Below are 57,671 nucleotides of genomic sequence, written 5' to 3' on the forward strand. Positions count from 1 at the left end.
GTATTCTGCGATATCCATAGTTTTCGTGTTTTTTACGAATCTCTAGGATTTTATTCTTAAAGAAACGATCTGGATCTTCTCGCTTAAAGCGTTTTTGCCAATACATATACGGTATTCGGGATCAGTTTACTGATGATGGATAAAATTGTTTCTGTAGTCCGGTCTTCTATGAAGATATATGTATTTTCTGGGAAAGTTTCTTCGCTTTCGGCTCTCTCCATATTGAAGCTGTCTCTTAATAGCCGATACACAACAAAATGAACACTTACTTAGTTTCCAAAGGTAGACGGCGCTCAAGCATATCCCGAAGCTGTTCTTCTTTATGGAAATACCATATCTTTTCTGTGAAAGCATCTGCCATCATCTGAAAAAGAGTTTCCGCTGTTTTTGCTGAAGGCAGCAGTTTTCCTGTAGACCATTTGCTGATATAGCTTACATCGTAGCCGATTCTTTCGCTAAGTTCCTTCGGTTTCAGTTCGGATATTTTTATTAAGTTTGAAAAAATTACTGAAAATTTCATAGAATCACTCTTTTTCTAAATTATACTAGGGATGTTTTTCTTTCAGGTTTTGAGAATAAAGTAATTTTACGACATAATAAGAAAATAATCAATAAAACTTTTGACTTGAATCAATTTATATTGTTTTCATTATAGAGTTCTTTTGATTATATACCCATTTAAGGCACTTTAGATTATGAATAATTGAAGTTATAAAATATTATAAAAAAAAAAGCGATATCTTTCGATATCGCTACTGGTGACTCATCGGGGACTCGAACCCCGGACACCCTGATTAAAAGTCAGATGCTCTACCAGCTGAGCTAATGAATCAAATTTTGAACCTAAAATAGTATAGCATTCTTTTGTCATTCTAGCAAGTTTTTTCTTCGTTTATCTTCAGTTTTAATACTACTGTAAATAAAAAAGCAATATCTCTCGATATTGCTTGTGGTGACCCATCGGGGGCTCGAACCCCGGACACCCTGATTAAGAGTCAGATGCTCTACCAACTGAGCTAATGAGTCGTACTTTGAACCTTTGTTAGTATAGCACTCTCAACTCTTCCTAGCAAGATGTTTTTATATTCCACTCGTTTTCTAAACCTAAAGCAAATAAGGATGGTTGTATTTTCACCATCCTTATTTTATAAATTATCTTCTTACAGGATTTAAAGTTTGAATCTTTTTATCCATTTCCTGTATTTCTTGTTCTGTAAATGCTCTTTTCGGCAGAAAAAGAAAGGCTCCATTTTCTTCTTCTATAAAGTAGAACTCTTTCTCGGAATGAATATTTTTAACATCCTCCCATTTATGAAGTCCTGAAGCATTTTTTGTTTGTACATCTATCCCCTGCTCTACAATTAAAACACGATAATCTTCCTGAAACATTTCAACAAATTCATAAATCTTCTTAGGTTTTAAGTAGCTTTGATAAAAAAGACCTCCTATACCGATTAATCCGGCTAAGAGCAGCAGCCAGCGAAACATTCCTTCCATCAAAAACGCTCCTGCAATACATGCTAGATAGAGAATAATATCATAGCCTTTTATTACTTTTGATTTTTTCATAGCTTGACGATATCCTCTTATAAATTCGTCTTTTTCGTATTTAAAATTGAGCTCCATTCAGTTCTCCTTATTGATTTATACTATATTCTACCGGAATTCTCTCTGTGCTCTTAAAGGCCTCTTCCCAAAGGCTGGAAAACCGTTCTGAAGCCCACTCCTCCATTACGATACTGCTGCTTCCATATAATGGAATCGATGCTATGGGATAAACGGTATCTTCATGGGAATAGATCAAGAGTTCATCCGGGCTTTGAATAACAATCAAGTCTTCTTTAGGCGAACTGACGGCGTCGATCGCATCCGGCACCATGTTTTTAATCTTCGCCCAGCTGAAATTTTTCTCGCTGTCCATATCGATATCGTTATTCGGCACAATGTTTAAATTCACTTTTTTAGTTTTTACAGATCCTTCTTTCTCATAATGAAGATTTGTGGCAAACACCCATTTCCCATTCTCTCGGACGATTCCGATATTCTCCACTTCTTCCTGCACATCTATTTCTTTTGGATCGATACCAAGACCAGCCGCTTCTTTTGATGTGGTTTCCGACAGTATTTTGAGTCCCGTTGCTCCGGCAAGGTCTGTGATTTTTAAAGGCTCTCCAGATAAATTATCTAATTCTTTCATATTATAATCTGAACCCGGCTCCCCTTCTTTTGTATCCATATAGCTGATATAATTTGGATCTACAAAGGTTGTAATAAGTTTGTTTTTTGAACTAAGAGAATTTTTGCTGTCTTCTTTGATTCCTATATCTTTCGCTTTTATGACTTCTAAAGGCTCCTTAGTATAGTCCATGAAATGTTCAGCGGTCCAATAAGAATTCTGTCTTGGAATAAAAAGATCACGGGTCAAATAAACAGTAATATTACCTTCTTCATTCTTTCGGATAAAATAAGTATGATAATTATTTACACTTCTCCCCTCGATTTCATCCGCTGTACGGATACCTAATAATAGTGCCGTATCAATCCTTTCAAGACTTTTTGATCCGGATAAAATTTCTCGATCTAGAGCGATATATTCAGTAATTAAATTCTTGTCTACTGTATCGGATTTTCGTTTTGCACGATACAGATATCCACTATATACAAAAAGGATGGTATTATGATCCAGCATCAGTATATCTTGATAAAACCTTTCTCCGTCGGAGATGGAAATTACTTCAAGATTTTTATCTATTTGTGCCTGAACTGCTTCGTGATTCCCATATTTATACAGGAAATAATTTTTTCCGTTAACGTACTTTGAGGAAAAAACCGGAGTCGTTGTATAGCGGCTTTTCATTAATACTAATTCAGGATCAAAATACAGTTCATCTCCCTTTTCTAAATCCGCTTTTCCATTCGAACTGTCAGCAATCTGCTCCTTCGATTCGATACCCCAGGTTCCCTGAACCGAATGCTTCGAAGCTTTAGGCGTTACTATATTGTCATTTGTTTGGGAGGAGGTATTTACAGGGATACAGGAACTTAGAAGGAGAAGACTGATCATCAATATTGCAGTTTTTATTCTAATCACCATTTTCCTCCTTTGGTATGTTCACTTTTATTCTAGTACCCTGATTCAGTTTGCTGCTTATGATCATATCGCCATGATGGGCTTTAACGATCTCTTCGCATATAGAAAGACCTAATCCTGTATGAGAATTGCTGTTGTTTCCGCGATAAAATTTTTCTGTCACTTTGTTGATTTCATCTTGCCCGATACCGATGCCTGTATCTATAACTTCTAGTATGACCGTTGATTCATCGCTTAAAATATTCATCATTACAGTGCCTTCTTCTTCCGTAAATTTTAGAGCATTATCCACAAGGTTTATAAGTACTTGCTTAATACGGTTCGGATCCACAAAAGCAAAGATATCTTCTTCTTCATGATTGATAACAAGGTCGATACCCAAAGATTTTGCCCGGGGCGTCAACTGGCTTTTTATAGACAGGGCCAGTTCTGTAATATTCGTTTCTTCTTTTCGAAGATTCACCCGTCCTGAAGTAAAACGTGAAAAATCCAAAAGCTCCTCAACCATATCGCTTAAGCGTATACATTCGCCTTCAATAATACTTAACCCTTCTCTTACCAGTTCTTCATCGCTAGGATCATAAAGCAGTGTACTTGCCCATCCGTTTATAGAAGTAAGCGGTGTCCGAAGTTCATGGGATACAGAAGAAATAAAGTCGTTTTTGATACGATCTTTTTCTTTGATATTGTTGGTCATAATATTTACAGTTTTCCCTAAAACGCCGATTTCGTTAAAGTCGTTTTCTTCTGCATGAACATCAAGCTGTCCGTTTGATATTTTTTCTGCCACCTTTGTCAGATTATTAATCGGCTTTACAATAGACTTCGCCATAATATAACTGATAAAAATCGTTAAACCGATTAAGACGATTCCAAATAATGCATAGATTAAAAACCGCTGCATAATAAGTTCATCAACCGTCTCCAAAGAGGTAGAAATTCTCAAGATTCCAACTTGTTCGCCTCTTGATTTCAATGGACGCGCCACAGTCATGACTTTTTCCTCAACAGCAGGATCCTTTCCTATATAGTTTCCCTCTTCTCCGTTTAAAGCATCCAGCGTATCGCTGGTTTCTATTTTTTGTCCAAGCTGTGTGGAAGCGGTGCTGTCAAAGAGCACAACACCAGAGTTGTTTAAAATCTGTATTTGTCCGTCGTTATTTCTATAAAACTGGTCTTTATCCTGTATAATTACATCTTCTAGACGATAGTCGGAAAGATAGGATGAATACATATACGTAGAATAGCGTATTTGATTTTCCAATATCCCGTGTATTGTTGAATAGTAATAGTTTTGCAAGGAATAAAAGGATACACCTTCAAAAACTAAAATGATCGCAATGGATAATAATGTAAAGAATCCTATAATCCGATTTTGCAGACTAAGCTTGATCTGCCTTTTTATTCTGTTTTCCATCTATATCCTGTTCCCCAAACGGTTTCTAAATACACTGGTTTGCTTGGATTTTCTTCCACTTTTGACCGCAGTCTTCGAATATTTACATCGACAATTTTATTATCCCCGTTGTATCCTTCTCCCCAGACTAGATCTAAAAGTTCCCCTCTTGTGAAAGCCTTGCCTGGATTTTTAAGAAACAAAGTCGCAAGATGAAGTTCGTTCGGTGTCAATACGATTTCTTTGTCATTTTTTTTGAATATTTTTGAATAAAGATCCAAGGAAAAAGGTTCTAATTCGATTACATTTCCTTGAGCTTTTTCCTCTGGTTTGATTCTTCTTTTTAAAGACTTGATGCGAAGAATAAGCTCTTTTGGATTAAATGGTTTGCTTAGATAATCATCTGCACCCTGTTCAAATCCTGTAATCTTGTCATCATCTTGTGTTTTAGCCGTCAGCATAATTATACCTATGGCATCCATGTTCTGCCTTAAATAGCTGCATACTTCATAACCGTTGATGCCTGGCAGCATAACATCTAAGATAGCAATCTCAGGCTTATTTTCTTCAGCAAGAACAATACCCTCTTCTCCGCTTCCTGCCTCTATCACTTCATAACCTTCCCGCTCAAGGTTGATTTTTGTAAATTTTCTAATATTATCTTCATCTTCAACAAGTAATATTTTATCGGACATTTTCTGCACCGCCTTTTACTGTTTTTTCTACTTCTTTTATGAACTCATCTATTTGTTCCAACATTTTTATCTTTTCTCTTTCATTATAAGTAACAGGGATTTTCTCTCTATTTTCTAAATTATAGATTTCCAAACTGATGTTTTTAGAGAAAAGTTTTTCGCATACATATCCATAAAACACCATCTGGAGTTTATATCGTTTCATCAAGCTTTCCTTTTTCTGGCGGGAAAGTTTATAGTCGATAATTTTTAAGTTCTCTCCGCTGAATTCGATCCGGTCGATAACCCCTCGAAAACTTTGTCCCTTAAGGCTTATCATAAAAGGGTACTCTTTCTGTATTTTATCATATTTCCCATCTCTTTCTAAGGACTCGATAAAATTATCCTTGTATCTTGAGAAAAGATGTCTTTCTTTTTTATCCACATTATATTCTTTAAGTATTTCATCTAATAAAACTTCCGAATCTAAATTCTTTTCATATCTTTCTGCGAAGCTATGGATAATCTGTCCCTTTAAAAACGAGGGCATTTCCAGTTCAAATTCTTCTTCATCCGCCTTATCTTTCTGAAAAAAGGATTCTATTCCTTTGTCGAGATAATCGATTACTTTCGTAATACTAAGAGCCTGTAAAGAAAATTCCTTCGGTGCTTCTGTGAAAATTAAAGGATATTCTTCTACTATTTTTCTTTCTGCCGGGATTTCCGGATTTTCTGTTCTTTCTTGAATCTCCAGTTCGTAAGCTTGTTTTTCTGCTGTTAATTCATCGATAGTTTCTTGAATAATTTTCTTATAGCCGCTGTTATTTCCGCTAAGACCTAAATAGAGATTCTCTTTCGCTCTTGTCATAGCTACATAATAAAGATTGTCTCTTTCGATCAGAAGGCGTTTTTTTTCCTTTTGACCTATTTTTTTATACCGGATATCCCGGTCCCGAAGCTTCATTGCGATTCCAAAGTTTTTATCCAGTTTTATTTTGCTTTGATTTTCCAACAATTTCCTGTTTAATGCTGGAACAAATACTTCATCAAAGCCGAGCCCTTTTGACTCGTGTATTGTCATAATTTTTACAACAGGGCTCTGTTCATCTTCCACCTGCATCTGCAGATCTTCTCCTTTTTCTCCTAGAAGTTCCGTTATAAATCCTTCGAGAGTCAAATATCGTTCATCTGCTTCTCGTGCGATACTTAGAAGCTTATAAAGATTTCCCTGTCTTTGATAATCGCTGTAGTCTCGATTTAGTTTTTCAAAGACTTCGTATTTATTCAAGATATCTATTAGCAGATAGTATAAACCTTTCGAATGTATCGACTCCAAAAATCCATTTCTTTTTTCTTCCAAATCATCCCACACCGCCATTATCTTTTCTGAAATATTGTAACTAAGACCTCTTCTCATATTAAGAAGTTCTTGGATTTCATGTAAGGGCAGATTGTAGAAAAGACCATTCAATACACCTGTTAAGGATACCTCATCATCTTTATTGTATATAAATTTCAAAATATTAATCATATCGAGAATTTCATCCGTTCTGTAAAACCCCGGAGATTTCATAATATAATAAGGAATTTCTCTCTCTTTTAATCCAGGAAGGATCTCTTTTAGAAGGGTTCTGGCAGAAAGAAGAACACTATAATCTCCGTAGGCTTTATCCTGATGAGAGACACGCTCCTTTATAGAAGAGGCCATAACTTCCCCTTCATCAGATCTTGAAAAATCTTTTCCGGATGCTAAGGTAAAGAGCGATACGGCTTTTTTATCTCTATGAGCCTGCAATGGATGAAACCTTTCTTCCATCTGTCTTTGAAAAATTTTATTTACAGGATCTAAAATATTTTTATCGGAGCGGAAATTATCTTTAAATACAATTTCTTCTCCTCCGCCTTCTAAAATATCTTTTCTAGTTTCTTCAAACACGAAAATATTAGCTCCTCTAAAACCGTATATCGACTGTTTCGGATCGCCAACGACAAAAAGATTATTGCAGTCGAGTTTTCTTTTCCTTGACGTAAGCCGATAAAAAATTTCTTTTTGAATATCGTTGATATCCTGATATTCATCGATCATAAAGTAGCGGTACTCATTCTGGAGTTCTTTTCTAATACTTTCATTTTCTGTCAGCTTATAGACAAGATGCTCCAAATCAGAAAAATCCATCACACCGAGTTTGATTTTCTCATCTTTATATCGTTTTTCAATTTCGATTAGAATCTTATCGAACAAGATTTCATATAGAGGAATTTTTTCTTTCTCCTTCGAAAGGAAATAACTGTTTAATTCTTCAAGAATTTCGTCGATATGTTCTCTATCTTTTACAGTACTGGTTTCTAGAAGATCTCTGATCTCTTTTAAAAAGTCATCGGTGATTTCTTCTCCTTGAAGGATTCTTTCCTGCTCTTCTTTAGCGAGGAATTTATAGATTTTAGTATTCTTTTTTAATGATGCCTTCAGTTCTTCCAATTCATAACGAAGATCAACCAGATCCAAAGAATTTTTATAACTGTTGAGATTCTCAAGGGTTTTTTCTTTAAGCGTTTTTAATGATATAGGATAAATGCGAAACTCTTTATAAAAACCCATAATTTCTTCCAATAATGAGGAAAAATGAAAGATCGACAGTTCTTCAACCAATTCTACCAGCAGAGAGCTTTTATCGGTCTCCATCTCCGTCTGAAGTTCTTTCAATACTTCAACTGAGATTTTTGTTAAGAGCTCCTCGGATTCTCTCTCCTCCATCACGGTGAAGAGAGGGTCAATCTTTACTGGATAAGAATAATCTCTAAGTATTTTCGAAAAAAATCCGTGGATCGTCGTTATATTGCTATTCTCAATTTCTCGAATCATTTCAAGATCTAGTTCTTCCTTATTCAGAACCATTTCTCGGATTCTCTCCTTCATTTCATTTGCAGCTTTTACAGTAAAGGTTATTGCCACAACGGATTCGATAGGAGCCTTTGCGTTCATTATTTTTTCATCGATAATTTTTAGATATCTTCTCGTTAAAACTTCAGTTTTTCCAGTTCCTGCCCCGGCATTCACAATTACATTTCCTTCAATAGCAAAAACAGCCCTTTCCTGTTCTTGTGTTAACTTCACCTCTCTTTCCTCCTCTCCATACAAATCATATTATATTCGCAGTAGCTGCAGACCTTATCATCCTCTGCTCCTTTAGAAAATTCTTTCATCCCTATCCCTTCAAGAATGTCGTTTATCTCAAAGCGGATATCCTGCTGCATTTTTTTTACTTCTTCTCTCGATACTTCTTCTGATCGTTTCCCCTCTTCCGTTGTCCTATAAAAAACATGAATTTCTTCTTTTTTAACGGATAAGTATCTGCAGCTGACTGGTTCTGCTGCGAGACTATATATAGGAAACTGCAGTGTTTTTCTTTTTTCAATATCTTTCCAATATTTAATAGAAGCAGATCCCAGTTTATAATCTACTAGTTTAACTTCTCCATCTGTAGACTGGTCTATTCGATCGATCCGTCCATTGATGTGGACGATCTGTTCTTTATCTCCGGATTTAAACACATGCTCTACTTGAATCTTTGCTTCAAAATGAGAAGGATAGAATTTTTTTTTGTGTTTTCCTAAATCTTCTAAATCTTTTCGAATTAGTTTTAAAATATGACCGCTATAAAGTTTTAATTCTAATCTTGTTTCTTCCAAGTTTAAATTAAAACCAAGGCTGCCCGCCCTTTGAAAAAGATTCTTCTCTATAAATTCTTTGCTTCCCGACCAGTCATAGAACCCTTTATCTAAAAAGGTTCTTATGTTTTTATTATAGTACTTATAATACATCTCTAAGACTTCATGACACAGCTCTCCTAGACGAAACGTTTCTTGGGCTTTTGGATCGACATAGGGAGATTGTATATTCATTACATATCGATAATTGTATTTTGCAGGACAGCTTTGATATGTCTCCAGTTCAGTAACCGAAAAAAATGATTTCAAATAAAAATTATTGTCTTTCTTAATTTCTGTGTTTCTCTTTGTAAAAATTCCTTTATATCTTTTTAAGTCTTCCACTGTACTGATAGAATTTGGTAGTGGACGTATAAAATCTTTTACAGTATATTTTTCTATATCTTCATTCCCGCTCATTATTTCTCTTAGATAAAAAGACGGGAGATCATCTTTGCAATAAGAAAAGAATACAGATTTCTTAGCCGAGCTTAAAGCTGTCAAGAAATTCAGCCTGTCTTCTTCCTGATCCTCCCTTTTATTGTGAAGAGAAATTCCAGAATTTTTTAATTCTTCGATCGCTTTTTCTTCAAAGAAATAATGATACTCGGTTTTTTTTGGATAATTTTTGTCTTTCATTCCTGGAATAAGGACTAGATCATAAGAAGTCAATCGAATATCCTGAAGTTTTTTGATTTGAACGCCTTTTATCAAAGAATTTCCTGCATTTACTGTATAGTTTTCGAAAACTTCCATTAAAAACTCCCGATACTCTTTAGGATTTAAAGTCAGTAAAAACCCATTATATTGAGATCTAACCCTCTCAAACCATAATAAAATTTCTTTATAGGCTGATTTCAGGGAAAGGTCCTCTTCTAAGAGACGCTTACTTTTAATTATCTCTATTATTCTATTTAAAAGAGAGCCGCTGACATTCTTCCGTATTAGTACATGCCATTCTTCTAATTCTTCAAGAATTTTCTGTATCTTTTCCTGGTCTCTTGCTAAACAGATATCCTGATCCTCTCTATACTCCCTTATTGTTTGATAGTTTTTTAAATGGATAAGATTCTTCAAGACAAATGCGGACTCTTCCTTGATTTCCGGCAATATAGAATTGCCGATATTCCCCAACAAAAACTCCTGATTGCTTTCATATTCCCATAGAAGGGATCTAAATTCTTTAAAAAGGTTTATTTTAAGCAGAGGTATATTTCTTTGATAATGGAAAGGAATCTGCTCTTTTTCCAAATGATAAAGAATTAAATCTTCCTGTTCTTTATTTTTTAGGGCAATTACCATTTCTTCAAAGGGTATTCCTTTTATTCTTTGTCTTTTTATTTCTTGAGAGATTCCTTTAGCTTCTAGATAGGGATCTTCCGCCATTAGGACTTTAATATTCTCTGCTTGGACTTTTTCCTGGCTTGCAAGATTCTTAGCAAGCCTTTGAAAACTCTTCCTTTCAGTTTCAATCCGCTCTTCTATGAAGCCTATCTTTCTGAGCTTTCTCAATGTCTTTTCTACGATAGAAAAATCTTCTATGCTATGAAAATAAATTTCTGTATTATTACAGGAAACTTCTTTTATCCACTGCATTTCTACAGGTCTAAATTCCTGAAATCCATCTATATAAATATAATATCCTTTGAATTGTTCGCAGATATTTTTATCGAAATCTTTAAATCCATAAGGATCCGGAATATTAAACAACTCCATCTGTCTTTCGTATTCTTCCAATATTAAGAGAATAACTTCTAGAGATTTTAATTCTATAGACTTTCTTACTACAGCCAAGTCTTTATGAGAATTTCTTATGAGAGATAGTATTTGTCTGCAGATAGCAAGAAAGCCCTCGGATAGATAAAGGCTCTCTTGTTCGACTATTTTTTTCTGCTGCAGATTTTCAACACTTTTTCGAAGAAGAATATTCATAAAATATTTTCCGATATCTTGATGAAGATGGTGTTGATTCAGCAATTCTTCAAAGGTAGCAATCTTTAAATTTCCTATAACGCCCAAACGATTCAGGATCTTTTTTGAAAGGACATCTACGATATCCCGGTTGGGAAAGATTATTAAAAAATCTTCTTCTCGGTCTATATGTTCGTATATTTTATTTTCTAAAATTTCTAAAGATTGGTTCGTAAAGTTCTCTTTAAATATCTTAAGCATTATTTATATCCTAATTTTTCAAATGCAAGTTTTCCTGCACCGATGACTCCTGCATCGTTTTGGAATTTTGCTGCAGTGATTTCCATTCCTTCAGGACGATTGCAGATTTTTTTATACTGTTCTATAGCTTCATCCCACCAGTGCTCTTTCGTTTCTATAAAACCTCCGCCGATTACAACCCCTTCCGGATCAAAAATATTTTTTATGGAAGCGAGATACAATCCTAAGTCATGGGCAATTCTTTTTACTGAATCTTTCGCAGCTTGGTCTTTTTCAATCTTTGCAATAATTTCAGGACCTGTTTCCTCTTTGCCTGTCAGTTCTTGATAGTTGATGCTTAAAGCTGATCCTGCAATATATTTTTCGGCACATCCATGTTGTGTACAGGTACATAGTCTTCCTTCTGGATATAAAATCATATGTCCCAATTCTGCCCCTTGAAAATTAGCTCCTTGCCAAAAGCCCATTTTATGATCATAAATTGCTCCGCCAAGTCCAGTCCCCATCGTAAGCATGACGAAGGACGAATAGTCTTTCGCTGCCCCTAGCCATTTTTCGCATAATGCAGCGATATTTGCATCATTGTCAACATATACAGGAATACTGATATTTTTTTCCAGCTCTTCTTTAAGACGAAGACCTGTCCACCCTTCAATATTGCCTGCAAATTTAACAATTCCTTTTTCTGAATCGATAAACCCCGCAGTTCCTATGCCGATCCCCTCAATATCAGAGGTCATCAGCCTATCAATAGAGATACGAATTCTTTTCAGCACTTCGTCTCGTCCGTCTTCTGCATTAGACTGGATGCGGTATTTATCAATGACATTACCTTCCTCGTCGATGACAGCAGAATTGATCTTCGTTCCCCCGATATCAATTCCTATTACTTGTTTCATGCTTCTTCTCCTTTCTTTCCAATAAACTCCCTTAATATAGATCTTGAAGGAATATTTTCTTCTTCTTCAAACTCAATAAAATATTTCAAAAAGGATTTTAGTCTCTTTACATCTTTATAATATATCCCTTCTCGATCATATTGGTCGAATAATTTCATAACATATTTTTTTAGAACAGGTATTTCATATACTAGAGAGGAGTCGATGGCTATATCTGCATAGTCTTGATAAGGATATATATTTTTCTTCTCTCCCTTTCGTACTCCTCTCCACTCGGTAAATACTTCGTCCAAGCTTTTTCCTCTTGTTCTAGTATCTCGAACCATTCGGCGAAGAAGTCGGACATCTGTTGTAGAAATTCGATTATGGGAATCCATATTAAGCTGGGTTAAAGCTGATACATAGACTTTATACTTTTTCTTTTCCGGTATCAAATGGGTTAGTTTTGGATTTAATCCATGAATCCCTTCCAAAATCAGTATGCTTTTCTTTTCAAGCTTTATTTTTCTCCCTGACCTTTCAGATTTACCGGTAATAAAGTTAAATTTCGGCAGTTCTATTTCTTCTCCTTCGATTAATGCAAGCAGATCTTTATTAAAAAGATCCAGCTGAATCGCTTCAAAAGCCTCAAAATCTCGTTTTCCTTCTTCGTCTAATGGAGTATCTTCTCTGTCAACAAAATAATCATCCATATGAAGAGGAATAGGTTTCAGCCCATGAACTCCCAACTGGACAGCTAAACGGTATGCTAGAGTCGTTTTACCCGAGGAACTGGGCCCTGCTATCTGTACCATAGAGATAGAGCCGTCCTTCACTATATTTTCAGCGATAGCCGCTACTTGATTTTCGAAATAGGCTTCTGATACATGGATCAAAAAATCGATATCCTTCTTAAGAATTTTTTCATTTAAACTTCCCACTGAACCAATATCTAATAAATCTGTCCACTTCTTTGAAGATTCAAAAATCTTAGCAAGAGATTTTTCTTCTTTAAAAGGCGGGACTCTTCCTCCGGTTTCTGGAGTAGGTATCACGATAACAACTCCTGGATAATAAGAATGAAGTCTGAACTTCTCGATGTATTTTGTAGCAGGAGCCAGATAACCGTGGAATGAAAAATACCTTCCATCTACTGTATATATATCAAACTCCTCTTTTTTCAATGTTTTCAGCAGACGGATCTTGTCTGCATATCCTTCTTTTTCAAAAAGGGAGATCGCAATATCGCGATCTACACTTTTTCTTTCTATCGGAAGATCTTCTTTGATAATCTTCTCCATTTCCTTTTCTATAAGATAAAGTTCTTCATGTTTTAAAGCTTCTCCGTCTTTTCTTTCTAAATAGAGTCCGTTTCCGATTGAATGCTCTACGATAATATTGTGCTCCGGTATTACTCTTTTCGCAGCTAGTATAAAAATTAAGGTTATAGTTCTAGATAAAATCCGATACCCGTCAGCTGAATTTCTATAAACCCAGTTGATTACTGCATCCTTCTCTATTATATAATCCAAGTTTTTCATTTCATTATCGACAAGGGCAGCCACGATTTGTTTCATATTGTCGGCATATCTTTCTGCTATTTCTTTTAAACTTCGGTCTTCTTGTATTTCTTTGAGCTTTCCCTCGATGGAGAGTCTAATCACGAGGATCACCTCCAAATAGAACTCTGTAAATTTTTAAGAAATTTTCTGGGAGAGGAGCTGTAATTTTTTTCTGATTAAGATGCCCTTCTATATTATTAAACTCTAATCCATAGGAATGAAGAAGCTGAAAAGAAAGACCCAGTTTTTTCATCTTCTTGTTTATATTTCGATCCCCATATTTTATATCTCCAATAACCGGATGGCCTACTGCCGCTAAATGAGCTCTGATCTGATGAGTTCTGCCTGTAATCAATTCTATTTCAATATAGGAATATTCACCATTTGTGTGAAGATTTCGTACTTTTGTGATGGACTCTTTTCCGCTTTCCCGAACTTCAACTTTGTTAATCTCTTCATCTTTTTCAAGACTTTTCGTAATCCTTTGATCTCGAATATTTCCTTTACAGATTGTACGGTATATCTTCGTAATATTTCGCCCGCGAAACTGCTGATTAAAATATTTCAGCGAATGGGCATTCTTGCATCCCATAATCAATCCGCTTGTATTTCGATCAAGGCGATTTGCCAAAGCGGGTACGAAACTTTTTTCCTTTCTAGGGATATATTCTTCTTGTATAATAAGATAGGTAACAAAATGATCAACAATTGTTCTTCCATAATCCTCTGGCCCTGCAGGATGAGACAGCATGTCAACAGGCTTATTGATCAGGCAGATATCTTCATCCTCATAAAGTATGTCGAGATGAACCTTCTTAAGCTCTCTTTCTTTTTCAACTTCATACTCTTTCAAGACTTCGTCATAGATATAAATATTCAAAACATCATCTTTGTTTAATATCTGGTCCGGCTGGGCGCGTTTCTTGTTTACCTTAATTTTTTTTGTACGAATATATTTCTGCAGCAGATGGTTCGGTGCTTTCGGCAGATATTTTTTTAGAAAACGATCCAATCTTTGTTCTTTGTCATTTTCTCCGATAATTACTTCTCTCATTTTAGGCTCCTTTTGGCAATCTTTTTCTTTATGGTACAATTATATCATGTATTCATAAAGCTGTTGAATGGGCTTTACTCCATCAGCAGATATATAGCAAAGGAGCTCAAAATGAGAAAATTTATTGGAAGAGTTAAAGACACCCTTTATGATTTGAATCATCTTATGTGGATCTTAATCATCATTTTAGCGATGGGCATTATTATAAGTTTTCAAACCTATGATCTTTTTTCTAGAGATTACACCACCAGCGAAACCTCTGTATCTAATTCCCAATCTCCCGTTTCTAAAGTGGCAGAAGAACCCCCAAGCGAGATTCAAGTGACCATACCAGAAGGTGCAACTTATCTTGATGCAGCCAAAATCTTAATCGATGCAAATATTATCAAAGATGAAGAAAGTTTTGTTAAGCTGATTCAGGAAAAGAAACTTGAAGAAGGCATACTCCCCGGATCCTATACTTTAACCCAAGGTATGGATTATGAAGAGCTTCTGCAAGTTTTAACAACAGAATCATAAATAATAAAAGGCAGATCGAAGTATCTGCTTTTTGCTATTTTTAAATTTTTCGGGTATATAGCTACTAGTCATATTTTTAATAAGGAGGTCTCTATGAAGAAGACATTAAAAAAAGCTATTATATTTACAATTATCGGTTTGGTTCTCGGTGTTTATTTTAGGGAATTTACGAAATGGAATGGATTTGTAGAGGACGGAGCTTTAATCGGTCCCACATCCCTTTCTTTTATGCATACCCACATGCTTACCTTGGGTACAGTAATGACTCTGCTGTTCGGAACAATATTAAACCAGCAGGGGCTGGGACTTCAGTCTTTAGGCAAGCGCTGGGTCTTTTACGAGATCGGCGTTTATCTTACTGTCCTTATGATGTTCATTCGAGGAAATATTCAGGTTTTAAATATCAATCTATCAAATGCTTTAGACGCATCTATATCAGGGTTGGCAGGATAATCCCATATCATTTTAGGAGTTTCTTTTATTCTGATTCTCTTAAAACTTTATAAAACAGCTGAACATTAAAAAGCCTTGAGAGGAATATTCCTCTCAAGGTTTTTTATTTTGAATTTATATAAGAATATTCTTTTTATGTCCTATGTTAAGAAATCAAAACCTTTTTATAAAAACAGAAAATACTTGGTATTTTATTTTCCGCCATATCTCCACTCTTTTTTTATCTTGACTGGCTGATTATACTGACTCCTTTATGACCAAAAACTCTAGGCACTATCCAAGTTTCCAAAAGGGGAGCAGTCAAGTTCATTATTAAAATCGCAACTCCGATTCCTCCAGGAAGATCGAAAAGCTGTCTCAGTATTCCAGTAAGAATCCCTATACAAAGTGCATAATAGAATCTTGCCCTTCGATTCAAAGGGCTGGAAGCATAATCTGTTACCATAAATACCGCAGCAAACATTGCCGTTCCCGAAAGAATATGATAAAATGCAAAATTTAAATCAGATTCTCCAAAAAGCATAGCTGTTAGAAAAAGTCCGCCCATCACTGCTAAAGGCATTTCAAAATGTATAATTTTTCGAATAACAAGATATAGAAATCCTAAAAGAATCGCCCATTTAACCGTTTCGCCTATTCCCCCGCCAATCTCACCGAAAAATATTTGAGATATTTCGGGAGCGCCTGCAAGGATTTCTTTTTGGCCATTTCCCACAAAGGCTAAAGGCGTAGCGATGGAAACTGCATCCGGGCCTGGGGTTATCCAATTTGTAATAATAGGTGTAAAGAGTATCTTAATCAGTACCCTTGAGAAAACTGCGGGATTGAAAATATTGTTGCCGAGACCTCCTGCTATTTGTTTTACAAGGACTATGGCGATAAAAGAACCCAGTATTATAATCCAGAAAGGTACGTTTGAAGGATAGCTCAGCGCAACTAACAATCCAGTTACCGCAGCAGACAGATCCTTCACGGTAATATCTTGTTTCGTTAATTTTTGATAGAGGTATTCAAAGATTATAGAGGATAGTATTCCGATGAGAATCATCCATAAGCTTCTTATTCCAAATTTTACTATAGCCATAGCTGATACCGGTATAAGTGCAATCAGGACATCTCTCATAATATCAGATGTTTTTATAGAAGACTTTAGAAAAGGGGCTTTTGTTTTAGTCATTTTTCATTTCCTTCCATTTTTTGTTAAGGGCCTGTATGCTTTCTAAAAGGGAAATATCTGCAGGACAGATATAGGTGCAGACTCCGCAGGATATACAGCTTTCTGAGCGGAGTTCCGGTACCCTGTCATATCGGCCGTTGATGAAGCTGTTACGTATAATAATCGGCTGCAGAGCTACAGGACAGTTGTCTACACAGCGGGCACATCGAATACAATTTTTTTCTTTCTTTTTTTCTTGTTTTTCTAAGAAAAGAAGAGTTGTTGTATCTTTATCTACGGGAATACTTTTGTCTTCAAAAGCTCTGCCCATCATAGGTCCGCCGTTTATCATCTCAATTTCCCCGTCTTTTAATCCGCCGCATTCTTCTATAAGATCTTCAACAAGAGTTCCGATGCGCACCATAAGATTCTTAGGGTCATTAATCATGGGCCCGGTTACTGTAATAATCCTTTTAATTAAGCTTTTTCTTTCAAAAACTGCATCGTGTATCGCTTTTATAGTAGAAACGTTGGATTGCAGTATTCCCACGTCCCCAGACCGCTGCCCTTCTTCAATCTCAATCCCCAACACTTTTTGAATTTGCAGTCCTGCATGACCTTGAGGATATTCAGAAGATAGCTTATGTATATAGATGTTTTCGGCTTTTTGGTTCTTGATCTCTTTATCAAGACAGCTTATCGCTTCGGTCATGTGATCTTCTATTGCAATATAAGATTCCTCTATTGTATATATTTTTGCAATAAGATCTATGATTTTTATAATCTCTTCGCTGTATTCTATCATGCAGCGATAATCGGTAGTAGAATAAGGTTCGCATTCCGATCCGTTAATTACAAGAAATCTCGTTTCTTCTTTTCCCATCTTGTATTTCACAGATGCTGGAAATCCCGCTCCTCCTTTTCCGGTGATTCCTGCTTCATCTATGATGCTGCTGAATTTTTCCGGCGTTAAATTTTCTATGTCGAATTCTTTCAAATATTCCTTTTCTTCTTTATAATCGTTTTCAACGACTACAACTTCGCTCTCTCCTCGAAAAGAGGAATCTTCTTCGATTTTCACAACCGTTCCTGAAACGGAGGAGTGGATATTTGTTGAAATACCTTCGTCGCTGGAACCTAATAATGTACCTATTTTTACAGCATCCCCCTCTTTCACAACTACATTTGCAGGAGCGCCGATATGCATAGACATAGGGAAATAAAGTCTTTTTGGGATATTGGCTATTTCCACAACCTTATCTTTCGTGGCTTCTTTGTTGTTTGGAATGTCCAAGCCTTTAAAGTCATCTCTAAATAAGCTCATAAATAGTCCTTTCTCTTTTCAGATTAATATTTTGTATTAATATAGTCGCTGATAACAGACTCTCGGATTTCATCGATAAAAACATGATTTTCCTTTAATAGGGCTAAAATCTGAGGATTCATCGTATGAAATACAGCCTTTTCTTTGTCGGTAAAAACAATTTCAAACAGCTGGTCCTTCAAACGCGTAGAATACAGACTTACATAGTAAGATTCCATGTTTTTAAACTCTTTTATAATAAGCATCTGTTCTAATGTTCTGTCCTTTTCATGATAGTAGTTGCGGCATTTATTATAAGCTTCTTGATACTTTCTTTTTTTCTTTCGATCGAATTTGTATTCATTGGCTCTATTATTATAATATTTTGCCATGGTGTTGTAATACTGATAATTATACATACCCTCTTCGTAGCTTAAGATTCTTGAAAAAGGCTTCATTGAAATCTTTTGGATCAATTCCAGATTCTTTTGTATAAATAACTCTTTATCAATTTTACCTTCATCTAACTGATCTATCAGACAATTTCTTTCTTTTAAAAATACTTCTATTTCTTTTTTTATACTCATTATGTACCTATTCTAATCATTTTCAATTAAAAAACCATGAATAGAATTTTATTCTCATTCATGATTTACTCAACAAAGGGTATAAACATCTGTTTATACCCTTTTATTTAAATATAATTATAAAAAAACTATTATTCTAAATGTAATTCAACAGCGCTTTCGTTATAATTTCCCGGTAATACATCTTTTTCAACATTCATACCGATAAAGAAATCGACATTGTACGCTTCTGAAATTTCTTCTAGATTCTTTGTTAGATCTTCTAATAATTTAGCGTCTAATTCTACAATCTCATAAATTCCATCTACATATATTTTTTCAATATCGTAGTCGCGAGAAATAATACCGCTTAGGAAACCGAATAATCTTTCAGTTGTCTTTATGTGAAAATTAGAAGCATTGATTAGGCGTACTGCATAATCTAAAGAGAATATATGTGAATCGTCAGTATCTATAAACACTATATTGCCTGTACCTTCTCTTTTGTCTTTATTCGCCTCATCAATAAGCCATTTTGTTTTACCGCTGCCAGATGGTCCTAAAATATATTTAATCATATTTATCACTACCTTTCTTCTTTTAATCATTATATAATAAATCTCAAATTATTTCATCTATTATATGCAAAGGATTCCCTCTTTATAATTATATAGATCACCTTGAGATATATTTTCATCCTGCATTTCCTTAACGATATCATCTCTTATTTTCCACCAGCTGGTATCCCAATTGCAAAACAAGCTGTCTTCTTCCGGCATTCTGCCTACAATTCTCTGTATAGCAATGTTCGGGTCAAGGAAACGCAAAAACATTTTCACTTCTTCTTTATACTGTTCCAACGTTTTTAATTCAAACTCTTGTCTCTTATACATACTGCCCAGTTCTGTATTTTTAGGAATATAAAGAGAATGGATTTTTACTTGGTCCGTTTCTAAAAGACTAAGAATCTTCGCTCCCTCGATAACATCTTCCATATCATCCCAAGAAAGACCCAATATCATATGGGTGCAGACTTCAAATCCGTATTTTTTTATCTTTATTATAGCATTGATAGTGTCTGACAGGCTATGGCCTCTATTGAGTATTTTTAATGTTCGGTTGTTGACTGTCTGAACTCCTAATTCAAATACGATATCTACTTTATATGTATCAGATATCTTTTGAAGATAGTCTAAATGCTCTCTATGAATACAGTCCGGCCTTGTAGAGATTTGAATTGCTACAACATCCGCCTTCGCCGCTTCCAACATAAATTTCTTGAACGCATCCAAAGGCATATACGTGTTGGAGAAATTTTGAAAATAGGCTATAAAACATTCTGCTTTATATCTCTTCTTAATATATTCTCTGTTCTTTTCCAACTGTTGTGTTATAGAATATTTCTCCGACAAATTTTCAAAAGACCCGCCTTTTTCATTGCAGAAGATACATCCTCCTATACCGGCATGTCCGTCTCTGTTGGGACAAGTTATATCCAGTTTTATCGGAAGCTTATAAACCTTTTTTCCGTATTTCTTTTTTAAATATTCGCTATAGGGATAATAGGGGTCCGCATTCAATTCCTTTCGACCTCCTCCATTGTTAAATGGAATATATCCATTAGTTCTTTTCCTACACCGCTATCATTATTAGAATAGCTGGAAATCCGATCTGCATTCTCCTTAAGAGATTTTGTCGCATTAGCCATAGCAATACCAAGCCCGGCACTTTTTATCATGTCAATGTCGTTGTTTTCATCGCCGATGGTAATGATTTCCTCCCTCTTTATGCCCTTGAGTGTTGCATAATGTCGAATTGCAGAAGCTTTATTGGATCCTTTTTCGAGAAATTCCACCATAACTACATCTTTGCGGAATCCGCGCATTATATGGGCTTCACAGGCATAACCGCCGTTAACAATATCGCTGTATAAAGCAGAGATTCTGTTTTTATTTTCTAGAAACACGATAGTCAGCACTTGAAAGCTTTTTTTCATATCTTTATAATGGCAGATATGATTTAAACTGCAAACTGATCCGGCATGGGCTGTTTTAACATCGCCATCTGGTATAACGATAGAAGTTTTTCGATCTTCATCAAATACATGGAGATACGGTTTTACGCCATAATCTTTTCCTTTTGCTATCACTGTCTGGAGAAGGTCCTGATTCACAGGATTTAGAATAAAAATTTCTTCCTCTTCCATTGCAATAGCTCCATTATTCGCAATAATAGAACAATCAAAATTTAGAAGAGAAATCAATTCAGCGACTTTTTCAAAATGACGGCCTGTAGCTATTACAATATCGATCCCTTTTTTATTAAGTGTGTTGAGAACTTTAACATTTAGCGATGAAATGTTTTTCTCATTATCTAATAATGTACCGTCCAGATCGATACACAGTAATTTATACATAGTAAATCCTTTATTTATAGAAGGCAAGACAAGCTTGCCTTCTGTTTTTTTATGATTCGCTTTCTGACTGCCCGTCTTCTTCGCCTATAAAAAGCTCATGAAAAATACCTGCAACATTATCAAATTCTTCATCCGTTTCAATACTTTCAAGACTGAAAACTTCCGGATCTTCTTGATCCTCCAAATAACGATAAAGAAGAACTTGTTCGTCTTCCATAGAAACTAACGCGATATAGTCTCTGTCTTCTTCCGGAACTTCGAAAATTCCTAATACACCGCATTCTAATTCTGTATCATCTTCCAATGTTAATACGATTGAATCTAGACCTTCTTCTGTATGTCCGTGATCGCAATGATCATGATCGCAGTTATGATCATGAATGTGATTATTATCATCCATCATAATTATCCCTCCTTAAAAAATATTATACCCATTCTCTATAATTTATCTTCTATTTCATTTCTTTTAATAGCGCGCATAGATAATCATTTACCCGCATTGTAGATTCTTTGTTTAATTTTTCTTCGGTTGTATGAACTCCGTCCATATCCGGACCGATAGAAATCATGTCAAGATGAGGATACTTTTCTTGGAAAACGCCGCATTCAAGTCCTGCATGTATGATTTCCACTGTCATATCTTCTTGATAAAGGTCTTTATAGACTTTTACAGCTTTTTCTCGAAGTACAGAGTGTTCTTCAAATGTCCAAGGATTATACTGTTGTGTAATCTCAACTTCTCCGAGTTTACTGAACACTTCAAGGAAATATTCTTCCAATTTCTGAAGTTCTTCTACAGAGGAACTTCTAGTCGAGTCGGTAATGACAATCTCACTTTCTTCGGTGCGGATTATTGCTAAATTCGAAGAAGACTGAACAATATGAGAATATTCCCCTTCCATATAGGAATAAGGTCCGTCCTGCAGTTGGATAAGCGTATCTAAAAGCTCCATGCTTGTTTTCAAATCCATTGCTTTTTCAAGCTTAACCTCTTCAACTTTCAGCTGAAGACCACTTTCTTTTTTTATAAACTCTTTAGCAGCTTCTTCCAATTTTTCTTTATCAAAGCTTTCGCTTGAAAAAATAATAGATGCTTCTTGAGGAATCGTATTATGCATTAGACCGCCGCTAATCTCAGCTATTTGCAAGTCGGCAGTTGAAGCTTTTATCATCTCGCAAAGAATTTTAATTCCATTAAGTCTTCCCAAATGAATATCTGCTCCGGAATGACCGCCGATAAGATTTGAAATAGAAACTTTTATTCCTTCTTTATCCGTTTCTTTAAAATCTGCTTTCATTCTTAAGATGATCGTTTCTCCTCCAGCACATCCTGCTGTCAGTATCCCTTCATCCTCGGAATCGATATTAATAAGATATTTTCCTTTTAAGGCATGTTCTGAAAGGTTCATCGCCCCTTCCAGACCTGTTTCTTCGCTGGTTGTTACAAGTACTTCTAGAGGCGGGTGATTCTCGTCTTCTTCTAGAAGGGCCATAGCCATCGCTATAGCGATACCATTATCTGCACCCAGTGTTGTCCCTTTTCCCCGCAGATATTCGCCGTCTTCGACGATCTCAATAGGATCTTTGCTGAAATCATGGTCGGATTCTACTGTCTTCACACAGACCATATCCATATGGCCTTGTAAAATGACTGTTGGAGAATTCTCATATCCCTTTGATCCTTCTTTTCGAATGATAATATTGTCTGCATTGTCCTGCTCAACTTCTAAACCACGGTCCTCTGCCCATTTTTTAAGATAATTGCTGATCTCTTTTTCCTGACCGGAGCATCGAGGTATATTGGAAATTTCTCTAAAATACGAAAATACTTTATCCATACTTCCTCCTCGTTTTAAAATAATATTATACGCAAAGAGGCGCCCTGAGGGCGCATTCTTCTAGTAGAATTTTTCTACTTCATACTCGCTGCTGATTTTGTTGATATTATCCAAATAGACTTCCTGTTGTTTTAAAGATAATACTTGTCTTTGAATGTCGTCTTTTACTTCTTCAAAGGATGCAGCGTCTGCATCTGTTTTATCATCAACTTTGATTAAATGGTAACCAAATTGAGTTTTAACCGGGTCTGTTACGACTCCTACTTCTGCTGTCTTTGCAGCTTCTTCGAATTCTTTAACCATTTGGCCTTCTTGGAATGTGCCTAATTTTCCGCCTTGATCTTTAGAAGGACATGTTGAATGTTCTTTTGCAGCGTCTTCGAATTCAACTTCCCCTGCTTCGATTTTTTCTTTAATCTCTTTTGCTTTTTCTTCATCTTCAACTAGAATATGAGATGCAGTAAACTGCATTGGCTTTTGGAAATGTTCTTTATGGCTTTCGTAATACTCTTCCAAGTCTTCGTCTTTTAGTTCAATTGTGCTTAAAAGTTTGTTGATCGCATATTGTTTTAAAAGATTCTCATTAGATCTCTCAACTTCTTTTAAATAAGCTTCGTCTTTATCCAGCCCTTGTTTTTTCGCATCCAAGAACATTAATTCCTGATTTACCAATTCATCTGCAACTTTTTTAAGGCCTTCTTCGTTTTGGAACTGCATGCCTTGATTTCCCATCATATTAATAAAGTTTTGAACTTCTTCTTTTGTTAAATCTCTTCCGTTGATTCTAGCCATTACATTGTTTTCTGTCATTTTATTCTCCTTTAATTCTTATTCCATTTTTATAAAATTCGATTTTTCCGTTTTTCAAAAGCCGTCCGACAGCTCTTTTGAAGCTTGCTTTGCTGATTGAAAATAAATTTCTAATCTCGTCTGGATCGGACTTGTCGTTAACCGGCATAAAACCGTCATTTTCAGTTAATATCTCATAGATCATCGTAGCATCTGTATCGATCTCCATAAAGCCTCTCTCTTTTATAGAAAGATTAAGCCTTCCGTCTTCTTTAACAGATGAGACTCTTGCAGAAACAGATTCGCCTATACTTAATACGCCCTTGCATTCTTCTTTTGGAAGCAATGCTTCGTACTGATCGTCTACTGCGATGAAAGCGCCGATATCATCTACGATATTATAAATCGTACCGGTAATCCAGTCGTTTTCTTTATAAGGGGAATCCTGCCTTAAATAATCTCTTATTTTCATCGTTGCACAAAGCCGTTCTGAACGGTCGATATAGAGAGCCATTAAATATTTTCGTCCTCTATCAAGCTTTACTGTCTGCTCTTTAAAAGGTAAAAACAAATCCTTCTCTAACCCCCAGTTTACAAATGCTCCGATTTTCGTAATTTCCTTTACTTCCAAATGGGCTATTGTACCTAAAGTAACATAAGGTATCGTTTTTGTTGCGATAAGTCTGCTGGAGTGGTCTTTGTAGATAAATACGTTTATCTTGTCCCCCGGCTTATCACTTTCTTCCAATTCTTTTCCAGGTAGAAGAACATCTTCTTCTGGATCTTCAACACCTTCTATTCCTAAAAAAGCACCTGAGCTTTTAATCCTTTTTAATAATAATTCTTGAACTTCGCCTAATTCTATCATTATTTCACCTCCTTCTTCCGCACCTTATAATAGATAAAGGCGCCTGTTATAATAAGCAATGCACTTAATAATTGTGAAACTCTGAAACTTCCAAAATACAAGCTGTCCATTCGAAGTCCTTCTACAAAAAACCTCAACGTTCCATAGAGGATTAGATATAGAGACAGAACTTCACCATGGTTTTTCTTCCACTTTCTCAAATAGATAAATAGAAAAGCAAATATCATAAGATTTCCTAAAGATTCGTAGAGAAATGTCGCATGATATCTCTGCCCCTCTATCAATACAGAAATCGGGAAATCCGTCGGTGCTCCATAGGCTTCTTTGTTTATAAAATTACCCCAGCGGCCGATAGATTGACCTAGAGCAAGCCCCGGCATATAAAGATCGGCCATCTGCAGAAAAGATATCTTTTTTTTCCTACAGTATAGGTACCCAACTAAAACCCCTGCAATAATACCGCCATAGATCGCAAGACCTCCTTCTCGTATATCGAGAATTTTCGTTAGATCTTTACTGTAGTAATCCCAGCTGAATATAACATAATAAAGTCTGGCGCCGATTATAGAAAAAGGAAGAATCCAGATGATAAGATCTTGAACATAATCTTCCGGGAAATTTTCGAACTTTGCATTTTTCGAAGCCACTGCAACACCAGCGATAAATCCTATCGCGATCAGCACTCCGTACCACATGATGTCAATTCCAAATAAACTAAAGGCCGTTTCACTTACAGGTGGAGTCATAGGCTGCCTCTTTTCTTATTCATTTTCTAAATCTGCATTTTGCCAATTATGGAATACAGACTGTACATCGTCATTATCTTCAAGCATGTCAATCATTTTCTGAAGTTTCTTTTGAGCCTCGGGATCTTCTACGTCTGTTTCATTTTGCGGAAGATAAAATAAATCTGCTGTGTGGAATTCATAGCCGTTTTCTAAAAGGTTATCTCGGACTTTGGCAAAATCATCCATGGAAGTTGTTACGACAAATAAATCCTCTTCCATTTGTACATCTTCTGCTCCTGCCTCTATGGCTTCTAACATGAACTCTTCTTCATCTTTATCCTTTTTATCGATGGTTAAAACACCTTTGTGATCAAACATAAAGATTACAGAACCGTTTTGTCCCAAATTACCTCCAAACTTATCAAAAGCATGTCGGATATCCGCTGCAGTACGATTTCTGTTATCCGTTAAACAATTTACGATAACAGCAACACCTTCAGGACCGTATCCTTCATAGATGATCTTTTCATAGCTTGCCCCGCTATCTTCTCCTGAACCTTTTTTTATAGCTCTTTGGATATTATCGTTAGGCATATTTTCTGCTTTTGCTTTTTCAATTGCTGATTTTAAAGAGGGATTATAATCTGGATCCGGGCCGCCTTCTCGTACGGCTACAGATATCATTCGAGCGATTTTAGTAAATATTTTACCTCGTTTCGCATCTTCTTTCCCTTTTTTATCTTTAATACTAGACCATTTATTATGTCCTGACATTTCAAACACCTTCCTCTTGCTTCATAGATTGATACATAACTAATAGATTATACCATAATTAGAAAATGTATTGTAGGTATCTAGTCTAGCACTATTTTGTTTTTTTCTTTTTTTAATAACAGATCTCCCTGCTGGATCTCCCCATTGCCGTTTGTTAGATTCATTATCGTTTCATTAAAGTCTTTTATCTGCTCTTCTTCTATTAGATAATCGAAAAATACTTTGTCTAAATATTCTTTATTTTTAAGATTCCACTTTTTGTTTGCCGTGGTATTTTCGATACTTCCTAAATAACTGTAATCCGCAGTAAGTTTGATTTCCCAGAAAGTTCGGACATCAACTTTTTCTACAAGGGTTTCGACAAGTTTTGCAGCTTTTCCATAGGCACGGATAAGACCGCCTTTTCCAAGCAGTATCCCTCCGAAATATCTGGTTACCACAATACAAATATTTGTAAGATCTTCTTTCTTTATATATTCAAGGATGGGTACACCTGCAGTTCCTTGGGGTTCTCCATCGTCACTGTATTTTTGAATCTCTTTATTTTTGCCGATAATATAAGCATAGGTGTGATGTCTTGCGTCTGGATATTTCTTTTTTATTTCTGAAATAAAGGAAACGGTATCTTCTTCCTGGATGCATTCTTTTACGGATGCGATAAATTTTGATTTCTTCTCGACGTGAAAGCCTTCCCCTCCGCCGTGAATCGTTTTATAAATTATCACTGTCTTTCACTCTTTCGTATTTTTTATATTTCAAAAAAGATGCATCATTCATAAAAACAGTTATCGATGCCCCTTCTTCTACATACTCCATGCCTTCTGTTTTGAAATTCTTTAAAAGATTATACAGTATTTCTTGGTCTTCATAAGGAATCAATAAGGATCTTTTTTTCTCATCTTTAGCAAGAATTTCTTCGATTTTTTCTTTTAAACGAAGAATGTCTTTCGGATCAAGTGCTGAAATAAATATCTTGTCTTCAATGTCTGCATAGAGAAATTCTTCCCTTCTTTCTAAGAGATCAACTTTATTAAAAACAGTTAAAACAGGTATTTGAATATCCATATCTCTGAGAAGTGCCCGAGTTGTTTCCCTTTGTATATCAACATTATCGTTATTGGAATCCACAACTTCTAAGATTAGATCTGCATAGCGTATTTCTTCGAGAGTACTTTTAAAAGCTTCTATCAAAAATGTAGGCAGATCTTCGATAAATCCAACAGTATCCGATAGTACGATTTCTCGGAATTCATTTAATTTAACCTTTCTTAGGGTTGTATCCAATGTATGGAACAACTGATCTTTTGCATCGAAAACTTCCCCTTCCTCTCCTAAAAACGCTTTTGCAATCGTTGATTTTCCTGCATTGGTATAGCCGATAATCGATATTTGAGGAATCGGATTTTTGATTCGTTTGTTTCGTGTAATCTGTCTTGTATTTTCCACTTGTTCCAGCTGCTTTTTAATCTGGCTCATCTGCCTTTGAATTACACGGCGGTCCAACTCCAGCTTCTGCTCCCCGGGTCCTCTTGTTCCGATACCTGCTCCTTCTCTCGAAAGATAATCTCTATATCCGATAAGCCTTGGAAGCCGATATTTCAACTGTGCAAGCTCCACTTGAAGAACCGCTTCTTTTGTTTTAGCTCGTGTTGCAAATATATCGAGAATAAGATTTGTTCTATCAACAATCTTGGCGTCAAGGGTATTTTCCAAATTCTTCATTTGGCTGCCGCTAAGCTCATGATTAAAAATTATAGTATGAGCATCTAGTTTTTCCATTTGATCTTTAATTTCTTCCAATTTACCAGATCCGACATAGGTTCTCGAATCGATACGATCTCTCGGTGCTGTGACAGAAGCTGCTGCTTCACCTCCTGAAGACTCTACCAGTTCTTTTAACTCTTTTATTCTATTTTCATAGTCATAATTATTTCTGCTTTTTAGTTCTACTGTTACGGTTATTACTTTTTCTCTCATAGTCTCTCCTTTGCATATAGTATAACATTTATGAGCTTCTCTTTTTCATTCGGATCGTTAACAAAGAAAACCGCATATGATATAATCTTTTATATATCAATTAGGAGGTCATCATGTTTAAATTCAAAAAAGGCCAAGGTATCAATCGGTCTCATCGAAGAATTAAAAATTTTTTGACCGGTCTTATAATTTTCTTCACCTTGGTTATAGGAGGTCTTGGACTTGCTGTAGTGGGTATCATCAAAGATGCCCCTGATATCGATATGGCAAATGTCAGCGATCAGCTTAAGCAGACCTCAACCATAGTAAATCAAGATGGCGAAATTATAGAAAATGTCCAAACATCTGAATACAGAGAATTGATCTCTCTAGATAAAATACCCCAGCAGCTGACAGATGCATTTGTTGCTGTAGAGGATGAACGTTTTTACAGTCATTCAGGTGTTGACCCTCTCGGAGTAATGAGAGCAGTGGTGGATAATTTGAAAGCCGGTTCTATTGTACAAGGTGCATCTACAATCGCACAGCAGTTAGCTCGAAACTTATACTTATCAACGGATCAAAATTTCGACCGTAAAATTAAAGAAGCCTATCTAGCTTTGCAGCTGACCGAAGCATTAGGTCAGGATGGAGTTTTAGAAGCTTATATGAATCGTGTGTACTTAGGTCAAAATGCCTATGGCGTTCAGGCTGCAAGTAAAATTTATTTCTCTAAAGATATCGATGAAATTACATTAGCAGAGGCAGCCACATTAGCCGGTATTGTCAAAAGCCCGACGAATCTTGCTTTATATCGTACAAAAAGCCCTGGAGATGTCAGCGACGAAGACACTGTCGTAGGCGAAGTACGGCTAAACGGCCATAATTATACAGCAATACTAAATAACAACACTTTAGAACGACAGAAATATGTATTATCGAAAATGCTTGAAACAGGCAAGATTGACCAAGCTCAATTTGAACAAGCCTCAGCTGAAGATATCGCATCTTCTATAGATCCTGGCAGACAGTCGGAAAAAATATTATCTGCATATTACTCTGACTTGATTCAGTCTCAGGTGACTTCAAAGTTAGTCCAAGAAGGAGGCTATACAGAAGAAGAAGCTAAAAATATGCTTGTTAACGGCGGAATCAAAATTTACAGCAGTGTGGATATGGATCTGCAAAAAGAAATTGAAGAGATATATAATAACTTTTCTTCTTATATCTTAAGAGGCCGCGGCAGCAGCAGCCGTCCAGCGCTTTTAAACTATTCTGCAGACGGAAATGGCAATATTACAAATGCAAATAATGAAGTTATCTACTTCCAACGTTCTCAAATGATTAATAGTCAAGGCAGAGTGGTTATTCCTAGTTCTCAGTTCGAAATAACAGAAGACGGCGGCGTTCTTTTTAAAACAAACAGACTTCGCTTAAACGGCAACCAGCTTGATATTGTAGATTATTACTCTGTTAATAACAATAACAACCTTGTAACCCACGAAGTCTCAAAAATCACGATACCAAACGGACAAATTACTCAAACAGACGAAGGTTTAAAGCTAGACCGAAATTATATAAAAGATAATGAAGATTTTTATACAATTAACACAGAAGGCAATATGGTGTTAAATGATGCTTATTATATTGTAAACACAGAAGGGGTTCCTCAGCCTCAAGCTTCAACGGTGATTATCGACCATAAAAATGGAGCGATTAAAGCTGTTGTAGGCGGACGCTCCTCCCAAGACGAACAGCAAGGCTACAATATCTACAACCGAGCTACAAAAATTCCTAGACAGCCCGGCTCTACGATGAAGCCTCTAGCCGTCTATACACCGGCTTTAGCCAACGGCTATACAGCTGCTTCTGGAATCGATGATGTTCCTTTCTATAACAACGAAGGCGAAAGATGGCCAAACAACTGGTATAACGGTTATAAAGGCATTGTCTCCCTGCGTGAAAGTGTAGAACAATCTATCAATGTAAATGCAGTAAAGACATTGGAAGCTGTGACAATTCCTAAATCAAAAGAGTTTTTAACAAATTTCGGTATTATAAATCCGAATAATATGAATGCAGACCACTTTGTTACTGCAGATGAAAATCCAACTGTCAATGACGAGAATTTGGCTATGGCTCTCGGCGCTATGACAGAAGGGCTCACCAATCTAGAATTAACAGCTGCTTACGCAGCCTTAGCAAATGAAGGAACTTATGTTGAACCTCTTACCTTTACAAAGGTGGAGGACAGTAAAGGAAATGTACTTCTCGATCATCCGCAAAAGAGAGTTCAAGTCGTTTCTCCACAGACAGCTTTCGTAATGACAGATATTCTAAGAACTTCTGTAAATTATAACTATGCAGTTTCAGCAAAACATCACAGCATTCAAGTAGCTGGGAAAACAGGTACTACTCAAGGTAATCAGGACTTATGGTTTGTAGGCTATTCTCCTTACTATACAATCGGTACTTGGATGGGATTCGATAATCAACAGCTGAAACTATCCTATAACGGTGGAGAAGCAGTAGACTTCTGGGGCATTATCAACGATGCAGCTCTTGCAAATAAAGAAGCTATGGATTTTAGAGAACCAAATGGTATTGTCCGAAAACAAGTATGTACACTGTCCGGCAAACTTCCAAAACAATCCTGTTATAACGATCCAAGGGGTGTCGTAAAAACTGAAGTATTTGCTGCAGGAACAGAGCCGACAGAATATTGTCATGTTCACGAAGGACAGTGGGGAAATTCTTATATTGTGCGTCCTGTCCCCTACGATCCGGCGAAAAACGATTATATTTATCCAGATGACTGGAGATATACGAAAGAAGGAAGAGCTTATTATCAACGTCAGCAACAGCAGCGAAGATGGAATGAACAAAGAAACAATCAGCGTCGTCAGGAACGTGAAACAGATGATGAGAACGATAACGAAAATAATAACGAGAACAATCAAAACAACAATAATCAAAATAATCAGAATAATCAAGACTGGAACAACCAAAACAACAATAATGATAACAACTCTACGAATAACAATTCTAATCAAGGAAATAATTCCAATAGAGGAAATAATTCGAACACAAGAAACAACTCGGATAACAGGAATAACGATTAAGACTTTCATTAAAAAACTATCTATTAAAAAAATAGATAGTTTTTTCTTGCTTTTAATCTAAATTTATTGTATAATTTATTTTGTCGTTAAGAAGTTTTAAAGAAATAAATTTTCTAAAAAAACTCTTGACAAAGAAAAAACCATTTGTTATTATTATAAGGTAATCGCTAAGGCGGTTTGGTGGGTGTGGCCTAGTTGGTTAGGGCGTCAGATTGTGGCTCTGAAGGTCGTGGGTTCGAATCCCATCATCCACCCCAGTAGGCGGGAATGGCGGAATTGGCAGACGCGCTAGACTTAGGATCTAGTGTCATTGACGTGGGGGTTCAAGTCCTCTTTCCCGCACCATATAAAGCAGGTATCGTACCTGCTTTTTTTCTTTATCTTTTTTAATAAGGAGATTTCTATGAAAGCTGTTTATATCATTCCGATATTTTTTATACTTCTATTTCTATATCTTTATCTTCAAGTGAGCTGGTTAAGGATACGTAAAGTTCATATTAAAAGCAGTAAACTGAGTCGTGATTATAAAATACTCCATCTGACAGATATTCACGCGAATCCTTTTATTCGTTATGAAAACATATTTTCTTCCATTCAGAATGAAAAACCGGATCTGATCTGCATCACCGGCGATATTATAAAAAAAGACTCGAAAGAGCTGGAATCTTTAAAAGAATTGTTCGAGAATTTAGAAAAAACAAAACTTCCCCTCTTCTTTATCTATGGAAATCATGATCTTCGTCATAAAAGCAGAAAAAAGATAGAATCCTTCTTAAAAAACTATCCTGTGCATATTTTAAAGGATGAATCGTTTGAATTTGAGAAGGATATTCTAATAAACGGTTATGACCATAAAAAGCACCTCGCCCCTTTAAACAAATCAGAGGAAAAGTTCACCCTCTCTTTAGTCCATGACCCTATTTTGTTTGTGCGTAGCATCGAACAAAGCGATTTGGTTTTATGCGGCCATACACACGGTGGACAAGTTCGTTTTCCCATTATAGGCGCTGTATATGTTCCGAACCAGACCTTCAAACCAAAATACAGCAAAGGCTTATATGAAACTGAAAAAGGCTCTATCTATATCGACAGCGGTCTCGGCTATTCTATGCTCCCTCTTAGATTTTTAAACCCGATCCAAATGTCCTATATACTGATAAAAAAGAGTGGAGAGTCATAGAGTAAAGATGTGGCGAAAAAGCTATGCTTTTCTATGTTGTATAGAGACTCTTATTACACTAATTATATCTAAAAAATTATTATTTTATTCAGTCTGAAAATAATATAAAAAGGAATCCAAATCGGATTCCTTTTTTGTGTAATTAATAATTTTTTTTATTATGTTTTCGAACAAGAGAAAATCAGCATGTCTTCCCTATCTTTATAGTAAAGAAACACGTTCCATGTTTCTTCCATATCTCCACTCTCTCACTCTCTTACTCTTCACTCTTTATTTTGAAACTCTTTCACTCTTTTTAAAGTTTAACAGTCCATTCAAATGGATCTTCGATTTTTCCTGTTTGAATGCCGAATAATGTATCATATATTTTTTGACTGTACGATCCTATTTCTCCGTTATTAAAGACCATATCTTCCCCTTCATACGTAAGGCTGCCGATTGGCGAAATAACTGCTGCTGTTCCTGTTGCAAATACTTCTTCTACTAATCCATTTTTATAAGCTTCTACAATTTCATCTATGGTTATCTGTCTTTCTTCTACCGTTTCTCCCCAATGTCTTAAAAGCTCTAAAACACTTTTTCTTGTAATTCCAGGAAGAATTGTACCAGACAAACTTGGAGTGATGAATTTTCCGTCTATTTTGAAAAAGGCGTTCGAAGTACCAACTTCTTCTATATACTTATGCTCAAGAGAATCCAGCCATAAAATCTGCTGATAGCCAAGTTTCCCCGCCTTTTCTTGTGCTGCAAGACTCGAAGCGTAGTTGCCTCCGCATTTCGCCTCTCCAGTACCGCCCCGTACTGTACGGGCATACTGATCTTCTACATACATATGCGTAGGCTGAAGTCCTGTAGCATAATAAGCGCCTACTGGGCTTAATATAATCATAAATTTATAGCTGTTGCTGACACGTACTCCTACATAAGGATCTGTCGCAAAAACAAAAGGTCTGATATAAAGGGATGTTCCCTCTGCATCCGGAACCCAATCCTTGTCCACTTCAACTAACGCTCTTAATGCTTCCATAAAAACTTCTTCATCAATTGCAGGAATACACATTCTTTCGTTCGAACGGTTTAATCGTCTTGCATTTTCATAGGGACGGAAAAACTGAATACTTCCATCCGCTAAGCGATAAGCTTTTAGGCCTTCAAAGGTTTCTTGGGCATAGTGAAATACCATCGCCGCTGGAGACAATTCTATAGGTCCATAAGGCAGAATCTGTGCATTATGCCATCCTTCCTCTGGATTATAGTCCATAACAAACATATGATCCGTAAATTCAGTACCAAAGGATAGTTTTGTTGGATCCACTTGTTCTTTTGGAGCTTCTGTTTTTGTAATTTTAATTTCCATTTTTCACACACCTTCATTATATAATATCTTTTTTCATATTATATCACAGAATAATAATCATGTACTGACGTTCCAAACAGCTAGAACTTTATACAGTTCCAATGCCATGGCTAAGAAATCTATAGACTGCATAACATTTACATAACCATTCCTTTTATTTTTTAGTTAAATAAAGCTACCCAGTAGTATTCTCCGTTCTTTTCGTAAACACCTATGCCAACCTTTGTCATGCCGGAATTCAGCATATTCGCTCGACTCGCTGGATCTCCGAACCATCTGGTCACCGCTTCATAGGGATTTGGATAGTAGCTCATGGTAATATTTTCTTTTGATACATTTTCTTCAGTAATTACCGTTCCATCTGGCCTTTCGTGAGCAAACTTAGCAGCGATTTCTTCTGCACGCATATTAGCCAAAGCTGTTAAATCATCATCTAGTGTTATAGGCGCAATATCTCTTTGATATCTTTTCTGATTCAAATTGCGCAGAACTTGATCGGAAAGAGTGTGTGTTGTTGGGTTTTGGGAATGAGGGATTTCGTTTGGATTTCTCATTTTATCCTCAATACTTGTTTTAACACTTTCAGATACTGCTTTTTCCCCACCTATAATATATCCGCTGGCTGCAGAACTTAGAAAGTCGTCATAAGACTCATCGATACTGCTTCCCGCTAAAAGGATAGGCGAATCTTTCCCTACTAAATAAGAGGCGCTTAATGCGTCTGCAAACTCGGTTCCTGTTGCAATGATAGGATTATTATAATCCCTATCAAAAATCGTTGCTTTATTCGTATCGTAGCGGTTTCTTCCAGAGAGCACTTCCCCCCTTGGATTTTTGATGACACCGCCTACTGTATACTGATAGTGGTAGATAGGATCAGGAATTTCGTCATTTCGGATTAATTTTAAACCGAGATTTCTCGTTTTTACAAGATTCACCGCACTTAAAGCGTCTGGAAAATTTTCCCCTGAAGCAAGTATTACGTTTTTTATATTGTAATAGTCGTTTACAGCCTCGCTTGTCTCATAACGGTTCCTTCCTGAAATTCTAGTAGTTTGAATTCCTTTATCGTTCAACTCTTCTTCCAAAGAAGTTCCAACTGCTGCTGACCCCCCTATAATAAAGGCCTTTGTTACTGAAGAGGTTAGCAGCTCTCTAGCTGTTGTTGCCTCTGATACTAAAAGAATAGGCGCATTCTCCTTATGAGAAACAACACTTGCCATGATAGCATCGGGAAACTTTTGTCCATTTACAATGACAATCGTCTCGACTCCCTGAGATAAATCTCGAATTTTTCTGCTGGTTTCATAACGATTCCTTCCTTCAATACGAACAAGCTCTCCCTTTGCCATAGCTGCTGTAGGCAACGCTAAAGTTAAAGATACCATAGCTATTGCGAGAGCTGCTTTTTTAACTATTTTTTCCGCTTTTTTCATCCCTTACCTCCAATATTTTAACAATATTATAACATAACAGATGAAGGAAAATATCGCAAAGCTCTCCATTAAAAAGAAACAGTATTATTAGAAATCTGTATAAAACCTAAAAAGCCGACGGATTATGATCTCCATCGGCTCACAGGAATTAAGAACGTTTATAATAATTTGTATAATATTTCTTTATACTGTCGAAAGAAGATTTTGCAGAGAAAATTCCGCCAACAGCATATCTGCCGTTGTCAGGATCCCACTGGCAGTAAGCATCCATTAGATTTAATCAAAGAACTCTTTCTTCCTCTTCTGCATGAATTCTTGTATATCCTTGTACCTCTTCCCTTCGTTGATGTCCAAGATAATATCTAACGATAATATCGTTATTATTTTTCTCGATAAATTCTTTTACACCATAAAAACATGCTATATGATCCCTTCTTCCTCGACTGTTATCGAATCCTTTATTTTCATCTAATGTACGAATGTAAATCGGGGTATCCTTAAAATAACTGCACACACTTTTCACAGCGTTATATACCTGTTCTTTTGTCAGCTCTTCATTTGGATATCCGTAATCGATAAAGGCTTCGGCAGGATAACCCAGCCGCCGCAAAACATCCATCACTTCCCTTTCTCTTGCAAGATGCATCTCTTCTTGTCTATTTCTGCACGATTTTCTAAACGAAGCCTTTTGTTGATTTTTTCAACTGCAATACTTTTGTCGCCGTTTGTCATTTGAATAATGTATATTTCCTTTCCATCTTTTCTGTCTTTCAGCATCTGCAGGCCCATAGCCAACGTTTCATCATCTTGATGGGGATTCACATATAATGCCACACCTTTTCCATTTTGTATCCTCCCCCCTATAAGCGTGAAATTATATTTTGAATTTTCAGGAATCTCTTTCGTACTTTTTTTTACAAGAAGTATGTTTTCGCCATTATTACAAAGTGTCACTCCGGCTAATGCATCCGCAAAGTGTTCTTCTGTTGTAACAAAAACATCACTTTGATTTTTGTAAAAACTTTCCTGAACAGCTAGGGATGTTTCATAACGATTCGATCCTGTTATACGTATCGGTTTTTTCACTTTCTTTTCGATTGATCTGCTGAGAACCCCTTCTCCCCCTACAAGATAAGTTGTTCTGGGATCGATACCATCTATATCCAGCTTTTCTCCCTCTTTATCTGAAATAATAATAGGAATTTGATTTTGGTAAGCATAAGCGCTTATGGATAAAAGATCTGCAAATGCGGAGGCATTCGTTATAATTATTGTTTCTGGTTTTTGAGTAAATACATATTCATTTACTTTCTTATTCGTGTCAAATCGATTCTCCCCAAAGATTCGAATCACATCATGCCCTTCTTGAAGCTCCTCTTCTATGAGAAGAAGAGATAACTTTATTTCCCCCTATTATAAACACTTTTTCTGCTTGAATCCGAGAAATTTCAGATTTATTTCTTGGATCTAGTTCTTTGCTCTGATTTAAAAGAATCGCAGCATTTTCTTTCTTCGCTAAACTGATAGCCGATATTGCATCTGAAAAGCTAGAACCGTTTACAAGAATTACATTATCCCTTACTCTTCTTTTAGAAATTTCAACAGCTGTTTCGGTGCGGTCTTTCCCTGCTATTTTCCCCTCTGCTGCGGCCGCTGTTTTCATTGGACTCGTGAATATTATTATAATTGTTATCAAAAATATCATCAATAATTTCACCCTATGGTACATCATAACTATATGTATTTCCTTTAAAAATAATTTATTGGTTTCTAGTCACAATATGTAACCGATACCATAAGCCGTATTATAACATTTATACAATAAAATGGAATATCATTTCCTAAAGTCCGTAATATTTTTACAATATAGGTATATAAAGCAATGTTTAAGGGATATTATTGTAAATAATGAACTGTCTTTGCATAAGAATAGTTAGCATCATTGCTAACCGCTTTAGGAATCCCGCTATTGATATATAGAATTTAATGTATATTTCATATGGCGTATCTAAAGATAATATCAGTATCTGCCTCATCTTCTATCAAATTAACAAGAACGAACAGGATCCTTTTGCAAAATATAATTACTTCGTTTAGCGATGAAATTCTCAGATTGACATTTTGCTTGACATCATGTAAAATTTAAAGGACGTCAAAAGTACAACCATTGATATTTACAGCTTTGCATCAGTAGCTCAACGGATAGAGCATCGGTCTTCGGAACCGAGTGTTGGGGGTTCGATTCCTCTCTGATGCGCCAAAACGATAGGCTTTTGTCTATAGTGTTTTAATAGACACATAGCGTTAAAAAAGGCTTCTTGGAAAATTCCAAGAAGCCTTTTTGTTATATTCTTTCTTTATTGTACCTTTAGATATCCATATTCTTTTTTCTTAGCATTATCATAACTGCTTCTAATGTTCCTCCGCCTACAGCTCTAGCCTTGTCGGAAATCGTATAAACGAACTCAGGGTTTACACGGGGATCTACATCGCCTGTTTTAAAGCCTTTTGTCACATAACTTCCATCTCTTATCATACCTCGGACGATTCCCGGGATCTTTGCTCTGATTTCTTCTCCCTCTACTATCGCCAGTACTTCCCCTTTTTCCACTACAGAACCTAAATCTTTGAGGACTTTGACCTTTCCTTCTACCGGCGCATAGAGGACTCTGTCTGTTGTATGTCCGTCGATAGCCCCCGGCGCTCCTGAATTCGGAGCTGGCTCTCCTTCGAATATCAGCCTTCCCAAATCATGGCCTCTTTTTGTTTCTACAACGATATCTACATCAACACCTGCCGTAAATCCAGGTCCGATAGCTATCGTTATGGGGGCCATATCTTTTGTTGTTCCTAAATTCTTCTTTGCTAAGATTCCATCTACTATAATATCCGGCTTTATTTCTTGTATAACAGCAAGCTCAGGGTCTACAATGACAGCTACTTTATCTTCTGCCCAAGCCTTTTCTACTTCATTTTTGTCGCTGCATTTTTTAGCAGTTACATCTTCTACTGTTGTTTCACCATCGAAAACCGCTTCGCTTAGAGAGACATATCGTCTTATGGATGTTGGTTTTTCAATTTCGCATGCGATAACTCGAAAACCCGCCCTATGTAGTTTCTGAATGGAACCTGTTGCGATATCACCGGCCCCTCTAAATATTATAATTTCGCCTTTCATCTAACTCTCCTTGTATTTATTGTAATTTTCCATAGTATCTATATCTAATCCTTCTATAGGATGGTTAAAATCTATTTTTACGCTTTCATCCCATTCTTTTTTAATCACAACGGATCCTCCCTGATCTCCTTTGATATTCAGCAGATCCTTTTTTAGCCGATGAGGAAAAATTACTGGATTTCCTTTTATGCCGCAAAAAAAAGGCAGGGTGATCTTATCGGAGTTTTCATCAAATATCTGTATAAGATGAAGAATTGTTTCCTTCTTTAAAAAGGGCTGATCCGCTACGAAAAACATATACCCTTTGCTTTCAGATGCTTTTTCAAGACCTTTGATGATCGAGAGGCTTTGTCCTTTATATGCTTCTGGATTCATTACAATAGTAAAATTTTTTCCTTTTGAATATTCTGCGATATAGTCTTTTGAGGTTACGATAATTTTTTCTTTAAAAGGCAGTTCAGAAATTATATCCACAATATGCTGATACAGCATCTTTCCTCTAAAGGGCAGCTTTAGTTTATCTTCTCCCATTCTCCTGGATAAACCGGAAGCCATTACAATGGCAGCGATATCATTTGTTTTATTCATCTTTTTTCCTTTATACATAGGGTTATTTTAACACAACGATAACCTTTCTTCAATGAAAAAAGAGCTATGAATCCATAGCTCTTTTAAAGGTTTTATTTCTTTTTCTTGCTGTATGCTGTTTCATCCATAGGAAGTTCTCTTCTAAAGTTGCCGTCCATAGCATAGTATGCTCCTTGGATAGCTGCAGCAGTTGGAATTGTAACGATTTCGCCTAATCCTATCGCTCCATAAGCAGCATCGATTCCTGGTTTTTCCACGATAATGCTGTGGATATTAGGAATTTGGTTTGCTTTTAACAGACCTAAAGAACCAAATTTCACTTTAGGAACACAGTCTACTAGCGGGAATTTCTCTGTAAGGGCATAACCCATACTCATAAGAACTCCCCCGTCAATTTGTCCTTCAATGGATAATGGGTTTACCGCTTTCCCTACTCCGTGTGCTGCATATACGTCTGTAACTTTTCCATCATCATCTAGTACTACTAAATGTGTTGCATAGCCGTAAGCGATATGAGATTTTGGATTTGGCTTATCGGATCCCATTGGATCTGTCGGCTCGAAATATTCTGCGAAATATTCTTTTCCTTCAAGATCCTCTAAAGATTTTCCGTCAAGATCCGCTTTTAATTTTTCACAGGCCATACGAGTTGCTTCCCCTGTAATAAGGGTTTGTCTTGATCCTGATGACGTTCCTGAATCTGGTGCGTTTTCTGTATCAGAGTTGAAGTATTTTGTCTTATCGTATGGAATATCCAGTGTTTGACAAGTAATTTGTGTTAATACCGTTCCAAGTCCCTGTCCTAGACAAGATGCTCCTGAGTGGATTTCTACTTTGCCGTCTTGGACTACAAGTCTGCATCGTCCTTTATCAGGAAGTCCAACTCCTACTCCGGCGTTCTTCATAGCACAAGCAAGACCTACATTTTTATTATTATCGAAATAAGGTTTCACCGCTTCTAGTGTTTCTGCAAGTGCAGTTGATGGGTCTGTAATCTGTCCATTTGGAAGAACTCCCCCTGGTCTGATTGCATTACGGTAGCGGATTTCCCATGGAGAGATCCCTACTTCTTCAGCTAATTTTGTAATCAAAGCTTCCATTGCAAAGTTAGACTGGCAAACACCGAAACCTCTGAAGGCTCCCGCTGGAGGATTGTTTGTATAGACACCATAACCATAAATATCAGTGTTATCATAGGCATAAGGTCCTACCGCATGAGTACAGGCTCTTTCAAGAACCGGTCCGCAAAGGGAAGCGTAACAACCTGTATCGAAATAGATTTCAGCCGTCATTCCTTGGAAGATTCCATTTTCGTCACATCCGATAGAGAATGTTCCTTCCATAGCATGGCGCTTAGGATGGAAGTTGATTGATTCTTGTCTTGTCATGCTGACTTTAACAGGTTTTTGAAGTTTCACTGCTGCAAGTGCTGCTAAATGCTGAACAGAAACATCCTCTTTTCCTCCAAAACCGCCGCCGATTAATTTATTTTCAATGATGATCTCGTCTGGTTCTACTCCAAACATAATCGCAACTTCTTGTCTTGTATCATAGGCTCCCTGGTCTGTTGTAAATACTTTTACAAGATAATCTTTATAAGGGAATCCGATAGCACATTCCGGCTCTAAGAATGCATGCTCTGTAAATGGTGTTTTAAAGGTGTCTTTTACTACATATTTTGCATTTTCTAGAGCTGTTTTCGCATCTCCGCGGGCAATATGTCTTGTCTGGCACATATTTCCATTAGAATGGATTTTTGGAGCATCTTCAGCTAAGGCATCTTTTATTGTACGGATAGGCTCCAATTCTTCGAATTCAATCTTAACAAGTTTTTTTGCTTCTTCTACTTTTTCTGGAGAATCCGCTACTACAAGGCAGATCGCATCTCCGATTCCTCTTGTGATTTCGCCTTCTGCGATAAATACATCCCAGTCTTGTTGAATATGGCCTACTTTATTATTTGGTACATCTTCAGCTGTAAAGATATACTCTACTCCTTCTAAAGCTTCTGCTTCTGATTTATCAATAGAAACGACTTTAGCGCGAGGATATTTTGTACGGATACAAGTACCATATACCATTCCTTCCATTTCAACGTCGTCTACATATTCGCCAGTACCTAATACTTTATCTTTCACATCGATACGTCTCATACGTACGCCTAATTCTACATTTTTATCTTCGCTTGAAAGTTCTTCTTCCCCTCGGATAATCTTTGCAGCCAGCAAAATACCGTCTATTATTTTCTTATATCCTGTACAGCGGCAGATATTTGTTCTAATAGCTTGTTGAACTTCTTCAAATGTAGGATCGGAATTTTTATCTAATAAACCTTTTCCGGCCATAACCATTCCTGGAATACAGAAACCGCATTGTACTGATCCTGCGTCTGCAAAAGCTTGAACAAAAGCGTCTTTTTCAAAAACTGAAAGCCCTTCAACTGTTAGCACTGATTTTCCTTCTAATTTTGATAATTTTGGAATACAAGCTCTTGTTGCCTTGCCGTCAACAAGTACTGTACAAGTGCCGCATGCTCCCTCGCTGCAGCCGTCTTTCACCGATTTTAATTTTAAATCATCTCTCAAGAAACGAAGCAGCGTTTTTTCTTCAGCTACGTCATATTCTTTATTGTTTACTATAAATTTTGGCATATGTAATACTCCTTTGATTTTTGTTTTAGAAAACTATTATAAATATGTATTTGTTTTGACAAAAAAATAACTAGCAAGATATAGTTTTCCTGTTTCTATTTACAATTATAGCATATTCCACCTCATAAAAAAAGCTGAATTTAGCCGTTATCTCAATGTTCATATATCGAATACTTTTTGAAAAGACCTCAATATGAGGTCTTTTTAATCTGTTTTTTTATTGTCTTTCTAAGAATTTTCCTGTTCCTGCAGACACTCTTAATTCACCATTATCGATGATAATTTTGCCTCGCTGGATTGCTTTATCCAGTTTAAAGCCAGACTTAAATCCTTCATAAGTTGTATAGTCGCAGGTGCTGTGGCGGTTTTCTTGAGAAATTGTATAGGAATTTTTCTCATAAATTACAAAATCTGCATCTGCTCCGATTGATATGCTCCCTTTTTTAGGGTATAGCCCGAATATTTTAGCAGGATTAACAACTAGTTTCTGTAATAACAAGTTTATAGAAAATCCACGTTTTGTTCCTTCTGTTAGAATAGTCTCTATTCTCTCTTCAATGCCCGGCACACCCCCTGGGGCTACTCTAAAATCATCTTTTCCATTTAATTTATCTCTTTCAAAAAAGAATGGACAATGATCCGTTGCAATAACATCTACTTCTCCCTCGGCTATTCCTTTCCAAAGTGCTTCTTTATCTTTTTCTTGTCTTAAAGGAGGAGCCATAATATATTTTAGACCTTCAAGGTCGCCCTTTTCAGTATACTTTTCTTCTGTTAACAGAAGATACTGGGGACAGGTTTCGCAATAAAGATTTTTCACCCCTCTACGGCGGGCTTCTTTTATTTCATTTAAAGCTTCTTGAGTAGAGGTATGAACAATATAAAGTTTTGGATAGTCTGCTAATTCTGAAAGATAGATCAATCGGTTCACAGCCTCTGCTTCTGTTGCATTTGGGCGTGTCTTCGCATGATAGATCGGTGTAAGATGACCTTCTTTTCCTGCTTCTTCTCGAAGGAGTGCAATCGAACCATCATTTTCACAATGGACACAGATTACAGTCCCAGATTTTTTTGCCGCTTGGAGAACTTTTAATATTTCCTCGTCATCAAGCATGCCGCCATAGGTTGTGTAAAGCTTAAGGCTGGAAATTCCTTCGTCTTTTAATTTTTGTAGCTCTTTAAGGGTTCCTTCGTTAACATCTTGAATCACTCCATGAAAACTATAATCTATAACCGCTTTTTCTCCTGCTATATCGTGATAGGTGTCAATCATAGACTGAAGGGTGCATCCTCTAGGTCCAAAGGCGATATGATCTACTACCGTTGTGGTACCGCCGAAAGCCGCCGCTACTGTTCCCTGATACCAGTCGTCTATAGAGCGATACTGTCCCAGATCCAAGTCTAAATGAGTGTGAACATCTATTCCTCCGGGCATAAGGAGATTTTCGTCTGCATCTATCTTTTCATCAGCTTCGATTTCTAATTTGCTTCCAATTTCTTTTATTTTTCCATCTTCGCAGTATATATCCGCTTTATAGCTTTGGAATCCATCATATACTGCGGCATTTTTTATTAATAGGCTCATTCTTTCCTCCCTATCTTTTAATAAAATACTCATCATACCAAATCAAGAATACATAAACCGTCCATAAATAACGCTGATTTAACGCCTTTCCTTGATAATGGTCTTCTAATAAACGAAGGAGTTTATCTGTATCGAAAAATTTCTTCGCCGTATCGCTTGATAATGTTTCTTTGAACATATTATAGTATTTATCCTGTTTCAGCCAGAACCTGATCGGCACCGGGAATCCTACTTTTTTTCTTTTTGCCCAATCTTCCGGCAAGCTGTCTGATGCAGCTTTTCTAAGAGCATATTTAAAGATATCACCGTTGACTCTATATTTTTCAGGTATCGTTGCAGCAACATTCATAACTTCTTTATCCAAAAATGGAACTCGAAGTTCCAGGCTATGGGCAGAGCTCATTTTATCTGCTTTTAAGAGTATATCTCCAGGCATCCATAGATTGATATCAAGAAGCTGTTTCTTCGTCAATTCACTGTCGTTTCTATGCTTCTCAAAGAACTCCCGTACGATATCATAAGCTGATGGTCCTTCTCTATATTCATCGAGTAAAATATCATCAGCCTGCTCTGGTGTAAAAATTTTAGCTTCGCCTACAAACTCTTCATAAGGATATTGTCCGCCTCGATTTAAGAAGTCTGTAAGATGAGTCTTTTTATATTTTACGGCAACATTTCGAAGTCCTCTTCTTATCGGGAAAGGCAGTTTTTTGTATTTTTTCATATTCGAACTTTCGCCATAAGCAAAATATCCGCCGAAAAGTTCATCTGCACCTTCTCCGGATAAAACAACAGTTGCATGCTTTCTTGCAAGTTCTGATAAGAAATATAAAGGCACTGCTGACAGATTCGAATGAGGCTCATCCATATGATACTGGATTAAAGGAAGTTTCCCTAAACAATCTTCTGCATCAACCATTACTTTATGATGCTTGAATCCGCAAAGATCAGAATACTCTTTTGCTATATCTGTTTCATTATAGAGATCTCCATAATCTGCAAATCCTACACTGAAAGTATCTTCTGGCTGAGATAAATACGTTACATAAGACGAATCGATTCCGCCTGAAAGAAATGCACCTACTTTAACATCGGACTGGAGATGGACGTCTACTGATTCTCTCATAACATTTTGTATATCTTTTACATACTCTTCTAAAGATTTATCTGTTGGATTAAAGGAAGCTTCCCAATATCTGCTGATCTCGATATTACCGTCTTTATACAGCATATAATGTCCTGCTGGAAGCTTATACACTTCTTTAAAAAAGGTTTCTTTCATAGAAGAATACTGAAAGGTTAAATAAGGTTTTAATGCCTTAGGATTTAGTTCTTTAATAAATTCTGGATTTTCTAAAAACCCTTTAATTTCCGAGCCGAAGATTAAATTTCCGTCTTTGGTATTTTGTGTATAGTAAAGGGGTTTTATTCCAAAAGGATCTCGAGCTATAAATAATTCTTTTTTCTTTGTATCCCATACAGCAAAGGCAAACATTCCTCTTAAACGGTCTAAAATATCTTTTCCCCAAAAATCGTAACCGTGGATTATAACTTCGCTGTCCGTTTCAGATTTAAACTTATAGCCTTCTTTGATTAACTCTTCTCTAAGTTCTTTATAATTATATATTTCCCCATTAAAGATCAAAATCTTAGTTCTATCCGCATTATAAAAGGGCTGATCCGCTTCTGAACTTAAATCAATAATACTAAGTCGTCTAAAACCAAAAGAAATATCGTCATTCTCATAGAATCCGCTGCTGTCCGGTCCTCTGTGAATAATTTTTTCTGTCATATTTTTTATCACTTGTGGGTCATATTCTTTATCTTTATGAATATATCCTATAATTCCACACATTTATATCACCTCGTATGTTTTTATTATCTCACAAATTCTTCCTGCTGAATAGATTCTAACTTTAAATTCACAGTATTGCAAATACATGATATAATTATTTTTTAGAAAGGATGTTTATATGGAAAAAATTGCTATTGCCACAGATTCTACCTGTGATTTAACAGAAGAAGAATTACAAAAATATGATATTCATACTGTATCCCTCCAGGTAATCTATCCGAACGGCGATACTTTCAGGGACCGCAGAGAAATCGACACTAAGAAGGTTGCAAAAGATTTAGTGGATCAAAACATAAAGACCTCCCTGCCTATAGGGAAAGATATCTTGGATTTATTAGACGAATTTTATGAAAATCAGTATACCCATGTCATTCTATCACCGCTGTCCTCAGGATTAAGCGGTACATACGAATTCATGAATGGTTTAAAAGCGGAATACGAAGGTAAATTAGTAATAGAAGTTATCGATCACAAGTCTGTATCTGCCGGTTTCGGCTATCCTCTAGTAATGGCTTCTAAGGCAAGGAGTGAAGGACACAGCTTTTCCGAGATTGTATCTTTATTAAATGAATATAGCAAAAATGTTGAGATCTATTTTGCTGTAGATGATTTGACATACCTTCAAAGAGGCGGAAGAATTTCTAAAGCATCAGAAGTAGTTGCAAATATTTTAGATATAAAACCGGTTATTACAGTCACTGAAAAGGGCACCCTAGAAGTAGATCAAAAAGTTCGAGGCATAAAAAAATCAATGAGATCCGTTGCAAATAAGCTTGTACAATTTTCGAAGGGTAGAGAAATCGAAAAAATCTTTATCGTTCATTCTTCAGCCCCAGAGAAAGCCGACTTTTTAAAGAACTGCTTTGAAAAAGCATTTCCAGATCAAAATATTGACCTGGAGATATATGAATTAAGCTCGCTGTTAACAGTTCATACCGGGCCAGGTCTTTGCGGAGCAGGAATTTTTATAAAACAGCATATATGATTCTCACTACAATAGAAAGAACCTGCAATAAACACTGTCTGCAGCAGCTTTTTGTATTCTTATCAACCAAATAGTACAGAGATCGGGGAATTTAGTGAGAAAGAAATTTTACAACTTTTAACTACAGTTTTAGCAAAACTATAGATAAATGAAAATAATATCTTATATTTCTTTTCCTTATTCGCTTGTTTTTACGCTGCTTATAGTTCTTATCTCCATGTCGTTTCCTATCTTCTCGCCATCATGTAATTAAAAAATGCAGAGCCGAAAGAGGCATCTGCATTTTTTGTATTTTTTTATCTTAGGTTATCGGAGCCAGGATTTTTATAGTTCTCGTAATCCCTTTTTGTCATAAGATCGACAATTTTTAAGTTTATTTCTACAGCTACTAATCCTGTCATTGACTGAATATGTTCGGATACAATTTCTTTAATATCGTCATATACTTTTTGAGCCGAATAACCGTGCTCCATTATAATACTTATATCAAATGCAGCTTCCTTTTCTCCGATCTCAGCAGACACGCCTTTTGTCATATCTTCTGATCCAAATGTTTCTTGAATTCCTGAAATTACGCCGCCTTTTAGAGCCAGCACCCCGGGAACTTGATACGCTGCTACAGATGCAATCTTCTCTATTGTCGACTTTTCAAATTTCAGTTTGCTATTAAGATCGACTGAAGGTCTATAGCCATTTACATTTAAATAGTCCGGATCATCATATCTGTTAAGATTTTTATTAAGGATATCAATATCTTCATTATCTGCCATTTTACTTCCTCCAAATGGTTAAAGCAGTATCGAGTTTAGAAAAGAAAAAGCACCCGAAGGTACTTTATCTTAAACCGCCATTTGTATTTTTATCTTCATTGTTAGATCGGTTTTTTTGTTCATATTCTTTGCGTGTCATAACGTCTTTTACGTTAACATTTACTTCTACCACGTCTAATCCAGTCATAAGATTCACTTGTTGGGATACGATTTGTTTAATTTTTTCGAAAATTTTAGGAGCTGATTTTCCGTATTCAACTATAATCTCGATATCCAATGCCGCTTCTTTTTCGCCAACATTCGCATCAACACCTTTTGTCAAGTCTCCTGAACCGAATCTTTCTTGGAATCCAGTAAATACTCCGCCTTGAAGATCAAGAACACCTTCTACTTCCGAACTTGCTATAGAAGCAATCTTTTCAATTACCGAATTATCAAAAGTAAGTTTGCTTACATGTCTGTTTTCTTGAATTCTATCTTCTCTTTCTTCTCTTTCCTTTTTATTTACATTTGCTCTTTCGTTATACGCTTGTTCATTAATATTTGCCATAATTACTCTCCTTTTAATTTTTTAGTTTTTTATCTTCTTAATAATTTTTCCAACCAGTTTATAACGTGAGGATTATTATCTTTATAAGCTCCTATTAAATAGCCAATTAAAGCTAATAATAGGATTAACAATGTTTCAAAAAAGCCCACAGTTATAAATAATATAGCGGTAATCACACCGATGATAAGTCCTATCACGGCGTACTTATTATTTTTATAGAATGTTTTGCTATTCTTATAAAATTCGCTATCTTCTGGTTTTTGAATATCTTTTTCTTCTCGTTTTTCTATGATAATGATTCTTTCGGCTTGAGGGTTTTCATTATAGTTCTCTATCTGCTTTTGATCCATAATATCCCTCCTTAAACCACTCTTCTGTTATTGTTTTTCTTAATATCAAAAAATTTTACTTTAACATTAGAAACAGGATAGCCGGTAAATTCTTCTAAAGATCTTTTTACTTCCGCTTTAAGTTCTGTTCCTAAAGCATCCAGCCCTACTGCCTGATCCGAAACACCGCAGTCTAAAGAAGCGTATATTGACGGAGTTTCTCCATTTTTGATATCAACGTCTACATTTGTATCCCTTACCTCAGGATATTGATTTGCAGTACTTCTTACATTGGATTCAATCGCTGCTTTCGAAATATAAAGCTCGCCCATTTTGTCCGTATCTCTTAAATAGTTTTTAAGAGACGGTGCTGCAATCCCAACAATAAAGAATATGAAAGCCCCTATTGCTGTAATAATGGCTAATACTGTTAGAAGATAATAGAACCACTCTTCTCCTGAAATACTCCTTAAACTTTGAGTAATACCACCATAATCAAATATCATAAAGTAAGAAAGGAAAACAGTTAGCAAAACGATAATGCCATAAATTACATAAACAAATTTCTTTAATCCACTCACTTTTATTCCCCCTTATATTATTATAATACCCTTTTTTACTACTATTTAAACATATTACTTTTATTGGATTGCTTTTATCGTTAGCATATGAGTAAACTTAAGCTATCATTTTAAAAGGATTACCTTCTTATGAAGATATATATACCCCTATATATATAATAATATCGTGTATATGAAAAATTTATAGTAAATACTTCATATAATCATTTTTTAGAAAACAAAAAAAGACATGATATAAAATCATGTCTTTTAAAAGTTTTATTCGCCTTGTTCCATAGCTTCTCTTTCTGCTTGTTCTTCCGCGATTGATTTCTTAGGAAGAATTAAGTTTAAGAAGAATACTACGATAGTTGCAAGAATTACAGGTGAACTTGTAAATACCATGTTGAACCAGTCTGGGAAGCTGGCAAAAGCAGCCTCGTTGATAGAGGTAACACCCATACCTAATGCAATACCAAGTCCTACAATTGTAGTATTACGAACTGACATTTCATCAGAAGTAATCAATCTCATACCACTCATAGTGATTTGAGCAAATACGGAAACTGTTGCTCCACCGATTATCGCTTGAGGGATAGAAAGCATGATAGCGCCGAATTTTGGAATAAATCCAGCAATTAAGATGATTAAAGCAGTAATTTTAAATACTTTTAAAGATACTACTTTTGTCATCGCTACGATACCAACGTTTTGAGAATATGTTGCAGTTGGAAGGCCTCCGATTAGAGATCCAATGATGGATCCAACCCCGTTTGCCATGATTCCTCCAGATAATTCTTTATCAGTAGGCTCTCTGTCAAGACCTCCGATTGTAGTAGAACTTAAGTCCCCTACCGCCTGTACAGAGTTTACGATGTACATAATAACCATTGTTGCAACAGCTGAACCTGGGAATACTAATCCTCCGCCGTCGATAGCTGCTACAGCTGGCATAAACTTAGGTAATGTAAACCAAGCTGCATTTGCAACTCCTTCAAAATTGACCATTCCTAATGCTACTGCTACAATGTAACCAACAATAATACCGATAAGAATTGCAGCAAGTTTAATAATACCTTTAGCATACATATTACAAATTAATACAATTGCTAGTGTTAAGAAAGCGATTCCCCAGTTTGCGAATGATCCATAATTTGGGTTGATTTCTGGGTTTCCGCCGCCTGCCATATAGTTTAAAGCTACTGAGTACAATCCAAGACCGATTGTAATTACTACTGTTCCTGCTACCATTGGCGGGAAGAATCTTCTGATCTTACCAATAACAAGACCAACGACGATAGCTACTGCACCACCGACGATCTGTGCGCCGAGGATTCCAGGAAGTCCTGCGTCTGTAGCTGCTATACTTTGGATTACCGGGATATAAGCAAAAGATACACCCATGATTACAGGAAGTCTTGCTCCAATAGGTCCTAAAGTAAATACTTGCAAGAATGTAGTAATCGCTGCAATAAACATTGCCGCTTGAATTAGATACACTCCGGTTTGCGGAGATATACGATCTCCTAGTGTGTTTGCTACAACGATTGCAGGTAATGTATTACCTACGACCATTGCTAACAAGTGCTGTAGTGAAATAGGTAATGCTCTTCCTAAACTAGGGTTTCCGTCCAGTTCAAAAAGAGAAGTACTTTTCACAGCATTTGTGTCTTTCATTGTGTTTTGTCCTCCGTTTTGTATTTATGTATAAATGACGATGTCATTTACCATCCTATGTACGAGTTCATCAGTTTAATCTGTTAAACTACTCTTCTATTATAGCATACGTTTTCTATAATATCACACTTTTTTATATTGGAAAGGCTAAAGCTAGGCTTTAGCCCTTCTTTTTATTACATATTTTTCCAGATTTCTGTAGCTCTTTCAATAGATTTAGCTTTGATAGCCATTTCATCTACTGTTGTAATAATTCTATCTTTCATAACGAATTTTCCGTTAATCATAGTATCGTTAACCATTCCGCCTGACATGCCGAATAAAACATGTCCTACCCAGTTCTGAGATCCCATTGGAGTATGAGGAAAATAATCTACTGTGATGATATCTGCATAAGCACCTTTTTGAATTCTTCCAAGAGGCTTGTTGAAATATCTGTCGCAGATATTTTGGTTTCCAGTAAACAGCATATATGCACCTTCGCCAAATCCTCTTGTAGGATCCGCTGTTTCGTGTGATTGAAGTACAGTACCTACTTTAACAGACTCGAACATATCTTGAGTCATAGCGTCAGTTCCGATTCCCACATTGATTCCTAAATCGATCATTCTAGAAATAGGAGGAGCGCCTACAGCGTTGTTCATATTTGATTGTGGATTGTGAACAACATTTGTTTTAGTATCTCTAAGGATCTGCATTTCTCTTTCGTTAACAGTTACACCGTGAACAGCGATTGTGTTAGGTCCAAGAATATTATATCCTTCAAGTCTTTCTACAACTCTTTTGCTGTATTTTTTCATAGAATCGTATTCATCTTCGATTCCTTCTGCTACGTGGACATGGTATCCATCATAAACACCTTCCATAGCTTCTACAGCTTTTTCCATAGTTTCGTCGCTGATTGTGAAAGATGCATGCATTCCAAATAAACCATGAAGCATATCGCCTTTGCTGTCTTTTTGAGTTGCTTTAATGAAGTCAACGTTTTCCTTGATTTCTTTTTCAGCAATTTCTTTTCCATCTCTGTCTGATAATTCTAAACAAAGAGAAGCACGGATTCCAAGATCTTCTGTTGCTTCAGCAATTGCAAAAAGGGATCCTTCAGCACAATTAGGGCTGGAGTGGTGGTCGATTACTGTAGTTGTACCAGCTTTAACAGCTTCAAAATAAGTAGTATAAGCATTAAGCTTAACATCTTCTAATGTTAAAGATCTATCTAGTGTCCACCATTGGTTTTCCAATGTTGTAAAGAAATCAACAGTTGGTCTGCTTACTGCCATTCCTCTAGCATATGAAGAATAAATATGATCGTGAGCACAAATCATACCTGGCATGATTACTCTTCCCTTAACATCTACTACTTCTTCGTCAGGGTATCTGCTTTTAATTTCTTCAAATTCACCTATATCTTCAACTACATTGTCTTTTACGTATACAGCTCCACAGTCGTAAAAATTACTTTCTGCGTCGTTAGTGATTAATTTACCGTTACCTATAATCATTTCTTATACACATCCTTTCGATGGATTCTTATATATATAGGAGGGCTAAGCCCTCCTATGTTTTTTAATTTTGCTATTAATTACGCTTGTACTGGTGTTTCCCACTCGTCTAATGTTACATGGTCAGTTGGATCCCACATAAATGCATAATCATTAACTAATGTTGTTAAGAAGTTTTCCATATCTTCAGTGATTTTGCCATCGCCGATTTTATGATCTACAACATTTCCATTTTCCATTCTTACTTTATAAGTGTCTTCGCTGATTCTTAAGAATCCTTTGTTTGTTGAATCAACAAAGTCGTTTAATGTCCAGAAAATAGTCATTTTATCTTTGTATGGGTTGTCAGCATGCGGACAGAATACTCCACAGTTGCCGCACTCATTACACATTCCGTCGATATGAACGATTTGGTGCAAGTTTTCATATCCATCGATATTGAAGGCTACGTTTGCTCTGTTAGGACAAACTTCTGCACATACTTCACAGATATGATCACATTGTAAACATCTTGTTCCTTCTTCTTTGCCTTCTTTTACTGGATCTAAGAATGCTTTTCTTGCATAAATGTCTTGATCATCTAATGGAGCAGAGAATTTTTCGAAGTCATTGTCTAATCCTTCTTTTGTTAAGATGTCGATAGCTACTTTTTTAGCATCGCCCATAGCTCTTACGATTGTAGAAGGACCCGCTTTACAGTCTCCTACTACATATACATTTTCAACACTGGATTCGTTAGTAGGAAGTAATTGTACACGGCCTCTATCGTCTAAGTTTAATCCATTTGCTTCGAATGCAGATGTATCAACTTTAGCACCAGTTGCTCCGATTACTGTATCAAATTCATATTCGCTGAATTCACCAGTTCCAGAAATAGATTTTCTTCCAGAAGCATCAAATGCGCCTAATTCCATAGCTTCGCATTTAAGAACTTTTCCATCATAGCTAACTGGTTGAGTTAATTCCATGATTTTATGTCCTTCTTCTTTCACTTCATTAACTTCTTCTTGTGTTGCTGGCATGTAGCTTTCAGTTCTTCTGTAGATTAATACTACTTCTTCAACTCCATCTTGTTTCGCAGCAGTTCTTGTACAGTCCATAGCAACATCTCCAGCTCCTACTACTGCAACTCTCTTACCTAAATCTGCTCCGCCTTCCATACGAACTTTCCATAAGAAGTCTAATGCATCTGTAGTCTTTTCAGCGCCTTCTTTAACAGGTGCATTTCCTGCTTTCCAAGCTCCTGTTGCTACTACTACATAATCATAATCTTTTTTAAGTTCGCTATAGTTTTCAGTAACTTCCGTGTTAAATTTGAAATTTACACCTTGAGCTTCTGCTATAGCAAAGTCTCTGTTGATTTGCTCATCAGAAATTCTGAATTCAGGAATTACATGGCTGATAATTCCATAAGGTTTCGCTAATTTTTCAAATACTGTTACGTCAACTCCGTTACGTCTTAAATAAGAAGCAACAGCGATACCGCCTGCACCAGCTCCGATTACGGCAACTTTCTTGTCAGATTTGATATCTGCTGGTTTAATATTTTTAACAAATGCATCTTGAGCATTGTCAGCAGCAATTAACTTAATGTCTCTGATTTGAAGAGTTTTTTCATAGTCTACTCTTGTACAGTGTTCTTGACAGTGATGAGCACAGATTTGTCCTAAGATTGTAGGAGCTGTGTTATCGTTAGCAATAACTTTCATAGCTTCATCATAGTTTCCGTCAGCAACAAGTTTCAAATACTCTGGAATTTGTTGTTCGATCGGACATCCGCCATCTTTACAAGGTGCTTTGAAACAGTCAACTAATGGTAATTTAGAATCAGTTTTTCTTGATCCTACTTTTTCTCTATATAATTTATTGTTTTCCCAAGTGTTAAGAAGTTCATCAAAGTATTTTTTAAGAGCTTCTACATCAACACCTTTATAGTCAAACATAGTTTCTTCTGAAATTTCAGCTAATTGCTTAAATCTAGAGTATCCGCCTGGTTTAAGGATAGTTGTAGCTACTGTAATAGGTTGGAATCCTAAGTTTAATAAATCAGCTAGTTTGAATGCATCTGCTCCACCTGAGTAAGAAATTGGTAATTTACCGCCAAATGGCTCAGAAATTAATAATGCAGTTGCTACAGAAAGTGGATATAATGAACGTCCTGACATGTACATTTCGTCATTTGGCAATTCATTTCTTAATGTATCTACTGGACAAGTATTTGTGATTTTAACACCGAATACTCTTCCTTTTTCTTCAGCTAATTCTAATAATCTTCCAACCATTTCAACTGCTTGATCAAATTTAAGGTCAAGTCCGAAGTTTGTTTCAGAGAAGCTGATATAGTCGAAGTTTAATTTATTAGCAATTTCTCGAGCTCTGTCAATTCCTAAAAGAGTTGGGTTCATTTTTACAAATGTATCCATGTTCTTTTCAGTTAACATATAAGAAGCGATACTTTCGATTTCATCTGCTGGACAACCGTGAAGTGTAGAAATAGTAACTGTATTACATACAACAGGACTAATTGCATCGATATCTTCTTCAGTAAGGTTATCGAATTTATCTAAATTGTCTTTTAACCATTGAACGCTGTCTTTGAATGCAGGTGTATTAGAAGCATCATTAAGATTGTTGATATACGTATCTGTTTTTTCTTTCTTGATATCTTCTAAGTTATATCCAACTGACATGTTGTAAGCGAAATCTTTTTTGTCAGAGATTCCTAATTCTTTCGCTAATGCGTGAATAGCAACATAAGCTTTTACATATTCGTCAAAAGCTTGTTGAACTGTAAGCTCTGTTGACCACTCTTGGTTGTAGCACTCATCTTCTGCAAAGATACATGGTCTAGGTACTGCGTCTTGGATCCCTTTACCGTCGATTTCTTGGACAGTTTTGATTTCCATAAATCTAGCACCTGTTAAATAAGATGCAATAATATTTTGTGCTAATTGTGATTGTGGACCTGCTGCAGGACCTACTGGAGTTGTAATATCTTCGCCAAACACGTTCTTCATAGTTTTTCCAGATTTACTGAAGTAGAATTTTTCCTTATGTACGCCGAAAATTGTTTCGTCTTTTTTATACTCTTCTCTACACCAGTTCATCAATTGCTCGAACGGTATCTTTCTCATAAATTCGCTCATTCTGTTCCCCCTAAAAATTATTATAAGGACTTCTTCTTATTTAGAAGAAATCCATGTTCCTGTTTTTCCATCTAATGCTTCAGCTGCTTTTTCTAAAGAGGTAATTAATGTTTTTCTACCTGGTTTAGATTTAGCAAATTTTAATGCAGCTTCTACTTTTGGAAGCATTGAACCTGCTGCAAATTCTTCATCAGCAATATATTTTTCACATTCTTCTACAGTCATAGTATCTAACCATTGTTCGTCTGGCTGACCAAATTTGATCGCAACTTTTTCAACTGCAGTTAAAATAATGAAAACATCAGCATCTACTAATTCTGCAAGTTTTTCACTTGTAAAATCTTTATCGATAACTGCTGGTACACCTTCTAGTGTTCCATCTTCATTTTTGATTACAGGAATTCCGCCGCCGCCGCCAGCAACAGTTACTGTATGTGCTTCGTATAAAGCGCGAATAGATTCGTCTTCCACGATTTCAACTGGTTTTGGAGAAGCCACTACTCTTCTATATCCTCTACCTGCATCTTCTTTGAATGTATATCCTTTTTCAGCTTCGATTTTCTTAGCTTCTTCTTCAGTATAGAAACTTCCGATTGGCTTTGTAAGATTTTCGAATGCTGGATCGTTTTTATCAACAACTACTTGTGTTACAACAGAACATACTGGAATTTCTCTGCCTCTTTTTTGGATGAATTCATTGTAGATAGCATTTTGTAAATGGTATCCAATGTATCCTTGACTCATAGCTCCGCATTCTGGGAATGGCATGCTAGGAGTTCCTTCTTCAGATTTGCTTGCAGTTTCCATTGCAAGGTTGATCATTCCTACTTGAGGACCGTTTCCGTGACCGATCATAACCTTGAAATTGTTTTCAATTAAGTCCGCGATTGAGCGTGCAGTAATTTTAACAGCTTCTTTCTGCTCTTCTGGAGAATTTCCTAAAGCATTTCCGCCTAACGCTAAGACAACACGTGTTTTTTCCATATAATATCCCTCTATTCTACTTTGTTAACAAGCAAAGATAAACTGAATATAGGCATAGCCTATATTCAGTTTTTCATCTTTACTATGACTTTTGTTTGTTCGATAAGATTATTCAGCTAATCCTTCAACATATACAGTTGGTAATGCAGCATATACTGCAGCACATGTTACTAAATCTTGTTTCCAAGTAATTTCGTTAGGAGCATGAGCTTGGTCTTCTGCACCAGGTCCGAATCCGATAGTAGGAATTCCATGTCTACCCATGATAGCAACACCATTTGTAGAGAAAGTCCACTTGTCGATTAATGGACGAGCAGAACGTTTTTCCATTTCAGCGTCAGGTCCGATTCTGTTATCTCCGTAAAGATTTTTGTGTGAGAAAGCTAAAGCTTTTGTCACTGGGTGATCTTCAGGAATAATCCAAGTTGGGAAGTAACACTCTTGCTCATATGCTAAACCAGTCCAAGAAGGTCTGTTGTAGTTGTACATAGAAACTTTCGCACCATGTTTTTTAGCGGATGGAAGATCTGCAATTTCTTGAATACAGCTTTCCCAAGTTTCTCCTGCAGTCATACGACGGTCAAGAGAAATTGAACATCCGTCAGCTACAGCACATCTAGATGGTGAAGAATAGAAGATTTGAGATACAGTAACAGTTCCTCTTCCAAGGAAGTTAGCATCTTCATAGTGATCTGGGTTGTATTTTTTGTCAAGCATTTTAACAAGGCCTTTGATTTCAGTTCCTTCTTCAGCGTCGTTTTCGTTTAATTGCTCAACTTCTTTAAGAATGTCTGCCATTTTGTAAATAGCATTGTCTCCTCGTTCTGGAGCAGATCCGTGACATGATACTCCTCTTACGTCAACGCGGATTTCCATTCTTCCTCTGTGTCCTCTATAGATACCACCATCAGTTGGCTCTGTAGATACTACGAATTCTGGCTCAATCTTGTCTTGCTCAATGATATATAACCAGCAGTTTCCGTCACAGTCTTCTTCTTGAACAGATCCTACTACTAATACTTTGTACTTGTCAGAAAGAAGTCCAAGGTCTTTCATGATTTTAGCACCGTAAACAGCAGATACGATTCCGCCTAATTGGTCAGAACCACCACGTCCACCGATTTCGATGTCGTTTTCGTAACCTTCAACTGGATCGAAGTCCCAGTTTTCGATTTCTCCGATACCTACTGTATCGATATGAGCGTCAAGAGCGATAATTTTCTCTCCCGTTCCCATATAACCCATTACGTTACCTTGATCATCGAACCAAGCTTCATCAAAACCAACAGCTTCCATTTCTTCTTTGATTCTGTGAACTCTTTCTTTTTCTCCGCAAGACTCACCATATGTTTTGATGATGTCGCGAAGGAATTTATTCATATCTTCGCCATAACCTTCGGCTGCTTGTTTAATCTTATCGAAATCTAAATTTGACATTATTGATCAATCCCCCTAATATAATTATTCTGCTGTAAATTGTCGTTTATTATCTGGCTGCCGATTCTTATAAATCGCCAACTCTTGGTTTTGCTTCGTCTTTTAATCTTTGAAGAGTTTTAACTGGATCTTTAACTTTTTGCATGAAGATCATAGCAGCGATGATATATGGTTTGTAGCTTGCTTCTAGGTATAGTGGATCGATATATCTGTAGAATACAGACTCGTCAACTTCACCTGTTTCACAAGAAACGCCAGTGATATCTGCTGGAAGACAGTGCATGTAAAGCGCTTTGCCTTCTTTAGTTAATTTCATTAACTCTTCAGTACAAGCCCAGTCAGTGTGTTGTTTATTTTGCTCTAATAATTTTTCTTCTAAAGCATCGATTCCGTCGAAATCGCCATTTCCATAAAGTTCTGTTCTTTCTTCCATAGCTTTGAAAGGAGCCCAGCTCTTAGGATATACGATATCAGCATCTTTGAATGCTTCTTCCATAGAGTTTGTTTTAGTAAATTTTCCACCATATTGCTCAGCATTTTTTTGTGCAATTTCTTCAACTTCAGGCATAATTTCATATCCTTCTGGATGAGCAAGCGCAACTTCCATACCGAATCTAGTGAAAAGACCAGCAATACCTTGAGGTACTGATAATGGTTTTCCGTAAGATGGTGAATAAGCCCATGTCATTGCAACTTTTTTACCTTTAAGGTTTTCAACACCGCCGAAATGGTTGATTACGTGAAGCATATCAGACATTGATTGTGTTGGGTGATCCACGTCACATTGTAAGTTTACAATTGTAGGTCTTTGTTCAAGTGTTCCAGCATCGTATCCTTCTTGAACGTATTGAGCAACATCTTTCATATATTGATGTCCT

At 36.3% G+C, this 57,671-nt stretch carries 50 protein-coding genes and 5 tRNA genes (1 of these 55 running past the window's edge); 8 read left to right on the top strand and 47 right to left on the bottom strand.

Annotated features, from left to right (window positions below; all coding sequences use genetic code 11):
• Positions 1 to 83: 83 nt before the first annotated feature.
• The 13 genes from ACTQ46_RS04915 to ACTQ46_RS04975 form a co-directional block, all read right to left on the bottom strand.
• The gene (locus tag ACTQ46_RS04915; protein WP_441747809.1) at positions 84 to 221 is read right to left on the bottom strand and encodes a hypothetical protein; all 138 of its coding nucleotides are present in this window, start codon (positions 219 to 221) and stop codon (positions 84 to 86) included.
• 44 nt (positions 222 to 265) lie between these two features.
• Positions 266 to 520, bottom strand: a complete 255-nt coding sequence (locus ACTQ46_RS04920; protein WP_441747810.1) for a hypothetical protein — start codon at positions 518 to 520, stop codon at positions 266 to 268.
• Between the two features lie 236 nt (positions 521 to 756).
• A tRNA-Lys gene (locus ACTQ46_RS04925) sits at positions 757 to 832 on the bottom strand.
• A gap of 118 nt (positions 833 to 950) precedes the next feature.
• Positions 951 to 1,026, bottom strand: a tRNA-Lys gene (locus ACTQ46_RS04930).
• A gap of 126 nt (positions 1,027 to 1,152) precedes the next feature.
• Positions 1,153 to 1,626: a YcxB family protein gene (locus tag ACTQ46_RS04935; protein WP_441747811.1), complete on the bottom strand. Its 474-nt coding sequence runs from the start codon at positions 1,624 to 1,626 to the stop codon at positions 1,153 to 1,155.
• A gap of 10 nt (positions 1,627 to 1,636) precedes the next feature.
• Positions 1,637 to 3,091: a hypothetical protein gene (locus tag ACTQ46_RS04940; protein ID WP_441747812.1), complete on the bottom strand. Its 1,455-nt coding sequence runs from the start codon at positions 3,089 to 3,091 to the stop codon at positions 1,637 to 1,639.
• Complete coding sequence (locus tag ACTQ46_RS04945; RefSeq protein WP_441747813.1) at positions 3,084 to 4,508, bottom strand: ATP-binding protein; 1,425 nt, start codon at positions 4,506 to 4,508, stop codon at positions 3,084 to 3,086. Before ACTQ46_RS04945 ends, ACTQ46_RS04940 begins: the two co-directional genes overlap by 8 nt.
• Positions 4,493 to 5,182: a response regulator transcription factor gene (locus ACTQ46_RS04950; RefSeq protein WP_441747814.1), complete on the bottom strand. Its 690-nt coding sequence runs from the start codon at positions 5,180 to 5,182 to the stop codon at positions 4,493 to 4,495. Before ACTQ46_RS04950 ends, ACTQ46_RS04945 begins: the two co-directional genes overlap by 16 nt.
• Positions 5,172 to 8,276: a UvrD-helicase domain-containing protein gene (locus tag ACTQ46_RS04955; RefSeq protein WP_441747815.1), complete on the bottom strand. Its 3,105-nt coding sequence runs from the start codon at positions 8,274 to 8,276 to the stop codon at positions 5,172 to 5,174. Before ACTQ46_RS04955 ends, ACTQ46_RS04950 begins: the two co-directional genes overlap by 11 nt.
• On the bottom strand, positions 8,273 to 11,041 hold the full coding sequence (locus ACTQ46_RS04960; protein WP_441747816.1) for a PD-(D/E)XK nuclease family protein: 2,769 nt from the start codon (positions 11,039 to 11,041) through the stop codon (positions 8,273 to 8,275). Before ACTQ46_RS04960 ends, ACTQ46_RS04955 begins: the two co-directional genes overlap by 4 nt.
• Entirely contained in the window at positions 11,041 to 11,940 is a 900-nt protein-coding gene (locus ACTQ46_RS04965; RefSeq protein WP_441747817.1) for an ROK family protein, read from the bottom strand. Before ACTQ46_RS04965 ends, ACTQ46_RS04960 begins: the two co-directional genes overlap by 1 nt.
• The gene (locus ACTQ46_RS04970) at positions 11,937 to 13,583 is read right to left on the bottom strand and encodes a nucleoside kinase (protein ID WP_441747818.1); all 1,647 of its coding nucleotides are present in this window, start codon (positions 13,581 to 13,583) and stop codon (positions 11,937 to 11,939) included. The genes ACTQ46_RS04965 and ACTQ46_RS04970 overlap by 4 nt, the downstream gene beginning before the upstream one ends.
• Positions 13,576 to 14,535, bottom strand: a complete 960-nt coding sequence (locus tag ACTQ46_RS04975; protein ID WP_441747819.1) for an RluA family pseudouridine synthase — start codon at positions 14,533 to 14,535, stop codon at positions 13,576 to 13,578. The genes ACTQ46_RS04970 and ACTQ46_RS04975 overlap by 8 nt, the downstream gene beginning before the upstream one ends.
• Positions 14,536 to 14,646: 111 nt before the next feature.
• On the opposite strand from ACTQ46_RS04975, the gene ACTQ46_RS04980 reads away from it, so the two are divergent.
• Together ACTQ46_RS04980 and ACTQ46_RS04985 are read left to right on the top strand one after the other, a co-directional pair.
• Entirely contained in the window at positions 14,647 to 15,054 is a 408-nt protein-coding gene (locus tag ACTQ46_RS04980) for a hypothetical protein (RefSeq protein WP_441747820.1), read from the top strand.
• A 93-nt stretch (positions 15,055 to 15,147) separates the two neighbouring features.
• Complete coding sequence (locus tag ACTQ46_RS04985; RefSeq protein ID WP_441747821.1) at positions 15,148 to 15,507, top strand: DUF2871 family protein; 360 nt, start codon at positions 15,148 to 15,150, stop codon at positions 15,505 to 15,507.
• A 220-nt stretch (positions 15,508 to 15,727) separates the two neighbouring features.
• On the opposite strand, the gene ACTQ46_RS04990 is transcribed toward ACTQ46_RS04985, so the two are convergent.
• The 14 genes from ACTQ46_RS04990 to hflX all read right to left on the bottom strand — a co-directional run bounded on the left by ACTQ46_RS04990 (position 15,728) and on the right by hflX (position 27,922).
• Entirely contained in the window at positions 15,728 to 16,684 is a 957-nt protein-coding gene (locus tag ACTQ46_RS04990) for an RnfABCDGE type electron transport complex subunit D (RefSeq protein ID WP_441747822.1), read from the bottom strand.
• A complete protein-coding gene (gene rsxC, locus ACTQ46_RS04995; RefSeq protein WP_441747823.1) occupies positions 16,677 to 17,987 on the bottom strand; it encodes an electron transport complex subunit RsxC in 1,311 nt (436 codons plus the stop codon). Before rsxC ends, ACTQ46_RS04990 begins: the two co-directional genes overlap by 8 nt.
• Before the next feature lie 23 nt (positions 17,988 to 18,010).
• Complete coding sequence (locus ACTQ46_RS05000; RefSeq protein WP_441747824.1) at positions 18,011 to 18,553, bottom strand: DUF6648 family protein; 543 nt, start codon at positions 18,551 to 18,553, stop codon at positions 18,011 to 18,013.
• A gap of 131 nt (positions 18,554 to 18,684) precedes the next feature.
• The gene (locus ACTQ46_RS05005; RefSeq protein WP_441747825.1) at positions 18,685 to 19,110 is read right to left on the bottom strand and encodes a hypothetical protein; all 426 of its coding nucleotides are present in this window, start codon (positions 19,108 to 19,110) and stop codon (positions 18,685 to 18,687) included.
• 60 nt (positions 19,111 to 19,170) lie between these two features.
• Positions 19,171 to 20,112, bottom strand: coding sequence for a TIGR01212 family radical SAM protein (locus ACTQ46_RS05010; protein WP_441747826.1), 942 nt, complete (start codon positions 20,110 to 20,112; stop codon positions 19,171 to 19,173).
• The gene (locus ACTQ46_RS05015) at positions 20,109 to 20,948 is read right to left on the bottom strand and encodes a Cof-type HAD-IIB family hydrolase (protein WP_441747827.1); all 840 of its coding nucleotides are present in this window, start codon (positions 20,946 to 20,948) and stop codon (positions 20,109 to 20,111) included. The genes ACTQ46_RS05010 and ACTQ46_RS05015 overlap by 4 nt, the downstream gene beginning before the upstream one ends.
• Before the next feature lie 49 nt (positions 20,949 to 20,997).
• On the bottom strand, positions 20,998 to 21,351 hold the full coding sequence (locus ACTQ46_RS05020) for a DUF1292 domain-containing protein (protein ID WP_441747828.1): 354 nt from the start codon (positions 21,349 to 21,351) through the stop codon (positions 20,998 to 21,000).
• 49 nt (positions 21,352 to 21,400) lie between these two features.
• Positions 21,401 to 22,786, bottom strand: coding sequence for a beta-Ala-His dipeptidase (pepD, locus tag ACTQ46_RS05025; RefSeq protein WP_441747829.1), 1,386 nt, complete (start codon positions 22,784 to 22,786; stop codon positions 21,401 to 21,403).
• A 60-nt stretch (positions 22,787 to 22,846) separates the two neighbouring features.
• Positions 22,847 to 23,596 (bottom strand): peptidylprolyl isomerase, encoded by a 750-nt coding sequence (locus ACTQ46_RS05030; RefSeq protein WP_441747830.1) that lies wholly within the window; start codon positions 23,594 to 23,596, stop codon positions 22,847 to 22,849.
• A 1-nt stretch (position 23,597) separates the two neighbouring features.
• On the bottom strand, positions 23,598 to 24,443 hold the full coding sequence (locus ACTQ46_RS05035) for a CvfB family protein (protein WP_441747831.1): 846 nt from the start codon (positions 24,441 to 24,443) through the stop codon (positions 23,598 to 23,600).
• Entirely contained in the window at positions 24,443 to 25,189 is a 747-nt protein-coding gene (gene lgt / locus ACTQ46_RS05040) for a prolipoprotein diacylglyceryl transferase (protein ID WP_441747832.1), read from the bottom strand. Before lgt ends, ACTQ46_RS05035 begins: the two co-directional genes overlap by 1 nt.
• Positions 25,190 to 25,204: 15 nt before the next feature.
• Positions 25,205 to 25,945, bottom strand: coding sequence for a YebC/PmpR family DNA-binding transcriptional regulator (locus tag ACTQ46_RS05045; RefSeq protein WP_441747833.1), 741 nt, complete (start codon positions 25,943 to 25,945; stop codon positions 25,205 to 25,207).
• Positions 25,946 to 26,025: 80 nt separating this feature from the next.
• On the bottom strand, positions 26,026 to 26,670 hold the full coding sequence (locus ACTQ46_RS05050) for a YigZ family protein (RefSeq protein WP_441747834.1): 645 nt from the start codon (positions 26,668 to 26,670) through the stop codon (positions 26,026 to 26,028).
• Positions 26,657 to 27,922: a GTPase HflX gene (gene hflX, locus ACTQ46_RS05055; protein WP_441747835.1), complete on the bottom strand. Its 1,266-nt coding sequence runs from the start codon at positions 27,920 to 27,922 to the stop codon at positions 26,657 to 26,659. The genes ACTQ46_RS05050 and hflX overlap by 14 nt, the downstream gene beginning before the upstream one ends.
• Positions 27,923 to 28,035: 113 nt before the next feature.
• Here hflX and ACTQ46_RS05060 point away from each other — a divergent pair, with 113 nt between their 5' ends.
• From ACTQ46_RS05060 to ACTQ46_RS05075, 4 genes are all read left to right on the top strand, one after another.
• Positions 28,036 to 31,023, top strand: a complete 2,988-nt coding sequence (locus ACTQ46_RS05060; RefSeq protein WP_441747836.1) for a penicillin-binding protein 1A — start codon at positions 28,036 to 28,038, stop codon at positions 31,021 to 31,023.
• A 180-nt stretch (positions 31,024 to 31,203) separates the two neighbouring features.
• Positions 31,204 to 31,280: transfer RNA gene (locus ACTQ46_RS05065), tRNA-His, on the top strand.
• A 4-nt stretch (positions 31,281 to 31,284) separates the two neighbouring features.
• A tRNA-Leu gene (locus ACTQ46_RS05070) sits at positions 31,285 to 31,368 on the top strand.
• Between the two features lie 58 nt (positions 31,369 to 31,426).
• A complete protein-coding gene (locus tag ACTQ46_RS05075; protein ID WP_441747837.1) occupies positions 31,427 to 32,203 on the top strand; it encodes a metallophosphoesterase in 777 nt (258 codons plus the stop codon).
• A 295-nt stretch (positions 32,204 to 32,498) separates the two neighbouring features.
• On the opposite strand, the gene ACTQ46_RS05080 is transcribed toward ACTQ46_RS05075, so the two are convergent.
• The 5 genes from ACTQ46_RS05080 to ACTQ46_RS05100 form a co-directional block, all read right to left on the bottom strand.
• Positions 32,499 to 33,560, bottom strand: a complete 1,062-nt coding sequence (locus tag ACTQ46_RS05080; RefSeq protein ID WP_441747838.1) for a branched-chain amino acid aminotransferase — start codon at positions 33,558 to 33,560, stop codon at positions 32,499 to 32,501.
• A 161-nt stretch (positions 33,561 to 33,721) separates the two neighbouring features.
• Positions 33,722 to 34,996, bottom strand: coding sequence for a cell wall-binding repeat-containing protein (locus tag ACTQ46_RS05085; protein ID WP_441747839.1), 1,275 nt, complete (start codon positions 34,994 to 34,996; stop codon positions 33,722 to 33,724).
• A 280-nt stretch (positions 34,997 to 35,276) separates the two neighbouring features.
• Complete coding sequence (locus ACTQ46_RS05090) at positions 35,277 to 35,618, bottom strand: hypothetical protein (RefSeq protein ID WP_441747840.1); 342 nt, start codon at positions 35,616 to 35,618, stop codon at positions 35,277 to 35,279.
• Positions 35,615 to 36,349: a cell wall-binding repeat-containing protein gene (locus tag ACTQ46_RS05095; RefSeq protein WP_441747841.1), complete on the bottom strand. Its 735-nt coding sequence runs from the start codon at positions 36,347 to 36,349 to the stop codon at positions 35,615 to 35,617. The genes ACTQ46_RS05090 and ACTQ46_RS05095 overlap by 4 nt, the downstream gene beginning before the upstream one ends.
• A gap of 1 nt (position 36,350) precedes the next feature.
• Positions 36,351 to 36,701 (bottom strand): cell wall-binding repeat-containing protein, encoded by a 351-nt coding sequence (locus ACTQ46_RS05100; protein WP_441747842.1) that lies wholly within the window; start codon positions 36,699 to 36,701, stop codon positions 36,351 to 36,353.
• Between the two features lie 479 nt (positions 36,702 to 37,180).
• Here ACTQ46_RS05100 and ACTQ46_RS05105 point away from each other — a divergent pair.
• A tRNA-Arg gene (locus tag ACTQ46_RS05105) sits at positions 37,181 to 37,256 on the top strand.
• 108 nt (positions 37,257 to 37,364) lie between these two features.
• On the opposite strand, the gene yqeB is transcribed toward ACTQ46_RS05105, so the two are convergent.
• From yqeB to asnB, 5 genes are all read right to left on the bottom strand, one after another.
• Positions 37,365 to 38,174: a selenium-dependent molybdenum cofactor biosynthesis protein YqeB gene (gene yqeB / locus ACTQ46_RS05110; protein WP_441747843.1), complete on the bottom strand. Its 810-nt coding sequence runs from the start codon at positions 38,172 to 38,174 to the stop codon at positions 37,365 to 37,367.
• Complete coding sequence (locus tag ACTQ46_RS05115; RefSeq protein ID WP_441747844.1) at positions 38,175 to 38,762, bottom strand: nucleotidyltransferase family protein; 588 nt, start codon at positions 38,760 to 38,762, stop codon at positions 38,175 to 38,177. It lies immediately after the preceding gene.
• 92 nt (positions 38,763 to 38,854) lie between these two features.
• Positions 38,855 to 41,413, bottom strand: a complete 2,559-nt coding sequence (gene xdh, locus ACTQ46_RS05120; protein WP_441747845.1) for a selenium-dependent xanthine dehydrogenase — start codon at positions 41,411 to 41,413, stop codon at positions 38,855 to 38,857.
• A gap of 217 nt (positions 41,414 to 41,630) precedes the next feature.
• Entirely contained in the window at positions 41,631 to 42,998 is a 1,368-nt protein-coding gene (gene hydA / locus ACTQ46_RS05125) for a dihydropyrimidinase (protein ID WP_441747846.1), read from the bottom strand.
• A 10-nt stretch (positions 42,999 to 43,008) separates the two neighbouring features.
• The gene (gene asnB / locus ACTQ46_RS05130) at positions 43,009 to 44,853 is read right to left on the bottom strand and encodes an asparagine synthase (glutamine-hydrolyzing) (protein ID WP_441747847.1); all 1,845 of its coding nucleotides are present in this window, start codon (positions 44,851 to 44,853) and stop codon (positions 43,009 to 43,011) included.
• A 118-nt stretch (positions 44,854 to 44,971) separates the two neighbouring features.
• Here asnB and ACTQ46_RS05135 point away from each other — a divergent pair, with 118 nt between their 5' ends.
• Complete coding sequence (locus tag ACTQ46_RS05135) at positions 44,972 to 45,838, top strand: DegV family protein (protein ID WP_441747848.1); 867 nt, start codon at positions 44,972 to 44,974, stop codon at positions 45,836 to 45,838.
• A 296-nt stretch (positions 45,839 to 46,134) separates the two neighbouring features.
• On the opposite strand, the gene ACTQ46_RS05140 is transcribed toward ACTQ46_RS05135, so the two are convergent.
• The 10 genes from ACTQ46_RS05140 to ygeW form a co-directional block, all read right to left on the bottom strand.
• Complete coding sequence (locus ACTQ46_RS05140) at positions 46,135 to 46,608, bottom strand: Asp23/Gls24 family envelope stress response protein (RefSeq protein WP_441747849.1); 474 nt, start codon at positions 46,606 to 46,608, stop codon at positions 46,135 to 46,137.
• A gap of 64 nt (positions 46,609 to 46,672) precedes the next feature.
• Positions 46,673 to 47,158, bottom strand: coding sequence for an Asp23/Gls24 family envelope stress response protein (locus ACTQ46_RS05145; protein ID WP_441747850.1), 486 nt, complete (start codon positions 47,156 to 47,158; stop codon positions 46,673 to 46,675).
• A gap of 29 nt (positions 47,159 to 47,187) precedes the next feature.
• Complete coding sequence (locus ACTQ46_RS05150) at positions 47,188 to 47,508, bottom strand: DUF2273 domain-containing protein (protein ID WP_441747851.1); 321 nt, start codon at positions 47,506 to 47,508, stop codon at positions 47,188 to 47,190.
• Positions 47,509 to 47,519: 11 nt separating this feature from the next.
• Positions 47,520 to 48,068, bottom strand: a complete 549-nt coding sequence (gene amaP, locus ACTQ46_RS05155) for an alkaline shock response membrane anchor protein AmaP (RefSeq protein ID WP_441747852.1) — start codon at positions 48,066 to 48,068, stop codon at positions 47,520 to 47,522.
• A 258-nt stretch (positions 48,069 to 48,326) separates the two neighbouring features.
• Positions 48,327 to 49,724 carry a uracil-xanthine permease family protein gene (locus ACTQ46_RS05160; protein ID WP_441747853.1) on the bottom strand — a complete coding sequence of 466 codons (1,398 nt, stop codon included), beginning with the start codon at positions 49,722 to 49,724 and terminating at the stop codon, positions 48,327 to 48,329.
• Positions 49,725 to 49,900: 176 nt separating this feature from the next.
• On the bottom strand, positions 49,901 to 51,226 hold the full coding sequence (gene ssnA / locus ACTQ46_RS05165) for a putative aminohydrolase SsnA (RefSeq protein WP_441747854.1): 1,326 nt from the start codon (positions 51,224 to 51,226) through the stop codon (positions 49,901 to 49,903).
• Positions 51,227 to 51,306: 80 nt separating this feature from the next.
• Positions 51,307 to 54,372, bottom strand: a complete 3,066-nt coding sequence (ygfK, locus tag ACTQ46_RS05170; protein WP_441747855.1) for a putative selenate reductase subunit YgfK — start codon at positions 54,370 to 54,372, stop codon at positions 51,307 to 51,309.
• Positions 54,373 to 54,408: 36 nt separating this feature from the next.
• Positions 54,409 to 55,356, bottom strand: coding sequence for a carbamate kinase (gene arcC / locus ACTQ46_RS05175; RefSeq protein WP_441747856.1), 948 nt, complete (start codon positions 55,354 to 55,356; stop codon positions 54,409 to 54,411).
• A 108-nt stretch (positions 55,357 to 55,464) separates the two neighbouring features.
• Positions 55,465 to 56,793, bottom strand: a complete 1,329-nt coding sequence (locus ACTQ46_RS05180; RefSeq protein WP_441747857.1) for a YgeY family selenium metabolism-linked hydrolase — start codon at positions 56,791 to 56,793, stop codon at positions 55,465 to 55,467.
• A 67-nt stretch (positions 56,794 to 56,860) separates the two neighbouring features.
• Positions 56,861 to 57,671, bottom strand: the 3' portion of a protein-coding gene (ygeW, locus tag ACTQ46_RS05185) for a knotted carbamoyltransferase YgeW (protein ID WP_441747858.1). The gene runs 386 nt beyond the window's last position; only the last 811 of its 1,197 coding nucleotides appear in the window; its start codon lies off the right edge, out of view; it ends in the stop codon at positions 56,861 to 56,863.

The sequence above is a fragment of the Gallicola sp. Sow4_E12 genome, assembly GCF_052116305.1.
In the GTDB taxonomy this organism is placed as follows: domain Bacteria; phylum Bacillota; class Clostridia; order Tissierellales; family Peptoniphilaceae; genus JBQKLI01.

Coding starts and splice junctions, on each gene's coding strand:
- ACTQ46_RS04985 (WP_441747821.1), top strand. CDS start 15,148: ATGAAGAAGACATTAAAAAAAGCTATTATATTTACAATTATCGGTTTG.
- lgt (WP_441747832.1), bottom strand. CDS start 25,189: ATGACTCCACCTGTAAGTGAAACGGCCTTTAGTTTATTTGGAATTGAC.
- pepD (WP_441747829.1), bottom strand. CDS start 22,786: ATGGATAAAGTATTTTCGTATTTTAGAGAAATTTCCAATATACCTCGA.
- ACTQ46_RS05145 (WP_441747850.1), bottom strand. CDS start 47,158: ATGGCAAATATTAATGAACAAGCGTATAACGAAAGAGCAAATGTAAAT.
- ACTQ46_RS05100 (WP_441747842.1), bottom strand. CDS start 36,701: ATGATATTTTTGATAACAATTATAATAATATTCACGAGTCCAATGAAA.
- ygfK (WP_441747855.1), bottom strand. CDS start 54,372: ATGAGCGAATTTATGAGAAAGATACCGTTCGAGCAATTGATGAACTGG.
- ACTQ46_RS05115 (WP_441747844.1), bottom strand. CDS start 38,762: ATGAATAAAACAAATGATATCGCTGCCATTGTAATGGCTTCCGGTTTA.
- ACTQ46_RS04975 (WP_441747819.1), bottom strand. CDS start 14,535: ATGAGAGAAGTAATTATCGGAGAAAATGACAAAGAACAAAGATTGGAT.
- rsxC (WP_441747823.1), bottom strand. CDS start 17,987: ATGAGCTTATTTAGAGATGACTTTAAAGGCTTGGACATTCCAAACAAC.
- ACTQ46_RS04920 (WP_441747810.1), bottom strand. CDS start 520: ATGAAATTTTCAGTAATTTTTTCAAACTTAATAAAAATATCCGAACTG.
- ACTQ46_RS04945 (WP_441747813.1), bottom strand. CDS start 4,508: ATGGAAAACAGAATAAAAAGGCAGATCAAGCTTAGTCTGCAAAATCGG.
- ACTQ46_RS05180 (WP_441747857.1), bottom strand. CDS start 56,793: ATGTCAAATTTAGATTTCGATAAGATTAAACAAGCAGCCGAAGGTTAT.
- xdh (WP_441747845.1), bottom strand. CDS start 41,413: ATGCCAAAATTTATAGTAAACAATAAAGAATATGACGTAGCTGAAGAA.
- ACTQ46_RS04935 (WP_441747811.1), bottom strand. CDS start 1,626: ATGGAGCTCAATTTTAAATACGAAAAAGACGAATTTATAAGAGGATAT.
- ACTQ46_RS04950 (WP_441747814.1), bottom strand. CDS start 5,182: ATGTCCGATAAAATATTACTTGTTGAAGATGAAGATAATATTAGAAAA.
- yqeB (WP_441747843.1), bottom strand. CDS start 38,174: ATGAAAGGCGAAATTATAATATTTAGAGGGGCCGGTGATATCGCAACA.
- ACTQ46_RS05150 (WP_441747851.1), bottom strand. CDS start 47,508: ATGGATCAAAAGCAGATAGAGAACTATAATGAAAACCCTCAAGCCGAA.
- hflX (WP_441747835.1), bottom strand. CDS start 27,922: ATGAGAGAAAAAGTAATAACCGTAACAGTAGAACTAAAAAGCAGAAAT.
- ACTQ46_RS05080 (WP_441747838.1), bottom strand. CDS start 33,560: ATGGAAATTAAAATTACAAAAACAGAAGCTCCAAAAGAACAAGTGGAT.
- ACTQ46_RS04965 (WP_441747817.1), bottom strand. CDS start 11,940: ATGAAACAAGTAATAGGAATTGATATCGGGGGAACGAAGATCAATTCT.
- ACTQ46_RS04960 (WP_441747816.1), bottom strand. CDS start 11,041: ATGCTTAAGATATTTAAAGAGAACTTTACGAACCAATCTTTAGAAATT.
- asnB (WP_441747847.1), bottom strand. CDS start 44,853: ATGTGTGGAATTATAGGATATATTCATAAAGATAAAGAATATGACCCA.
- ACTQ46_RS05160 (WP_441747853.1), bottom strand. CDS start 49,724: ATGAAAGACACAAATGCTGTGAAAAGTACTTCTCTTTTTGAACTGGAC.
- ACTQ46_RS05030 (WP_441747830.1), bottom strand. CDS start 23,596: ATGACAGAAAACAATGTAATGGCTAGAATCAACGGAAGAGATTTAACA.
- ACTQ46_RS05045 (WP_441747833.1), bottom strand. CDS start 25,945: ATGTCAGGACATAATAAATGGTCTAGTATTAAAGATAAAAAAGGGAAA.
- ACTQ46_RS05005 (WP_441747825.1), bottom strand. CDS start 19,110: ATGATTAAATATATTTTAGGACCATCTGGCAGCGGTAAAACAAAATGG.
- ACTQ46_RS05020 (WP_441747828.1), bottom strand. CDS start 21,351: ATGATGGATGATAATAATCACATTCATGATCATAACTGCGATCATGAT.
- ACTQ46_RS04990 (WP_441747822.1), bottom strand. CDS start 16,684: ATGACTAAAACAAAAGCCCCTTTTCTAAAGTCTTCTATAAAAACATCT.
- ACTQ46_RS05060 (WP_441747836.1), top strand. CDS start 28,036: ATGTTTAAATTCAAAAAAGGCCAAGGTATCAATCGGTCTCATCGAAGA.
- ACTQ46_RS05000 (WP_441747824.1), bottom strand. CDS start 18,553: ATGAGTATAAAAAAAGAAATAGAAGTATTTTTAAAAGAAAGAAATTGT.
- ACTQ46_RS05085 (WP_441747839.1), bottom strand. CDS start 34,996: ATGAAAAAAGCGGAAAAAATAGTTAAAAAAGCAGCTCTCGCAATAGCT.
- ACTQ46_RS05135 (WP_441747848.1), top strand. CDS start 44,972: ATGGAAAAAATTGCTATTGCCACAGATTCTACCTGTGATTTAACAGAA.
- ACTQ46_RS05075 (WP_441747837.1), top strand. CDS start 31,427: ATGAAAGCTGTTTATATCATTCCGATATTTTTTATACTTCTATTTCTA.
- arcC (WP_441747856.1), bottom strand. CDS start 55,356: ATGGAAAAAACACGTGTTGTCTTAGCGTTAGGCGGAAATGCTTTAGGA.
- ACTQ46_RS04915 (WP_441747809.1), bottom strand. CDS start 221: ATGGAGAGAGCCGAAAGCGAAGAAACTTTCCCAGAAAATACATATATC.
- hydA (WP_441747846.1), bottom strand. CDS start 42,998: ATGAGCCTATTAATAAAAAATGCCGCAGTATATGATGGATTCCAAAGC.
- ACTQ46_RS05035 (WP_441747831.1), bottom strand. CDS start 24,443: ATGATAGAATTAGGCGAAGTTCAAGAATTATTATTAAAAAGGATTAAA.
- ACTQ46_RS05140 (WP_441747849.1), bottom strand. CDS start 46,608: ATGGCAGATAATGAAGATATTGATATCCTTAATAAAAATCTTAACAGA.
- ssnA (WP_441747854.1), bottom strand. CDS start 51,226: ATGATTATAGGTAACGGTAAATTAATCACTAACGACGCAGAAAGTAAT.
- ACTQ46_RS05015 (WP_441747827.1), bottom strand. CDS start 20,948: ATGTATAAATTACTGTGTATCGATCTGGACGGTACATTATTAGATAAT.
- ACTQ46_RS04980 (WP_441747820.1), top strand. CDS start 14,647: ATGAGAAAATTTATTGGAAGAGTTAAAGACACCCTTTATGATTTGAAT.